At 56.3% G+C, this 56260-nt stretch carries 60 protein-coding genes (1 of these 60 cut by a window edge); 57 read left to right on the top strand and 3 right to left on the bottom strand.

Going from position 1 to position 56260, the window contains the following annotated elements; translation table 11 throughout:
* The first annotated feature begins 103 nt into the window (after nucleotides 1-103).
* From rplK to MUN80_RS00820, 49 genes are all read left to right on the top strand, one after another.
* Nucleotides 104-547: a 50S ribosomal protein L11 gene (gene rplK, locus MUN80_RS01060; protein WP_100337268.1), complete on the top strand. Its 444-nt coding sequence runs from the start codon at nucleotides 104-106 to the stop codon at nucleotides 545-547.
* Between the two features lie 21 nt (nucleotides 548-568).
* Nucleotides 569-1264 carry a 50S ribosomal protein L1 gene (gene rplA, locus MUN80_RS01055; protein WP_135395071.1) on the top strand — a complete coding sequence of 232 codons (696 nt, stop codon included), beginning with the start codon at nucleotides 569-571 and terminating at the stop codon, nucleotides 1262-1264.
* A 17-nt stretch (nucleotides 1265-1281) separates the two neighbouring features.
* On the top strand, nucleotides 1282-1836 hold the full coding sequence (gene rplJ, locus MUN80_RS01050; RefSeq protein WP_135395070.1) for a 50S ribosomal protein L10: 555 nt from the start codon (nucleotides 1282-1284) through the stop codon (nucleotides 1834-1836).
* Between the two features lie 65 nt (nucleotides 1837-1901).
* On the top strand, nucleotides 1902-2282 hold the full coding sequence (rplL, locus tag MUN80_RS01045; RefSeq protein WP_244718467.1) for a 50S ribosomal protein L7/L12: 381 nt from the start codon (nucleotides 1902-1904) through the stop codon (nucleotides 2280-2282).
* 202 nt (nucleotides 2283-2484) lie between these two features.
* Nucleotides 2485-6375, top strand: coding sequence for a DNA-directed RNA polymerase subunit beta (gene rpoB, locus MUN80_RS01040; protein ID WP_375373974.1), 3891 nt, complete (start codon nucleotides 2485-2487; stop codon nucleotides 6373-6375).
* A gap of 355 nt (nucleotides 6376-6730) precedes the next feature.
* A complete protein-coding gene (gene rpoC / locus MUN80_RS01035) occupies nucleotides 6731-11077 on the top strand; it encodes a DNA-directed RNA polymerase subunit beta' (RefSeq protein ID WP_244718465.1) in 4347 nt (1448 codons plus the stop codon).
* Between the two features lie 98 nt (nucleotides 11078-11175).
* The gene (locus MUN80_RS01030) at nucleotides 11176-11589 is read left to right on the top strand and encodes a hypothetical protein (RefSeq protein ID WP_244718462.1); all 414 of its coding nucleotides are present in this window, start codon (nucleotides 11176-11178) and stop codon (nucleotides 11587-11589) included.
* A gap of 12 nt (nucleotides 11590-11601) precedes the next feature.
* Entirely contained in the window at nucleotides 11602-11934 is a 333-nt protein-coding gene (locus MUN80_RS01025) for a DUF3467 domain-containing protein (protein WP_244718459.1), read from the top strand.
* A gap of 361 nt (nucleotides 11935-12295) precedes the next feature.
* Nucleotides 12296-12724 carry a 30S ribosomal protein S12 gene (gene rpsL, locus MUN80_RS01020; RefSeq protein ID WP_100337276.1) on the top strand — a complete coding sequence of 143 codons (429 nt, stop codon included), beginning with the start codon at nucleotides 12296-12298 and terminating at the stop codon, nucleotides 12722-12724.
* A gap of 84 nt (nucleotides 12725-12808) precedes the next feature.
* The gene (gene rpsG, locus MUN80_RS01015) at nucleotides 12809-13276 is read left to right on the top strand and encodes a 30S ribosomal protein S7 (RefSeq protein ID WP_100337277.1); all 468 of its coding nucleotides are present in this window, start codon (nucleotides 12809-12811) and stop codon (nucleotides 13274-13276) included.
* 113 nt (nucleotides 13277-13389) lie between these two features.
* The gene (fusA, locus tag MUN80_RS01010) at nucleotides 13390-15531 is read left to right on the top strand and encodes an elongation factor G (protein WP_244718456.1); all 2142 of its coding nucleotides are present in this window, start codon (nucleotides 13390-13392) and stop codon (nucleotides 15529-15531) included.
* A gap of 20 nt (nucleotides 15532-15551) precedes the next feature.
* Nucleotides 15552-15857, top strand: coding sequence for a 30S ribosomal protein S10 (gene rpsJ, locus MUN80_RS01005; RefSeq protein WP_022822123.1), 306 nt, complete (start codon nucleotides 15552-15554; stop codon nucleotides 15855-15857).
* 153 nt (nucleotides 15858-16010) lie between these two features.
* A complete protein-coding gene (locus MUN80_RS01000) occupies nucleotides 16011-17288 on the top strand; it encodes an O-antigen ligase family protein (RefSeq protein WP_244718453.1) in 1278 nt (425 codons plus the stop codon).
* Nucleotides 17289-17575: 287 nt separating this feature from the next.
* Nucleotides 17576-18196 (top strand): 50S ribosomal protein L3, encoded by a 621-nt coding sequence (rplC, locus tag MUN80_RS00995; RefSeq protein ID WP_244718450.1) that lies wholly within the window; start codon nucleotides 17576-17578, stop codon nucleotides 18194-18196.
* Between the two features lie 6 nt (nucleotides 18197-18202).
* A complete protein-coding gene (gene rplD, locus MUN80_RS00990) occupies nucleotides 18203-18841 on the top strand; it encodes a 50S ribosomal protein L4 (RefSeq protein ID WP_244718447.1) in 639 nt (212 codons plus the stop codon).
* The gene (gene rplW / locus MUN80_RS00985) at nucleotides 18841-19128 is read left to right on the top strand and encodes a 50S ribosomal protein L23 (protein WP_100337282.1); all 288 of its coding nucleotides are present in this window, start codon (nucleotides 18841-18843) and stop codon (nucleotides 19126-19128) included. Before rplD ends, rplW begins: the two co-directional genes overlap by 1 nt.
* A 37-nt stretch (nucleotides 19129-19165) precedes the next feature.
* A complete protein-coding gene (gene rplB, locus MUN80_RS00980) occupies nucleotides 19166-19993 on the top strand; it encodes a 50S ribosomal protein L2 (RefSeq protein ID WP_244718444.1) in 828 nt (275 codons plus the stop codon).
* Nucleotides 19994-19996: 3 nt separating this feature from the next.
* Nucleotides 19997-20275 carry a 30S ribosomal protein S19 gene (rpsS, locus tag MUN80_RS00975; protein WP_044515463.1) on the top strand — a complete coding sequence of 93 codons (279 nt, stop codon included), beginning with the start codon at nucleotides 19997-19999 and terminating at the stop codon, nucleotides 20273-20275.
* Nucleotide 20276: 1 nt separating this feature from the next.
* A complete protein-coding gene (rplV, locus tag MUN80_RS00970; RefSeq protein WP_100337284.1) occupies nucleotides 20277-20762 on the top strand; it encodes a 50S ribosomal protein L22 in 486 nt (161 codons plus the stop codon).
* A gap of 5 nt (nucleotides 20763-20767) precedes the next feature.
* Complete coding sequence (rpsC, locus tag MUN80_RS00965) at nucleotides 20768-21658, top strand: 30S ribosomal protein S3 (protein ID WP_100337285.1); 891 nt, start codon at nucleotides 20768-20770, stop codon at nucleotides 21656-21658.
* Between the two features lie 39 nt (nucleotides 21659-21697).
* Entirely contained in the window at nucleotides 21698-22123 is a 426-nt protein-coding gene (rplP, locus tag MUN80_RS00960; protein WP_100337286.1) for a 50S ribosomal protein L16, read from the top strand.
* 1 nt (nucleotide 22124) lies between these two features.
* Entirely contained in the window at nucleotides 22125-22337 is a 213-nt protein-coding gene (rpmC, locus tag MUN80_RS00955; protein WP_100337287.1) for a 50S ribosomal protein L29, read from the top strand.
* A 2-nt stretch (nucleotides 22338-22339) separates the two neighbouring features.
* The gene (gene rpsQ, locus MUN80_RS00950; protein ID WP_244718441.1) at nucleotides 22340-22630 is read left to right on the top strand and encodes a 30S ribosomal protein S17; all 291 of its coding nucleotides are present in this window, start codon (nucleotides 22340-22342) and stop codon (nucleotides 22628-22630) included.
* 1 nt (nucleotide 22631) lies between these two features.
* Nucleotides 22632-23000 (top strand): 50S ribosomal protein L14, encoded by a 369-nt coding sequence (rplN, locus tag MUN80_RS00945; protein WP_100337289.1) that lies wholly within the window; start codon nucleotides 22632-22634, stop codon nucleotides 22998-23000.
* Between the two features lie 5 nt (nucleotides 23001-23005).
* Nucleotides 23006-23269 (top strand): 50S ribosomal protein L24, encoded by a 264-nt coding sequence (rplX, locus tag MUN80_RS00940; RefSeq protein ID WP_100337290.1) that lies wholly within the window; start codon nucleotides 23006-23008, stop codon nucleotides 23267-23269.
* A 15-nt stretch (nucleotides 23270-23284) separates the two neighbouring features.
* Nucleotides 23285-23845 carry a 50S ribosomal protein L5 gene (gene rplE / locus MUN80_RS00935; RefSeq protein WP_100337291.1) on the top strand — a complete coding sequence of 187 codons (561 nt, stop codon included), beginning with the start codon at nucleotides 23285-23287 and terminating at the stop codon, nucleotides 23843-23845.
* Entirely contained in the window at nucleotides 23838-24107 is a 270-nt protein-coding gene (gene rpsN, locus MUN80_RS00930) for a 30S ribosomal protein S14 (protein WP_100337292.1), read from the top strand. Before rplE ends, rpsN begins: the two co-directional genes overlap by 8 nt.
* Before the next feature lie 185 nt (nucleotides 24108-24292).
* Nucleotides 24293-24691, top strand: coding sequence for a 30S ribosomal protein S8 (gene rpsH, locus MUN80_RS00925; protein WP_135395059.1), 399 nt, complete (start codon nucleotides 24293-24295; stop codon nucleotides 24689-24691).
* 18 nt (nucleotides 24692-24709) lie between these two features.
* Complete coding sequence (gene rplF / locus MUN80_RS00920; RefSeq protein WP_100337294.1) at nucleotides 24710-25264, top strand: 50S ribosomal protein L6; 555 nt, start codon at nucleotides 24710-24712, stop codon at nucleotides 25262-25264.
* Nucleotides 25265-25273: 9 nt separating this feature from the next.
* Nucleotides 25274-25624: a 50S ribosomal protein L18 gene (gene rplR, locus MUN80_RS00915; RefSeq protein ID WP_100337295.1), complete on the top strand. Its 351-nt coding sequence runs from the start codon at nucleotides 25274-25276 to the stop codon at nucleotides 25622-25624.
* 6 nt (nucleotides 25625-25630) lie between these two features.
* Nucleotides 25631-26230 carry a 30S ribosomal protein S5 gene (gene rpsE, locus MUN80_RS00910; protein WP_244718438.1) on the top strand — a complete coding sequence of 200 codons (600 nt, stop codon included), beginning with the start codon at nucleotides 25631-25633 and terminating at the stop codon, nucleotides 26228-26230.
* Nucleotides 26231-26236: 6 nt separating this feature from the next.
* Nucleotides 26237-26416: a 50S ribosomal protein L30 gene (gene rpmD, locus MUN80_RS00905; protein ID WP_100337296.1), complete on the top strand. Its 180-nt coding sequence runs from the start codon at nucleotides 26237-26239 to the stop codon at nucleotides 26414-26416.
* A gap of 13 nt (nucleotides 26417-26429) precedes the next feature.
* A complete protein-coding gene (gene rplO / locus MUN80_RS00900; protein ID WP_244718435.1) occupies nucleotides 26430-26876 on the top strand; it encodes a 50S ribosomal protein L15 in 447 nt (148 codons plus the stop codon).
* Between the two features lie 13 nt (nucleotides 26877-26889).
* Entirely contained in the window at nucleotides 26890-28212 is a 1323-nt protein-coding gene (secY, locus tag MUN80_RS00895; RefSeq protein WP_244718432.1) for a preprotein translocase subunit SecY, read from the top strand.
* Between the two features lie 7 nt (nucleotides 28213-28219).
* Nucleotides 28220-28990, top strand: a complete 771-nt coding sequence (gene map, locus MUN80_RS00890; protein ID WP_244718428.1) for a type I methionyl aminopeptidase — start codon at nucleotides 28220-28222, stop codon at nucleotides 28988-28990.
* Between the two features lie 4 nt (nucleotides 28991-28994).
* Entirely contained in the window at nucleotides 28995-29213 is a 219-nt protein-coding gene (gene infA / locus MUN80_RS00885; RefSeq protein WP_086592757.1) for a translation initiation factor IF-1, read from the top strand.
* 9 nt (nucleotides 29214-29222) lie between these two features.
* Nucleotides 29223-29339: a 50S ribosomal protein L36 gene (gene rpmJ / locus MUN80_RS00880; RefSeq protein WP_046246595.1), complete on the top strand. Its 117-nt coding sequence runs from the start codon at nucleotides 29223-29225 to the stop codon at nucleotides 29337-29339.
* A 26-nt stretch (nucleotides 29340-29365) separates the two neighbouring features.
* Nucleotides 29366-29743, top strand: coding sequence for a 30S ribosomal protein S13 (rpsM, locus tag MUN80_RS00875; protein WP_100337300.1), 378 nt, complete (start codon nucleotides 29366-29368; stop codon nucleotides 29741-29743).
* Between the two features lie 76 nt (nucleotides 29744-29819).
* Entirely contained in the window at nucleotides 29820-30212 is a 393-nt protein-coding gene (rpsK, locus tag MUN80_RS00870) for a 30S ribosomal protein S11 (protein WP_100337301.1), read from the top strand.
* Nucleotides 30213-30342: 130 nt separating this feature from the next.
* Nucleotides 30343-30948, top strand: a complete 606-nt coding sequence (gene rpsD, locus MUN80_RS00865) for a 30S ribosomal protein S4 (protein ID WP_100337302.1) — start codon at nucleotides 30343-30345, stop codon at nucleotides 30946-30948.
* A gap of 70 nt (nucleotides 30949-31018) precedes the next feature.
* Complete coding sequence (locus MUN80_RS00860; protein ID WP_100337303.1) at nucleotides 31019-32008, top strand: DNA-directed RNA polymerase subunit alpha; 990 nt, start codon at nucleotides 31019-31021, stop codon at nucleotides 32006-32008.
* Between the two features lie 202 nt (nucleotides 32009-32210).
* Nucleotides 32211-32798, top strand: a complete 588-nt coding sequence (rplQ, locus tag MUN80_RS00855; RefSeq protein WP_244718425.1) for a 50S ribosomal protein L17 — start codon at nucleotides 32211-32213, stop codon at nucleotides 32796-32798.
* A 196-nt stretch (nucleotides 32799-32994) separates the two neighbouring features.
* Complete coding sequence (locus MUN80_RS00850; RefSeq protein WP_244718422.1) at nucleotides 32995-34302, top strand: TraB/GumN family protein; 1308 nt, start codon at nucleotides 32995-32997, stop codon at nucleotides 34300-34302.
* Between the two features lie 166 nt (nucleotides 34303-34468).
* Nucleotides 34469-35536 carry a sensor histidine kinase gene (locus tag MUN80_RS00845; RefSeq protein WP_244718419.1) on the top strand — a complete coding sequence of 356 codons (1068 nt, stop codon included), beginning with the start codon at nucleotides 34469-34471 and terminating at the stop codon, nucleotides 35534-35536.
* A gap of 124 nt (nucleotides 35537-35660) precedes the next feature.
* Nucleotides 35661-36440: a LytR/AlgR family response regulator transcription factor gene (locus MUN80_RS00840; RefSeq protein ID WP_244718416.1), complete on the top strand. Its 780-nt coding sequence runs from the start codon at nucleotides 35661-35663 to the stop codon at nucleotides 36438-36440.
* Between the two features lie 108 nt (nucleotides 36441-36548).
* Nucleotides 36549-37820, top strand: a complete 1272-nt coding sequence (eno, locus tag MUN80_RS00835) for a phosphopyruvate hydratase (protein ID WP_244718414.1) — start codon at nucleotides 36549-36551, stop codon at nucleotides 37818-37820.
* Nucleotides 37821-37917: 97 nt separating this feature from the next.
* The gene (locus tag MUN80_RS00830; protein ID WP_244718412.1) at nucleotides 37918-38232 is read left to right on the top strand and encodes an FtsB family cell division protein; all 315 of its coding nucleotides are present in this window, start codon (nucleotides 37918-37920) and stop codon (nucleotides 38230-38232) included.
* A gap of 133 nt (nucleotides 38233-38365) precedes the next feature.
* Nucleotides 38366-42379 carry a CARDB domain-containing protein gene (locus tag MUN80_RS00825; RefSeq protein ID WP_244718409.1) on the top strand — a complete coding sequence of 1338 codons (4014 nt, stop codon included), beginning with the start codon at nucleotides 38366-38368 and terminating at the stop codon, nucleotides 42377-42379.
* A gap of 177 nt (nucleotides 42380-42556) precedes the next feature.
* Complete coding sequence (locus tag MUN80_RS00820) at nucleotides 42557-42967, top strand: hypothetical protein (protein ID WP_244718406.1); 411 nt, start codon at nucleotides 42557-42559, stop codon at nucleotides 42965-42967.
* Between the two features lie 7 nt (nucleotides 42968-42974).
* Here the strand turns inward: MUN80_RS00820 and MUN80_RS00815 are convergent, their stop codons facing one another.
* On the bottom strand, nucleotides 42975-44177 hold the full coding sequence (locus tag MUN80_RS00815; RefSeq protein WP_244718404.1) for an anhydro-N-acetylmuramic acid kinase: 1203 nt from the start codon (nucleotides 44175-44177) through the stop codon (nucleotides 42975-42977).
* Nucleotides 44178-44247: 70 nt separating this feature from the next.
* Nucleotides 44248-46110: a Fe-S protein assembly chaperone HscA gene (hscA, locus tag MUN80_RS00810; RefSeq protein WP_244718401.1), complete on the bottom strand. Its 1863-nt coding sequence runs from the start codon at nucleotides 46108-46110 to the stop codon at nucleotides 44248-44250.
* A 430-nt stretch (nucleotides 46111-46540) separates the two neighbouring features.
* Between hscA and MUN80_RS00805 the strand changes: the two genes are divergently transcribed.
* The 8 genes from MUN80_RS00805 (at nucleotide 46541) to MUN80_RS00770 (ending at nucleotide 55532) form a co-directional block, all read left to right on the top strand.
* Complete coding sequence (locus MUN80_RS00805; RefSeq protein ID WP_244718398.1) at nucleotides 46541-48607, top strand: DUF4331 family protein; 2067 nt, start codon at nucleotides 46541-46543, stop codon at nucleotides 48605-48607.
* 165 nt (nucleotides 48608-48772) lie between these two features.
* Nucleotides 48773-50098 carry a tetratricopeptide repeat protein gene (locus tag MUN80_RS00800; RefSeq protein ID WP_244718395.1) on the top strand — a complete coding sequence of 442 codons (1326 nt, stop codon included), beginning with the start codon at nucleotides 48773-48775 and terminating at the stop codon, nucleotides 50096-50098.
* A 22-nt stretch (nucleotides 50099-50120) separates the two neighbouring features.
* Nucleotides 50121-50804 (top strand): HupE/UreJ family protein, encoded by a 684-nt coding sequence (locus tag MUN80_RS00795; protein WP_244718393.1) that lies wholly within the window; start codon nucleotides 50121-50123, stop codon nucleotides 50802-50804.
* A gap of 44 nt (nucleotides 50805-50848) precedes the next feature.
* Entirely contained in the window at nucleotides 50849-51235 is a 387-nt protein-coding gene (locus MUN80_RS00790) for a hypothetical protein (RefSeq protein ID WP_244718390.1), read from the top strand.
* Between the two features lie 123 nt (nucleotides 51236-51358).
* Nucleotides 51359-51592, top strand: coding sequence for a hypothetical protein (locus MUN80_RS00785; protein ID WP_244718387.1), 234 nt, complete (start codon nucleotides 51359-51361; stop codon nucleotides 51590-51592).
* 2 nt (nucleotides 51593-51594) lie between these two features.
* Entirely contained in the window at nucleotides 51595-53961 is a 2367-nt protein-coding gene (locus MUN80_RS00780; protein ID WP_244718384.1) for a TonB-dependent receptor, read from the top strand.
* A gap of 155 nt (nucleotides 53962-54116) precedes the next feature.
* On the top strand, nucleotides 54117-54917 hold the full coding sequence (locus MUN80_RS00775; protein ID WP_244718381.1) for a murein L,D-transpeptidase catalytic domain family protein: 801 nt from the start codon (nucleotides 54117-54119) through the stop codon (nucleotides 54915-54917).
* 123 nt (nucleotides 54918-55040) lie between these two features.
* Nucleotides 55041-55532 carry a YciE/YciF ferroxidase family protein gene (locus MUN80_RS00770; protein WP_244718378.1) on the top strand — a complete coding sequence of 164 codons (492 nt, stop codon included), beginning with the start codon at nucleotides 55041-55043 and terminating at the stop codon, nucleotides 55530-55532.
* Between the two features lie 75 nt (nucleotides 55533-55607).
* On the opposite strand, the gene MUN80_RS00765 is transcribed toward MUN80_RS00770, so the two are convergent.
* A protein-coding gene (locus MUN80_RS00765) for an alpha-amylase family glycosyl hydrolase (protein ID WP_244718375.1) crosses the window boundary here: on the bottom strand, nucleotides 55608-56260 show its 3' portion. It continues 1726 nt past the right edge of the window; the window shows 653 of its 2379 coding nt (coding positions 1727-2379); the start codon falls outside the window, past its right edge; the stop codon is at nucleotides 55608-55610.

The raw sequence follows: 56260 nt of genomic DNA, 5'->3' as shown, positions 1-56260 counted from the left end.
TCGGTTATTCGCTCTGAGCCGGCGGGGCTTCCACTAGAGCACACATAAAATAAAACGGAGGGTTGCTTGTGTTACGACATACAGCCCGAAGCCTTTCAAACCAATGGCCAAAGAAATTAGAGGTTATCTGAAGCTTCAGATAAAGGGAGGCGCTGCGAACCCCTCGCCGCCGGTTGGACCTGCACTTGGTAGCAAAGGCCTTAACATCATGGAATTCTGCAAGCAGTTCAACGCTCGCACCCAGGATAAGGCCGGCCAAGTATGTCCCGTATTGATCACCATGTACACCGACAAGTCCTTTGACTTTGTTGTGAAAACCCCTCCGGCGCCAGTAATGCTGCTGGAAGCTGCCAAGCTCCAGGGTGGTTCGAAAGAGCCTAACCGGAACAAGGTAGGTTCGGTTACGTGGGACCAAATCCGCACCATCGCCGAAGTGAAAATGCCCGACTTGAACGCCTTCCAGGTGGAGTCGGCCATGAAGCAGGTGGCAGGTACGGCCCGCAGCATGGGTATTACCATCAAGGGCGATTCTCCCTTTGCTGAATAACTTTAAAGGAGAAGAAAACTGATGGCACAAGTTAGCAAAAAGCGCAAGGAAGCCCTTGCCAAACACGACCTGACGCAGGTACGCAACCTTGTTGAGGCAGCCAAAGTGGTGAAGGACATTACCTACACCAAGTTTGACGCTTCCGTTGACATCGACGTACGTCTGGGCGTTGACCCCCGCAAAGCCGACCAGATGGTTCGTGGCGTCGCCACGCTGCCCCACGGTACCGGCAAAACCGTACGCGTTCTGGCTCTGGTTACTCCTGATAAGGAAGCCGAAGCTACCGCTGCTGGCGCTGATTTCGTAGGCTTGGACGACTACATCTCGAAGATCGAGAAAGGCTGGACCGACATCGACGTGATTATCACGATGCCGTCGGTAATGGCTAAAGTAGGTCGCCTGGGTCGCGTACTTGGTCCCCGTGGTCTGATGCCAAACCCCAAGTCGGGTACGGTAACGACCGACGTAGCCAAGGCAGTGCAGGAAGTGAAGGCTGGTAAAATCGACTTCAAAGTTGACAAAACCGGTATCATTCACACCAGCATCGGCAAAGTGTCTTTTGATGACCAGAAGCTGGCTGAAAACGCCATCGAAGTAATCCAGACGCTTCAGCGTCTGAAGCCTTCGTCGGCCAAAGGTACTTACATCAAGAGCATCACGCTGAGCAGCACGATGAGCCCCGCCGTTCCGGTTGACACCACGGTTACTTCCGCTTAATTCACAATCAAGACGATATGACCCGGGAAGAAAAACAAGCCCTCGTCGACGAGTTGAGCGAAAAGTTTCAATCGCACAACGCGTTCTACATTACCGATGCTTCGGGAATGTCGGTGGCGAAAATCAACGAATTCCGCCGGTTGTGCTTCAACCGTGGCCTGGAGTTCAAAGTGTACAAGAACACGCTGATCCGTAAGGCACTCGATACGTTGGGCACCGACACGGCAGAACTGGATGCAGCGCTGAAAAGCCAGTCGGGTGTACTGTTCTCGAAAGAGGCTGGCAACGCTCCCGGCAAACTGCTGAAGGACTTCTATAAGGCTCAGAACTACGGCAAGAACGTAGAGCCCAAGCCTGCTCTGAAGGGTGCTTACATCGACGCTAGCATCTACCTGGGTGCTAACCAGCTCGAGACCCTGAGCACGCTGAAAGGCAAAAACGAGCTTATCGGTGAAGTTATCGGTCTGCTCCAGTCGCCCGCCAAAAACGTTATCAGCGCTCTGTCGAGCGGTGGCAACAAACTGGCCGGCATCCTCAAGACGCTTTCCGAAAAAGAAGAGGCGGCTGCTTAATTGCCCCTACCTTTTTCTCCCTAAATCAAATTCAACAACCCCCTCTTTTTTAACAATCTACAGAAATGGCAGATTTGAAAGCATTCGCTGAGCAGCTCGTTAACCTGACGGTGAAAGAAGTAAACGAACTGGCTACTATCCTGAAGGACGAGTATGGCATTGAGCCTGCTGCTGCTGCTCCCGTAATGGTAGCTGGTGGTGGCGCTGGCGCTGCTGCTGACGCTCCCGAAGAGAAGACGGCCTTCGACGTAATCCTGAAGTCGGCTGGCGCTAGCAAGCTGGCAGTAGTGAAGCTGGTGAAAGACCTGACCGGTCTGGGCCTGAAAGAAGCCAAAGAACTGGTTGACGGTGCTCCCAAGCCCCTGAAAGAAGGTGTTACCAAGGATGAGGCTGAAGGCCTGAAAAAGCAACTGGAAGAAGCCGGCGCTGAAGTAGAAGTTAAGTAAGCTGCCCCGCGCTTTCTCATACAATTAAGGATAGGCCTGGCAACTAAGCCAGGTCTTTTCCTGTTTGTAGGCTACAAGCTTTATCAAATTGCCCCCAGACGCCGCATTGCGGCTTTTTGTGCCTACGGGTAACGGACGAGGGCGCGGCAGGGTTTGCCGATAGTATAGTACGCTTCAGTGTCCATTTTTAACCTTCAACGCATTGGCTACACCGAAAGCACAGGCTTTGCAGAAAGCCGACGAGCGAATCAATTTCGCCAAGATTAAGAAAGTTATCGAGTATCCGGATTTCCTGGACGTGCAGGTTCGCTCGTTCATGGATTTCTTCCAGTTGGAGACGGCGGCCGAAAGCCGCACCGACGAAGGCCTGTTTAAGGTATTCGCCGAAAACTTCCCCATCTCGGACTCACGCGAGAACTTCGTACTGCAGTTCATGGATTATCACGTCGATCCGCCGAAGTATTCGGTTGACGAGTGCATTGACCGTGGCCTGACGTATTCGGTTCCGCTGAAAGCTAAGTTGCGCCTGATCTGTAACGATACGGACAACGAGGATTTCGAAACGATTGAGCAGGAAGTGTTCTTGGGCAACATCCCCTACATGACCGAAAAGGGCTCGTTCGTGATTAACGGTGCCGAGCGGGTTATCGTTTCGCAGTTGCACCGTTCGCCCGGTGTGTTCTTTGCCCAGAGCAAGCACACCAACGGCACCAAGCTGTATTCGGCCCGTATCATTCCGTTCAAAGGCTCGTGGATCGAGTTTGCCACGGACGTGAACAACGTGATGTACGCCTACATCGACCGGAAGAAGAAATTCCCGGTTACCACGCTGCTGCGCGCTATCGGCTACGGCACCGACAAAGACATTCTCGACCTGTTCGGCTTGTCGGAAGAGGTGAAGGCTGAGAAGAAGGCTTTGAAAAAAGCTGTCGGCCGGAAGCTGGCTGCTCGGGTTCTGCGCACCTGGACCGAGGACTTCGTGGACGAGGATACCGGTGAAGTGGTGTCTATCGACCGAAACGAAGTTCTGCTGGAGCGCGACTCGACCATTGAGGAAGAGGATATCGACACCATCCTGAACGCTGGGGCCAAGTCGGTTATTCTGCACCGTGAGAACGTGAACATTGCGGACTTCGCAATCATTTACAACACGCTGCAGAAAGACAACTCCAACTCGGAGAAGGAAGCTGTTGAGCAGATCTACCGTCAGCTCCGGAACACGGAAGCTCCCGACGAAGAAACTGCCCGCGACATCATCCAAAAGCTGTTTTTCTCGGATAAGCGCTACGACCTCGGGGACGTAGGCCGCTACCGTATCAATAAGAAGCTGGGCCTCGACAAGAACTGGGAAGCTCGGGTACTGACTAATGAGGACATCGTTCTCATCGTGAAGTACCTGATTGGCCTGATCAACTCGAAGGCAGTAGTTGACGACATTGACCACTTGTCAAACCGTCGGGTTCGGACCGTAGGTGAGCAGCTGTATGCCCAGTTCGGTGTCGGCTTGGCCCGTATGGCCCGTACTATCAAAGAGCGCATGAACGTGCGGGACAACGAGGACTTCAAGCCAGTTGACCTGATCAACGCTCGTACACTGTCTTCGGTAATCAACTCGTTCTTCGGCACCAACCAGTTGTCGCAGTTCATGGACCAGACCAACCCACTGGCCGAGGTGACGCACAAGCGTCGCGTATCGGCACTGGGGCCGGGAGGTCTGTCGCGCGAGCGGGCTGGTTTCGAAGTACGTGACGTTCACTACACGCACTACGGCCGCCTCTGCACCATCGAAACGCCGGAAGGACCGAACATCGGTCTTATTTCGTCGCTGTGCGTGCATGCCCGCGTGAACTCGATGGGCTTCATCGAAACGCCCTACCGCACGGTAGAGAGCGGCAAGGTGGATACCAGCTCGAATGTTAAATACCTGACCGCCGAAGAGGAAGATACCCACCACATTGCGCAGGCTAACGCCCGCATCGATGAAAACGGTAACTTCATCAACGAGCTGGTAAAAGGCCGTTTCGAAGGTGACTTCCCCGTGGTTGGTCCCGACGAGTACAGCTACATGGACGTAGCGCCGAACCAGATTGTATCGGTGGCTGCTTCGCTGATTCCGTTCCTGGAGCACGATGACGCCAACCGTGCGCTGATGGGCTCGAACATGCAACGTCAGGCCGTACCGCTGCTCCGTCCGCAGGCGCCCATTGTGGGCACTGGTTTGGAAGGCCGTACCGCTATTGACTCGCGTGCTCTGGTAGTAGCCGAAGGTGACGGTGTTATCGATTACGTTGACGCTAATAAAATCGTAGTTAAATACGACCTGACCGAAGACGACATTCTGGTAAGCTTCGACGCGGAGAAGATTTCTTATGATCTGATCAAGTTCCGTCGGACTAACCAGGATACCTGCATCAACCTGACTCCCATCGTGAAGCGCGGTCAGCGCGTAACGAAAGGTCAGCCGCTGTGCGAAGGCTACGGTACCAATAATGGTGAGCTGGCTCTGGGTCGTAACATGCAGGTGGCATTTATGCCCTGGCAGGGTTACAACTTCGAGGATGCCATCGTTATTTCGGAGCGGGTTGTTCGTGACGACATCTTCACCTCGATTCACATTGAGGAGTTCGAACTCGAAGTGCGGGAAACCAAGCGCGGCGAGGAAGAGCTGACGTCGGAGATTCCGAACGTAAGCGAAGAAGCCGTTCGTAACCTCGACGACAACGGTATCATCCGCCTGGGTGCTGAGGTGAAGGAAGGCGACATCCTGATCGGTAAAATCACGCCGAAGGGCGAGACGGACCCGACTCCGGAAGAGAAGCTGCTCCGCGCCATCTTCGGTGACAAAGCCGGCGATGTGAAAGATGCCTCGCTTAAGGCGCCGCCATCCCTGAACGGTGTTGTAATCGGCACTAAGCTGTTCTCGCGTCCGAAGAAAGACAAAAACCTGCGGGCCAAGTCGAAGAAGGAAGTAGAAGAGCTGAAGGATTCCTACGCCAAGGAGCTCCGCGGCGTGAAAGCCGTGATGATCGACAAACTGGTGCAGCTGCTGGAAGGCAAGACGTCGCAGGGCGTGAAGCACAAGTTTGGCGACGAAATCCTGACCAAGGGCGTGAAATTCGGCAAGAAGAACATCACCGATGCCCTCTTCCCCGACAAGAACCCCTACAAGGACGAGAGCAACTACGCAGTGCCCGAGGAGGTGAACATGTTCAAGGACCTGATCCTGGAGAACTGGACCGCCGACGACAAAGTGAATGGTATGCTGCTGCAACTGGTGAAAAACTACACCAAGCGCCGCAACACCATCACCGCTCGTTTCAAGCGTGACCGGTTTACCCTGGAAGTAGGGGATGAGCTGCCCGCCGGTATCGTACAGCTGGCCAAAGTCTACATCGCCAAGAAGCGTAAGCTGAAGGTGGGTGATAAAATGGCCGGTCGTCACGGTAACAAGGGTGTGGTAGCCCGCATCGTGCGCGATGAGGACATGCCTTTCTTGGCCGACGGGACACCGATGGACATCGTGCTCAACCCGCTTGGTGTACCAAGCCGGATGAACATCGGGCAGATCTACGAAACCGTATTGGGCTGGGCTGGTCTGAAACTGGGCCGCACCTATGCTACCCCGATTTTCGACGGTGCTACCGAAGAGGAAGTATCGCGCGAATTGACGGAAGCTGGGTTGCCCACCTTCGGCCGCTCCTACCTGCACGACGGTCTGACCGGTCAGCAGTTCGACCAGCCGGTAACCGTAGGCGTGATTTACATGCTGAAGCTGGGTCACCTTGTCGATGACAAGATGCACGCCCGTTCTATCGGACCGTACTCGCTCATCACGCAGCAGCCGCTGGGTGGTAAGGCGCAGTTCGGTGGTCAGCGCTTCGGTGAAATGGAAGTGTGGGCTCTGGAAGCCTTCGGTGCGTCGAACGTACTGCAAGAAATCCTGACCGTGAAGTCGGACGACGTGATTGGTCGGGCCAAGGCCTACGAAGCCATTGTAAAAGGCGACGTTCTGCCCAAGCCGAATATCCCCGAGTCATTCAACGTACTCATTCACGAGTTGCGCGGTCTGGCCCTGGAAATCACGCTTGACTAATAAGGCTCATTGAAATTAGGAGTTGTTGGTGCCCCGGTACCGGCAACTCCTATTTCGGGCTTTATACCATAAAGTTTACCGCGGTTCGGGCAACCGAGAATAGCTGCCGCCGGCGTCGTTCCGAGATATGGTCAGAACGACAGTAACAGCCGACAACAGCTAGCCGCACCAAGTTCGGGTTTGCCAAAACCTGGGCTCTTACCCATCAGACCTGCTGAAACCTGCTGCTTGGCGTACCTATCCGACCGGCAGAGCACTTTTATCAGAGTCGAACTGTTTTGGTTTTTCGGACTCCTCTTAAGAAGAGCCGATCATTCAAGGCAGCCACAAAGCCAACAGCTAACAGCTCTACTACATGGCGTTTGCAAAAAACAAAAAACTGGTACAGGACTTCTCGAAAGTCACCATTTCGCTGGCCTCGCCCGAATCCATTCTGGAGCGGTCGAACGGCGAAGTTGTGAAGCCGGAGACCATTAATTACCGGACGTACAAGCCCGAAATGGGCGGCCTGTTCTGCGAGCGGATTTTCGGTCCCGTGAAGGACTGGGAATGCCACTGCGGCAAGTACAAGCGGATTCGCTACAAGGGCATCATCTGCGACCGTTGCGGCGTGGAGGTGACCGAGAAGAAGGTACGTCGGGAGCGGATGGGCCACATCGAACTGGTGGTGCCCGTAGCGCACATCTGGTACTTCAAGTCCCTGCCAAACAAAATCGGCTACCTGCTGGGCCTGCCCACCAAGAAGCTCGACCAGATTATCTATTACGAGCGGTACGTAGTCGTGCAGCCCGGTGTACTGGCTGAGGAAGGCGTACAGCAGCTCGACTTCCTGACCGAAGACGAATACCTCGACATCATCGACAAGCTCCCCCGCGAGAACCAGATGCTGCCGAATGAAGATCCTAACAAATTCATTGCTCGGATGGGAGCTGATGCCCTGCAGCTGTTGCTGGAGCGCACCAACCTCGACGAGCTTTCCTATAGCCTCCGCGACTCGGCTGCCCACGAAACTTCACAGCAGCGTAAGGCTGAGGCGTTGAAGCGTCTGCGCGTCGTAGAAGCGTTCCGCGACGCGGCTACCCGCATCGAGAACAAGCCCGAGTGGATGGTAATCCGCATGGTGCCGGTGATTCCGCCGGAACTGCGCCCCCTCGTGCCGTTGGACGGTGGCCGTTTCGCTACTTCCGACTTGAACGACCTGTACCGTCGCGTTATCATCCGCAACAACCGCCTCAAGCGCTTGATCGAAATCAAGGCTCCCGAGGTGATTCTGCGGAACGAGAAGCGCATGCTGCAGGAAGCCGTAGACTCGCTCTTCGACAACTCGCGTAAGGTAAACGCCGTGCGCGCCGAAGGTAACCGGGCCCTGAAGTCGCTGTCCGATATGCTGAAAGGCAAGCAGGGCCGCTTCCGTCAGAACCTGCTCGGTAAGCGCGTTGACTACTCCGGCCGTTCGGTAATCGTGGTAGGTCCTGAGCTGAAGCTGCACGAGTGCGGTCTGCCCAAGAACATGGCCGCCGAGCTATTCAAGCCCTTCATCATCCGTAAGCTCATCGAGCGCGGTATCGTGAAGACGGTAAAGTCGGCTAAGAAGATTGTAGACCGCAAGGACGCCGTGGTATGGGACATCCTGGAGAACGTGCTGAAAGGCCACCCAGTGCTCCTGAACCGTGCTCCTACTCTGCACCGCTTGGGTATCCAGGCATTCCAGCCCCGCCTCATCGAGGGCAAGGCTATTCAGCTGCACCCGCTGGTGTGTACGGCCTTCAACGCTGACTTTGACGGTGACCAGATGGCTGTGCACGTTCCCCTCGGACCGGCCGCTATCCTGGAAGCCTCCATGCTCATGCTGGCCTCGCACAACATCCTGAACCCGGCCAACGGCGCGCCCATCGCGGTACCGTCGCAGGACATGGTTCTGGGCCTGTACTACGTGACCAAAGGCAAGCGCAGCACCGACGACGAGAAGATCCAAGGCGAAGGCCGCATGTTCTACTCGGACGAGGAAGTTGTAATTGCCCTGAACGAAGGCCAGCTCTCGAAGCACGCCTATATTAAGGTGCGCACGCAGGTTCGCGACGAGGAAGATAACCTCGTTACGAAGATCATCGAGACCGTAGCCGGCCGCGTGCTGTTCAACCAGCTCGTGCCAACGGAAGTAGGTTTCGTAGATGAGCTGCTGACCAAGAAAAAGCTGCAGCAGATCATTTCGATGGTGTTCAAGCGGACCGGCATGGCCCGCACCGCACAGTTCCTCGACGACATCAAGACGCTGGGCTTCCAGTCGGCTTACAAAGGTGGTCTGTCGATGGGTCTGGGCGACATCCAGATTCCGAAAGAGAAGGATGCCCTGGTTCTGCAGGCGCAGAACGACGTGAAGGCCGTTACTCAGAACTACCAGATGGGTCTGATTACCGACAACGAGCGTTACAACCAGGTTATCGATATCTGGACCCGCATCAACAACCAAATCACTGAAACCCTCATGGGCCGCCTCGAAAAGGAGAACCAGGGCTTCAACTCGATTTACATGATGATGCACTCCGGCGCCCGTGGTTCGCGTGAACAGATTCGTCAGCTCGGCGGTATGCGGGGTCTGATGGCTAAGCCGCAGAAGTCGCTGCAGGGTTCGGTGGGTGAGATTATCGAAAACCCGATTCTGTCGAACTTCAAAGAAGGCCTGGACGTAATCGAGTACTTCATTTCGACCCACGGTGCCCGTAAGGGTCTGGCCGATACGGCTCTGAAGACGGCTGACGCCGGCTACCTGACTCGTCGTCTGGTAGACGTGTCGCAGGACGTAATCGTAAACGAAACCGACTGCGGTACGCTGCGCGGTATCGAAACCTTCGCCCTGAAGGACAACGAGGACGTGGTAGAGCCCCTGGCTGAGCGTATCCTGGGCCGCGTGGCCGTTCACGATATCGTGGACCCGCTGACGGACGAGGTTATCCTGCCCGCTGGTACCGAAATCACCGAGGAAATCACCCGCCGCATCGATGCTACGGCTATCGAGTCGGTGGAAATCCGTTCGGTACTGACCTGTGAATCGAAGCGTGGTATCTGCGCCAAGTGCTATGGCCGTAACCTGTCGTCGGGCCGCATGGTCCAGAAAGGGGAAGCTGTCGGCGTAATTGCTGCTCAGTCGATTGGTGAGCCCGGTACCCAGCTGACCCTGCGTACCTTCCACGTAGGTGGTACGGCTTCCAACATTGCCGTTGAAGCCAGCCTGCGCGCCAAGTTCGCCGGTGTGATTGAGTTCGAAGACATCCGTACTGTTGACTCCGTAAATGCCGAAGGCGAGCCGGTGAAAGTAGTAATGGGTCGTTCGGGCGAAATCCGCATCGTGGAGAAAGGCACCGGTAAGGTCTATATCTCGAACCACGTGCCGTACGGCTCGTTCCTGTTGGTCAACGAAGGCCAGGAGGTAGAGAAAGGCCAGGAACTCAACAACTGGGACCCCTACAACGCCGTTATCTTGGCCGAGTTTGATGGTACTATCCAGTATGACGCTATTACGGAAGGTGTCACCTACCGTGAGGAGTCGGACGAGCAGACCGGTCACCGCGAGAAAGTAATCATCGAAAGCCGCGACAAGGCCCAGAACCCCTCCATCATTGTGAAGGCTGGGAAGAAGGACGCCGAGGAAGGCCAGCGTGGTTACAGCATCCCGGTAGGTTCGCACATCAACGTAGAGAACGGCGAGAAAATCAAGGCTGGTCACATTCTGGCTAAGATTCCTCGGGCTGTGGGCAAAACCCGCGACATCACCGGTGGTCTGCCTCGCGTTACCGAGCTTTTCGAAGCTCGTAACCCCTCGAACCCGGCCGTTGTGTCGGAAATCGACGGTGTGGTAACCTATGGTACCGTGAAGCGTGGTAACCGCGAAATCTTCGTGGAGTCGAAAGACGGCGTGAAGAAGAAGTACATGGTGCCGCTGTCCAAGCACATCCTGGTGCAGGACAACGACTTCATCCGCGCCGGCATGCCGTTGTCGGATGGTGCCATTACGCCTTCGGATATCCTGAGCATTCAGGGCCCCGGTGCCGTGCAGGAATACCTCGTGAACGAGATTCAGGAAGTATACCGCTTGCAGGGTGTGAAAATCAACGATAAGCACATCGAGGTGGTCGTTCGCCAGATGATGCAGAAAGTTGTGATTCTGGACGCCGGCGACACGACCTTCCTGGAGCACCAGGTTATCGATAAAATCGTCTTCATGGAAGAAAACGATACCATCATCGACATGAAGGTGGTAACGAATGCCGGCGATTCGACGAACCTGAAGCCCGGCCAGATCGTGAGTGCCCGTCGCCTGCGCGACGAGAACTCCTCGCTACGTCGTCGCGACCTGGCGCTGGTAGAAGTTCGGGAAGCCCAGCCGGCCGTATCGCGGCCCACGCTGCAGGGTATCACCCAGGCTTCGCTCGGTACCCAGTCGTTCATCTCGGCCGCTTCCTTCCAGGAAACGACCAAGGTGCTGTCGGAAGCTGCCATCCGTGGCAAGGCCGACGAACTGCTGGGCCTGAAGGAGAACGTAATCGTAGGTCACCTCATCCCGGCCGGTACCGGCCTGCGCGAGTACACGCGTCAGGTGGTTGGGTCAAAAGATGAGCCCGAGGTTACGGCTCCCGCCAAGTCGGACGCTCCCGAGCCGAAGACTCGTGCCTCGCGTGCCAAGCGTGAAGTATCGGCTGACTAAGCTGAGTAATGAATAGGAGAAGCCGACCGGAGAAATCTGGTCGGCTTTTTCTTTTTAGTAGCTTTAGCAGCAACTCATCCTCATCTTACTTACTACGTATGGCAGCCGATGCTCCGGTTCCTTTAGTTGACATTACTACTTCCCGGTTTCAGGTTGGGCAAGTTTGGGAGTATCACACGAGGCCAACCGAAACCGATTCCTCGTTGACTGTAGTCAAAGTGGAGTTGCAGCATGGTACCGCCGTTGTCGTACATGTGCACATAGATGGGTTAAGGCTAAAGACAGCTGACCCGAACGGAAAGCCCGGCACTACAGCATCTCATCTGCCTTTTTCGGAAGAAGCTTTAACTGCGAGTGTTACTCATGTAGTGCGCCACGCAGCTACGCTTCCTGAGTTTGAAGAAGGGTATGCACTCTGGCGGGAAGCATTTCTAGCAGGACAAGCCGGAACATTTAGCGTAACAGTGGCTGAAGTAATGGACTACATCGAGTCTACTTTCAGCAATCAGTAAACTAATCACCTCATGAACGAACCCCAGGAAATTCCCGGACCTCAGGATCCCAACGCCATCAACATTGAACTCTCCGAGGCCATTGCCGAAGGTGAGTACGCCAACTTGGCCATGATAGCCCACAGCAGCAGTGAATTCGTCATCGACTTCATTCGCCTGATGCCGGGCGTGCCCAAAGCCAAAGTTAAAGCCCGCATCATCGTCACGCCCGAGCACGCCAAGCGGCTGCTGTCAGCCTTGGCGGATAATGTGGAGCGGTTCGAGCAGACCTTTGGCCCAATCAAGCAGCAAAACGACATGCCCAGCTACCCGCTAGGCTTTGGCGGCACGATGGGAGAGGCCTAAACCTCGGAATAATACAGCGTAAGGAGCGGGATTTATCGGGAAGATAGGAGTCGCTTCTTTGTTGAATACAAAAACAGGATAAAAGAAAACTCAGTTGGGCAGGCGGCACCATGGACAGCCCCGAATCAAAATACGTAGCCTCAACGAACGTATTTATCCTGAAAAAGCCTTATGGACTCATCCGTAAGGCTTTTTTACATTTGGTAGATGGCTGAAATAGCCTAAGAATAGCAGGTGAGAAACTCTACCATGTTTCTCTAAAACAAACTATTTCAACCTGTTTGCTATTTCGAAGCAACTTTTATACCTTTGCAAGCCTAATTTTTTGGGAGAGAACCCTCCTTGACAAACCATTCCGTAGATGCCTACCATTAACCAATTAGTACGAAAAGGCCGCGAGAAGCTGACGACGAAGTCAAAGTCGCCGGCTCTTGACTCGTGCCCGCAGCGCCGTGGCGTTTGCACCCGGGTGTACACCACCACGCCTAAGAAGCCGAACTCGGCTATGCGTAAAGTAGCCCGTGTGCGCCTCACCAACGGCAAAGAAGTTAACGCCTACATCCCTGGTGAAGGCCACAACCTGCAGGAGCACAGCATCGTGCTGATCCGTGGTGGCCGTGTGAAAGACCTTCCCGGTGTACGTTACCACATCATCCGTGGCGCCCTTGATACTGCCGGTGTAAACGGCCGTACCCAGCGTCGCTCGAAGTATGGCGCCAAGCGTCCCAAGCCAGGTCAGCCTGCTGCTACGGGCAAAGGCGGCAAACCAGCACCCGGCAAGAAAAAGTAATTGATACGAGTGTGGTAGCGCGCAGTGCTGGATAGCACATGGTTCTTATCCCACTTCCCGCTACTCACCCTCATTTCTAAACTCATGAGAAAGTCAAAACCAAAGAAGCGCATCCTGCTTCCCGATCCTAAGTACAAGGAGACCTTGGTAACTCGTTTCGTCAACTACATGATGTATGACGGAAAGAAGAACCTGGCCTATACCATTTTCTACGATGCCTGCGAACTGGTTGAGCAGCGCACCAAGGAAAACGGCCTGGAAATGTGGCGTAAAGCCCTGAACAACGTGATGCCGACCGTCGAAGTAAAGAGCCGCCGCGTAGGTGGTGCTACCTTCCAGGTGCCGATCGAAGTTCGCCCCGACCGTCGTATCTCGGTAGGTGCTAAGTGGATGATTCAGTACGCTCGTCGTCGTGGTGAGAAAACCATGAAGGACAAGCTGGCTGGCGAAATCATTGCTGCGGCTAAAGGTGAAGGTGCTTCCGTGAAGAAGAAGGACGACACCCACCGCATGGCTGAAGCCAACAAGGCCTTCTCGCACTTCCGCTTCTAACAATAGTTATTAGGCACTATAGGGTCTTAGGGACTTGGATTTTTTTGACGGATTCTTCTGTTGAGTAGCCCAAGACCCTAAGACCCTAAGTATCTAAGACCCCAATAAAAGCAATGGCTGTTAATAAAGACCTGCAATACCTCCGGAACATCGGGATTATGGCGCACATCGACGCCGGTAAGACCACGACTTCGGAGCGCATTCTCTACTACACCGGTAAGACCCACAAAATCGGGGAAGTGCACGAAGGTGCCGCCACGATGGACTGGATGGAGCAGGAGCAGGAGCGTGGTATCACCATCACTTCGGCTGCTACCACCACGTTCTGGAACTATCCTACGGTGCAGGGCGACCCCACCGCGGATACCAAACAATACAAAATCAACCTGATCGACACTCCCGGTCACGTGGACTTCACCGTCGAGGTAGAACGTTCGCTGCGGGTTCTGGACGGTGCCGTGGCCCTGTTCTGTGCCGTATCGGGTGTTGAGCCCCAGTCGGAGACCGTATGGCGTCAGGCTGATAAGTACAAGGTGCCCCGCATCTGCTTCGTCAACAAGATGGACCGTGCCGGTGCTGACTTCTTCAAGGCTGTTAACGAAATCAAGGAGAAGCTCGGCGCTAACCCCGTACCGCTGCAAATCCCGATTGGCGCAGAAGATACCTTCAAAGGCGTCGTTGACCTGCTGACTGGCAAAGCCATCGTATGGGACGACGCTACCCAGGGCAAAACCTACAAGGAAATCCCAGTTCCCGAAGACCTCGTGGACACGGTAGCCGAGTGGCGTGAAAAGCTCGTGGAAAGCGTAGCTGAGTACGACGACACGTTGATGGAGAAATTCTTCGACGATCCGGACTCCATTACCCGCGAAGAAATGATGGTCGTTATCCGCAAAGCGGTTATCGACATGAAGTTCTCGCCCGTAATGTGCGGCTCCGCCTTCAAAAACAAAGGTGTGCAGTCGATGCTGGACGCGGTTATGGCTTACCTGCCCTCGCCCCTCGACATGCCCGCCGTAGTTGGTACCGACCCTGATTCCGGTGAGGAAGTAGAGCGTCACCCCGACAACGACGAGCCTTTCACCGCTCTGGCTTTCAAAATTGCTACCGACCCCTTCGTAGGCCGTCTGTGCTTCTTCCGCTGCTACAGCGGTCAGCTCGACGCCGGTTCGTACGTGCACAACAACCGCACGAACAAGAAGGAGCGGATTTCGCGTCTGATGCAGATGCACTCCAACAAGCAGAACCCGATTGACAAAATCCAGGCGGGTGACATTGCTGCAGGTGTTGGTTTCAAAGACATCAAAACCGGTGACACGCTGACCGACGAAAAGTCGCGCATCGTTCTGGAGTCGATGACTTTCCCTGAGCCCGTAATCGGCTACGCCATTGAGCCCAAAACTCAGGCTGACGTTGATAAGATGGGTATGGCTATTGCCAAACTCGTGGAAGAAGACCCCACGCTGGTGGTACAGACCGACCCCGAGACGGGCCAGACCGTACTGAAAGGCATGGGTGAACTGCACCTTGAAATCATCATCGACCGTATGCGTCGCGAATTCAAGGTTGAAATCAACCAGGGTGCCCCGCAAGTTGCTTACAAAGAGATTCTGACCAAGAATGTCGAGCACCGCGAAACCTATAAGAAGCAGACGGGTGGTCGTGGTAAATTCGGCGACATCGTATTCGAACTCGGTCCGAAAGTTACCGATCCGGAGAAGCCAGGTCTGGAGTTCGTAAACGATATCACCGGTGGTGTTATCCCCCGCGAATTCATTGCCCCCGTTCAGAAAGGTTTCGAAGAAGCCATGAAGAACGGTCCGCTGGCAGGCTTCCCCATCGAAGGCATGCGCGTGCGTCTGTTCTTCGGTTCTTACCACGACGTTGACTCGGACGCCCTGTCGTTCGAACTCGCAGCCCGTGGTGGTTTCCGCGAAGCCGGCCGCTTGGCTGGTCCGAAACTGCTCGAGCCAATCATGGCTGTAGAAGTAGTTTCGCCCGACGAGTACACGGGTTCGGTAACCGGTGACTTGAACCGTCGCCGCGGCATCATGAAGGGCCTCGATACCAAAGGTGGTCTGAACGTAATCAAGGCTGACGTTCCGCTGTCGGAACTGTTCGGCTACGTGACTACGCTCCGTACGATTTCGTCGGGCCGTGCTTCGGCGTCGCTCACGTTCTCGCACTACGACCAGGTTCCTCAGAACCTTGCCGAAGGTATCATTGCCAAGCAAAAGGGTAACGCCATTCGCTAATCCGCTTCCACATTACAGACATGAACCAGAAAATTCGCATTAAACTCAAATCCTACGACCACAACCTGGTGGACAAATCGTCGGAGAAGATTGTGAAGGCGGTGAAGGCTACGGGCGCTATCGTAAGCGGTCCAATTCCATTGCCGACCGACAAAGAAAAATTCACCGTTCTTCGGTCGCCCCACGTGAACAAGAAGTCGCGTGAGCAGTTCCAGCTCTGCACCTACAAGCGTCTCGTGGACATCTACTCGACTTCGTCGAAGACCGTAGATGCTCTCATGAAGCTTGAGCTGCCTAGCGGCGTTGACGTTGAAATCAAAGTCTGAGGACCGGTTTCGCTGATTAAATAAGATAAACACCCCATCAGTTTTCGGACTGGTGGGGTGTTTTCTTATATATACTAAGCAACTTGCGCCGTTGAGTTATGCTCTACCCTGAAGTAGGAGGGAGGCTCTAACAAACCCACGTTGCAAAATTGTATGCAGTTAGTACTAACGATTCCACGCCTGACCATAGCCGCAGCAGTGTTCTGCTCCTTTATTATCGTGGGGTTGTTTGTGGCCGATTTCTTCCGGATTTTACCTAGCATTGGCATCGTCGGCATCACACTTACGGCCATCTGCTATACCGTGCTGCACCGTGGGCGGGAAGAACGGCTTTACAACGATTGGCGAATCTATGCTGCGTTGGCCTGCGTGTTTCTCGTGCACGTCGCAGCAGGAGTCAATACCAGCGCGCATAATCTGGGAGAGTATACCAAGGATGTGGTGTTGCAGTCACCGTTCCTGTTACTGCCGTTGGCCTTCTGGCTACTGCCGGCTTTGCCTAGTCGGTATTTAGCTCGGCTTTGGCAGCTGTTCATTGGTTGCGTAACAGGAGCTGCTTTGGTAGCTACCGGTAACTATTTGCTACATGCAGCCGAAATCAACGAAATGTATCTGCATTCGAAGATTATGCCGACTGAGCCCGACCATATCCGTTTCAGTCTGATGGTGACCCTAGCCACTGCAGCAGCAGTAGTGTTGTTGGCTTTCGATTCTACTCTTTCGGGTCTCAAGCGTGGCGGCCTCGTAACGGCGGTTGTGCTATTGGCTTTGTTCCAGCATTTGCTGGCCGTTCGCAGCGGATTGGTTACATTTTATGCGGTCGGGGTAATGATGGCGGGGTGGTTGCTGCGCCAACGGGCTTACCGCCGGGCTGCCTTGGTGCTAACTGTGCTGGTAGCTTTGCCGCTGGTGAGCTACGTGAGCTTTCCCACGTTCCGGAATAAGTTTGTCAATACCCAGGACGATCTTAACGAGGTCAACAATACGGCCGCGGCTAACAACTATTCACTCGTGGCCCGGGTGTATTCCTATAAGGTAGCAGCCAAGCTCGTTAAGGACAACCCGTGGTTTGGCGTAAGTAAAGCCGACATGCCTGAAGAAATGGCGAAGCACTACGCGGCAGATTATCCCAGTATCCGGCCCCAGTCGTATATCCAGCCCCACAACCAGTTTATCTATTCTGCCGTGGCCTTTGGCTTAATCGGGGTGTTGGTCTTTACCCTTTGCTTTTACTATCCTCTTTTGTGGACTTGGCCACGGTTTGCTCCACTAGTCATTATTCAGTACGTCATTGTTTCCTTGTCTTTCCTGGTAGAATACACACTGGAAACCCAAATTGGGCTGACTTACTCTCTGTTCTTTATTCTGCTTGGCCTGAATGGTCTGCGTCTCAACCCGGCGGAAGCTCCGCCAAGCTGGCGTCCGGCTTAACTTACCCATCCTCGCCAAGTAATTGTACTTTTTTGGAGCCCAACTTTGAACCGTTTCCTAACGGCCAGAGTTGGGCTTCTTCGTGCTCAACTCCCAACTGTACCTAGGGCCATTGGGAAGCTCCTGAAACTGAGTGAATAGCCGGTGGCGAGAGTCAACTAAGTGATTCTGAAAATATTTAGGAACGGGGTTGGATTATGCCCTAACTATTTGCTAGCTTTGCACTCCCATTCCGAAAACGCTATTTGGGCGTTTTCTTATTGCGTCTTTTCATAAAATCTAACAGAATGCCTGGCATCATCGGTAAAAAAATCGGTATGACAAGCCTCTTCACTCCGGACGGGAAAAACATTCCCTGCACGCTCATCGAAGCGGGTCCGTGCGTAGTGACGCAGGTTAAAACGCTGGCCAACGACGGTTATACCGCCGTTCAGGTTGGCTACGGCGAGAAAAAAGCGAAGAACACGACCAAAGCTTTGGCTGGTCACTTCGCTAAAGCCGGTACCACCCCCAAGAAAAAGCTAGTTGAATTCCGCCTCGACGCGGAATCGACGTACGCTGCAGGCGCCACCATCGACGCGAGCCTCTTCGAAGAAGGCGAGTTTGTGGACGTAGTTGGCACCTCGAAAGGTAAAGGTTTCCAGGGCGTAGTAAAGCGCTACAACTTTGCCGGTGTAGGCGGGCAGACCCACGGTCAGCACAACCGTCTGCGTCACCCCGGTTCTATCGGTGCTTGCTCCTGGCCCTCGCGCGTATTCAAAGGAATGCGCATGGGTGGCCGTATGGGCAACGACCGGGTAAAAGTGCAGAACCTGAAAGTGATGCGCGTAGTAGCCGACAAGAACCTGATTCTGGTGAGCGGCTCTATTCCCGGCTCCAAGAACTCTTACGTGGTCCTGGAAAAATAACGCAAGATGGAACTGTCAGTATATAACATCAAAGGTGAGGACACCGGCCGTAAGGTAACTCTGTCCGACGCCATCTTCGGCCTCACGCCGAACGAGCACGTGATGTACCTCGACGTAAAGCAGTACTTGGCTAACCAGCGCCAGGGCACGCACAAGTCGAAGCAGCGCAACGAGGTGCACGGCACCACGAAGAAGCTCAAGAAACAAAAAGGTACGGGCGGTGCCCGCGCCGGCAGCATGAAGTCGCCAGTATTCGTTGGTGGTGGCCGCGTATTCGGTCCCGAACCCCGCGACTACGGCTTCAAGCTGAACAAAAAGACCAAGCGTCTGGCCCGTCTGTCGGCTCTGTCGGTACTGGCCCAGGATGGCAAGGTTGCTCTGGTGGAGAACATCTCCCTGGACGCTCCCAAAACGAAAGATTTCCTCTCGATCCTGTCGGGTTTGAAGCTCAACAACGGCAAGAAGACCTTGTTCGTTGCCGCTGAAGCCGACAAGAACGTGCTGCTCTCGGCCCGTAACATCCAGCGCGTGAAAGTTGCTACCCCCGTAGCTCTGAACACTCACGATCTGCTGAACACGGACACCCTGCTGCTGTCGGAAGACGGGTTGAAATCCTTGGAACAACTCTATACTACCGCTGAGTAATGAGCACGCTGAAGAAACCTATCGTGACCGAGAAGGCCACGGCCCTGAACGAGAAAGGTCAGTACGCTTTCGAAGTAGAGCGCACCGCCAACAAGGTTCAGATCAAAAAGGAAATCGAGGCTCTGTACGGGGTAACGGTAACGGGCATTAGCACGATCCGCACCAACGGCAAGCTGAAGTCGAAATTCACCAAGGGTGGCTCCGTTTCGGGCCGTCGCCCCCACGGAAAGAAGGCTATTGTAACCGTGAAAGAAGGCGACGTAATCGACTTCTACAACGGTATCTAAGGTCGGGCAACCGACGAAACGCGCATTTTAAGATAAAATGGCACTCAAAAAACTAAGACCAACATCACCGGGTCAGCGCTTCCGCATCGCACCCGCGTTCGACGAGATTACGACGTCGACGCCGGAGAAGTCGCTGTTGGCACCCCTGAAAAAATCCGGTGGCCGGAATGAATCCGGAAAAATGACCAACCGCTACATCGGTGGTGGTCACAAGCAGAAGTATCGGGTTATCGATTTCAAGCGTGACAAGGCTGGTGTTCCAGCTACTGTTAAGACGATTGAATACGATCCGAACCGCACTGCCCGCATCGCTCTGTTGAGCTACGCCGACGGCGAAAAGCGCTATATCATTGCGCCCGCTGGTCTGGAAGTAGGCACTACGGTAGTATCGGGCCCAGGCGTGGCTCCTGAAGTTGGCAACGCTCTGTCCCTGCGCGAAATTCCGCTGGGTACGATCGTGCACAACATCGAGCTGATGCCCGGTGGCGGTGCTTCTATCGCTCGCTCGGCTGGCACCTACGCCCAGCTCGTGGCTCGCGAAGAGAAATACGCAACCCTGAAATTGCCTTCCGGCGAGATGCGCATGGTACTCGTTACCTGCATGGCTACGGTTGGTACGGTTTCGAACGGTGACCACATGAACGTACGTCTCGGCAAAGCCGGTCGTAACCGTTGGTTGGGCCGTCGCCCACGTGTTCGTGGTGTTGCCATGAACCCAGTGGATCACCCCATGGGTGGTGGTGAAGGTCGTTCGTCGGGTGGTCACCCACGTAGCCGCAACGGTATCTTCGCTAAGGGTCAGAAGACCCGCAACAAGAACAAGTACTCCGAGCAGCTCATCGTTAACCGTAAAGGCAAGAAGTAACCAATGGCACGTTCGCTAAAAAAAGGGCCGTACATTGACTTCCGGCTCGAGAAGAAAGTCACGGCAATGGAAGATTCCGGCAAAAAGTCGGTGGTGAAGACTTGGTCGCGCCGCTCGATGATTTCGCCTGACTTCGTAGGCCACACCTTCGCCGTTCACAACGGCAATAAGTTCATCCCGGTGTATGTAACGGAGAACATGGTAGGTCACAAACTCGGTGAGTTTGCCCCCACCCGTAACTTCCGTGGCCACATCGCCAAGAAAGATAAAGGCAAGCGCTAATATGGAAGCTACCGCTAAACTCCGTAACGTGCCTACCTCGCCTCGTAAGATGCGCATGGTAGCCAACCTGGTACGTGGTCAGAAAGTGACCCGCGCCCTGGGCTTGCTGAAGTTCGAAGCTAACTCGGGCGCTGAGAAAATCGAGAAACTGCTCCTGTCGGCTCTGGCCAACTGGCAGCAGAAGAACGAGGACGAGCGTATCGAAGATGCTAACCTCTACATCAAAGAGATTTTCGTTGATGAAGGTCGTCAGCTGAAGCGTTTGCGTCCCGCCCCTCAGGGTCGTGGTCACCGCATCCGCAAGCGTAGCAACCACGTGACGCTGACCATCGACACCAAAGTAGAAGCTCTGGGAAGCAAGGCTGCTGTAAAGCAGGCTGCTGAAACCAAACCTGCTACTGACGCTGTTGCTGAGGCTCCGAAGAAAACTACTCGTCGTAGCTCGGCTAAGAAATCCAACGAAACCTCGGCTGAAGCCACCGCATAAGCACTATGGGACAGAAAGTAAATCCGGTTGGCTTCCGTCTGGGCGTCATCAAAGGGTGGGACTCGAACTGGTATGGCGGCAAGGACTTTGCCGACAAGCTGGTTGAGGACGAAAAAATCCGCAAATACGTACTCGCTCGTATCCCGAAAGGTGGCATTAGCCGCATCGTAATCGAGCGTACCCTGAAGCGCATCACCATTACCATCAACACGGCTCGTCCGGGTGTGGTAATCGGTAAGGGCGGTCAGGAAGTTGATAAGATCAAGGACGAGCTGAAGCAGATCACCAGCAAAGACGTTCAGATCAACATCTTCGAAATTAAGCGTCCCGAACTAGACGCGAAACTGGTAGGTGAGAGCATTGCTCAGCAGCTGCAGGCGCGTATCTCGTTCCGTCGCGCTATGAAGATGTCCATCCAGGCTGCTATGCGTGTTGGTGCCGAAGGCATCAAGATTCAGTGCGGTGGCCGTTTGGGCGGTGCTGAAATTGCACGTTCCGAGCAGTACAAAGAAGGTCGTACGCCGCTGCACACGCTGCGTGCTGACATCGACTACGCTCTGTCGGAAGCTCAGACCGTGTATGGCAAGATCGGCATCAAGGTGTGGATCATGCGTGGTGAGGTATTCGGCAAGCCTGACTTGTCGCCAAACCAGCAGCCTGCCAACCAAGGCAACGACACCCGTGGCGGCGGCAACGACCGTGGCCCCCGTGGTGAGCGTGGCGACCGTGGCGGCGACCGTGGCCCACGTCGGGATCGTAACGACCGTGGCGGTGACAACCGTGGCGGTGGCCAAGGTGGTGATAACCGTGGCGGCCAGGGTGGTGGCCAGCGTCGTGGCGGTGGAGCACCCGGTGGTGCCAACCGTGGCGGCGGTCAGGGCGGCCCACGTCGCTAGTCCTTTTCTCTTTTCAAGAATTTCAATTTTCGATAACTCATGTTACAACCGAAAAGGACCAAGTATCGCAAGATGCAAAAGGGTCGCGTAACAGGCCTGGCCTACCGCGGCAGCTCCATAGACTTCGGTTCCTTCGCTATCAAGTCGTTGGAAGTGGCTTGGATTACGGCTCGCCAGATTGAGGCAGCCCGTATCGCCATGACCCGCGCCATGAAACGGGAAGGTCAAGTATGGATCCGTATTTTCCCCGATAAGCCAATTACCAAGAAGCCCGCTGAGGTTCGGATGGGTAAGGGTAAGGGTAGCCCCGAATATTGGGTAGCCTGCGTGAAGCCCGGCACCATTATGTTCGAATCGGACGGCGTGCCGCTGGAAGTGGCTCAGGAATCCCTGCGTTTAGCTGCGCAGAAGCTGCCAGTGAAAACTAAGTTTGTTGTTCGTCGCGACTACGAAGAGAACAAGTAAGATGAAGAACGCAGAAATCCAAGCCCTTTCGCTAGAAGCGCTGAAGGAGCAAATCAAGACTGAACAAACCAGCGGCCAGGCACTGCGTTTCGCACACGCCATTTCGCCCCTGGAAAACCCAGTTCGCCTGAAGCACAGCCGCCGTACCGTAGCTCGTCTGAAGACTGAGTTGACCCGTCGCGAAAACGAGCAGGCAAACCAAACTGCTAAATAACGATGGCAAGCAACGAAGAACAGCAGGTAACGACCGCCGAAGAGCGGAACCTGCGGAAAGAAATCATCGGGCGCGTTTCCTCGACCAAAATGGACAAGTCCATCACGGTTGTGGTAGAAAGCAAAATGAAGCACCCGATCTACGGTAAGTTCGTTACCAAGTCGACCAAGTTCATGGCCCACGACGAGAACAACGAATGTGGCGAAGGTGATACGGTTCGCATCATGTCGACCCGCCCCCTGAGCAAGAACAAGCGCTGGAGATTGGTAGAAATTCTAGAACGCGCCAAGTAAGATGATACAGCAAGAATCCCGTCTGACCGTCGCTGATAACAGCGGCGCCAAAGAAGTTCTCTGCATCCGTGTCCTCGGTGGCACGGGCAAGAAATACGCCAGCGTAGGCGACAAGATCGTAGTTTCGATCAAGTCGGCTCTGCCCTCCGGCAACGCTAAGAAAGGCACTGTGTCGAAAGCAGTAGTTGTTCGCACCAAGAAGGAAGTACGCCGCAAAGACGGTTCGTACATCCGCTTCGACGACAACGCCGCCGTTCTGCTCAACAACAACGACGAGCCCCGCGGTACCCGTATCTTCGGCCCCGTAGCCCGCGAGTTGCGTGAGCGTCAGTTCATGAAAATTGTTTCACTAGCTCCTGAAGTTCTCTAAGCAAGATGGCAACGAAGACGAAAGCTCAGCCCGTGAAACTGCACGTGAAAACTGGTGATACCGTTCTGGTAATTGCTGGTGATGAGCGTGGCAAGACCGGCGTTATCAAGTCGGTAAACCGTTCGACGCAGCGCGTTATCGTGGAAGGCCTGAACTTGGTGACCAAGCACAACAAACCCAGTGCTAAAAACCCGCAAGGGGGTATCACTAAGATCGAAGCTCCAATCCACGTATCCAACGTGAAGGCAGTTGAATCGAAAAACGCCTAACCCGGTACGACGACAATGGCCCGACTGAAAGATATATATCAAAAAGAAGTAGTACCCGCGCTCCAGGAGAAATTCCAGTTCAAGAGCATCATGCAGGTACCACGCATCACCAAGATCTGCATCAACCGCGGTATTGGCTCGGCAGTAGCCGACAAGAAGCTGGTTGACAATGGTGTGGACGAGCTGACGACCATCACTGGTCAGAAAGCCGTTGCTACCATTGCCAAGCGTTCGGTGTCGAACTTCAAACTCCGTGAAGGCATGCCCATCGGCGCCCGCGTAACCTTGCGTGGTGAGCAGATGTACGAGTTCATGGACCGTTTGCTGACGGTTGCTCTCCCCCGGGTGCGTGACTTCAAAGGCATCAATGACAAAGGCTTTGACGGCCGGGGTAACTATACCCTAGGTATCAAGGAACAGATCATTTTCCCCGAAATTTCGATCGACAAGATTAAGTCAATCTCGGGTATGGACATTACCTTCGTAACGACCGCCGAGAACGACGAGCAGAGCTATGAGCTCCTCAAAGCTTTCGGAATGCCGTTCGCTAACGCCAAGAAACAGAACAATGGCTAAGGAATCCGTCAAAGCAAGAGAAAGAAAGCGCATCGCTACGGTAGAACGTTACGCTGAGAAGCGTAAGGCTCTGAAAGCCGCCGGCGACTACGAAGGCCTGGACAAGCTGCCCCGCAATGCCTCGCCCGTGCGCATCCACAACCGGGATAAAATCAACGGTCGTCCTCGTGGTTACATGCGTAAATTCGGCATCAGCCGCGTTACGTTCCGCGAAATGGCGCTGGCTGGTAAGATCCCCGGTGTAACGAAGTCGAGCTGGTAATACAGCTTTGGTCTTACTCACACTAAGACCGTGATATTTGGCAGGTTGCCGAAAGAAACCATTGGCCGAGCCTCAATAAGTCGAGCCAAGTAGTCTTAACCGAAAATTTCGTCGCCACTTTCAAATGGCGGCGAAATTTTCATATCTTTGCGGCTCCCTAAAAATGGGCTGCTCTCATCTACACAATGAATACAGATCCAATTGCCGACTACCTGACCCGGGTACGCAATGCCATCAAGGCAAACCACCGGGTAGTAGAAATCCCGGCCAGCAACATCAAGAAGGAAATCACGAAAGTGCTTTACCACAAGGGCTACATCCAAAGCTACCGCTTTGATGACTCTTCGGTACAGGGCACCATCAAGATTGCCTTGAAGTACAACCCTACTACGAAGCAGCCTGCTATCACCAAACTGGAGCGCATCAGCACCCCCGGTCTGCGTCAGTACGCTCACGTGGAAAATATGCCGCGCGTACTCAGCGGCCTGGGTATTGCTATCCTGTCGACTTCGAAAGGGGTGATGACGGAGAAAGAGGCGAAAGCCCAGAACGTGGGTGGTGAAGTATTGTGCCACGTTTACTAATCGAGAAGAAACGAGACTATGTCACGCATTGGTAAACTGCCCATCAGCCTGCCCTCGGGCGTTCAGGTTGAAGTGAGCAACGAAAACACCGTTACGGTAAAGGGCCCGAAAGGCACCCTAACTACCCCGGTTGACCGCGACATTACCCTTACCCAAGCCGACGGCCAGCTGGTGGTTGAGCGTCCTACCGAGCAGAAGCGCCACAAGGCTATGCACGGTTTGTACCGCTCGCTGATCAACAACATGGTCAACGGTGTAAGCAACGGTTTTGAGCTGAAGCTGGAGCTGGTAGGTGTAGGTTACAAAGCAGCAATGGCCGGTACTACGCTGGAATTGTCGCTGGGTTACTCGCACAACATCTTCCTGGCCTTGCCGAAAGAAGTTACTGCTACGGCCGTAACCGAAAAAGGTAAAAACCCCATCGTTACCTTGAACAGCATTGACAACCAATTGCTGGGCCAGGTAGCAGCTAAGATTCGCTCGCTGCGCAAAGTTGAGCCTTACAAAGGCAAAGGCGTGCGCTTCGTGGGTGAGCAAATTCGTCGTAAGGCTGGTAAAACGGCTTCGAAATAATTTCGCATCATGGCTTTCGATAAAGCAACTAGAAGAAAACGGATCCAGCGCATCATCCGCACTAAGGTGGCTGGCACGTCCGAGCGTCCACGTTTGTCAGTGTTCCGCAGCAATACGGGCATTTATGCTCAGATTATTGACGACACCACTGGCCGTACGTTGGCGGCTGCTTCCTCGAAGCACGTTTCGGTGGAAGAGGGCAACGGAGTCGCCCTGGCTGCCGCAGTAGGTAAAGAACTTGCCTCCCGTGCTCAGGAAAAAGGAATTTCGAAAGTGGTATTTGACCGTTCGGGTTACCTCTACCACGGCCGCGTAAAATCATTGGCAGAAGGAGCCCGCGAAGGCGGCCTCAATTTCTAAATCATCATGGCAGAATTCAACAACAACCCCCGTGGTGGTGGCAATGACCGTGGCGGCAATGACCGTCGGGGTGGTGGCAATGACCGTGGTGGCAACCGGGACCAACAAGCTCCCCGCGCCGGCGAATCCGATCTGAAAGAGAAGGTAGTAGCTATCAACCGCGTTGCCAAAGTAGTAAAAGGTGGTCGTCGCTTCAGCTTCTCGGCCATTGTAGTAGTAGGTGACGGCAACGGCACCGTAGGTTACGGCCTCGGCAAAGCCAACGAAGTTACCGACGCTATTGCCAAAGGCATCGACGACGCTAAAAAGAACCTGGTGAAAGTGCCGCTGTACAAGCACACGGTTCCCCACGTGATGGAAGGCAAATATTCCGGTGGTTTCGTTCTGGTGCAGCCCGCCGCGGCTGGTACCGGCGTAATTGCTGGTGGTGCTATGCGCGCTGTATTTGAAAGCGCTGGTATTAAGGACGTACTGGCTAAGTCGAAAGGTTCTTCGAACCCTCACAACGTAGTTAAAGCTACCTTCGACGCTCTGCTGAAGATGCGCGACCCGATGCAGATTGCTCAGCAGCGCGGTATCACTCTGGCCCAAGTTTTTAACGGTTAAGCAGCGATGGCGCAGATCCAAATCAAACTCGTGAAAAGCGTTATTGACCGCCCTGAGCGTCAAAAACGTACCGTTAAGGCCCTGGGCCTCGGTAAAATCGGTAGCACGAAGGCCGTAGAAAATACGCCTCAGGTTGCCGGTATGGTAGCCGCTGTGCAGCACCTCTTGGAAGTAACTGAACTCTAGGATTCCCCTCGATATGAATCTCAGCAATCTATCACCCGCCGTAGGCTCAACGCGCACCAACAAGCGCTTGGGTCGTGGTACGGGTTCCGGCCGCGGCGGCACGTCGACGCGTGGTCACAAAGGTCAAAAGTCTCGTTCGGGTTACTCCAAGAAGTCTGGCTTCGAAGGTGGCCAGATGCCACTGCAGCGCCGTGTTCCGAAGTTCGGCTTCAAGAACATCAACCGCGTGGAGTACAAAGGCATCAATTTGGATGCTCTGACCAGCCTCAACGAAAAGAACAGCACTTCCACTATGGACGTTGCTTACTTCGTATCGGCTGGCTTGGTTTCCAAGAACGCTAAAATCAAAATCCTGGGTCGTGGGGAAGTTACCACTGCTCTGGAAGTACATGCCCATGCATTCTCGAAGTCGGCTATCGAAGCCATCGAGAAAGCTGGTGGTAAAGCTGTGACGCTGTAAAGTCTTATCGGCGATGAAAAAGTTTATCGAAACGATAAAGAACATTTTTGCGATTGAAGATCTGCGTACGCGGATCTTCAATACGCTTTTTTTCATTGCCATCTATCGGCTGGGTTCCTATGTGGTACTCCCCGGCGTCGACGCGTCGCGTTTGAAGCAGGGTGGCGCTGAAGGTCTGTTCGGTATTCTGGATACGCTGCTCGGCGGCGCATTCAGTCACGCCTCGATCTTTGCTTTGGGTATCATGCCCTACATCTCAGCCTCGATTGTATTGCAACTGCTCACTATTGCAGTTCCTTACTTCCAGAAGCTGCAGAAGGAAGGTGAATCAGGTCGGAAGAAGATTAACCAGTATACTCGGATTCTCACAATTCCGATTGTAATGGCTCAGTCTATCGGCTTTATTGCTACTATCAACGCGGAAGCTATCATTGCTCCAGGCCCTTTCTTTACTTTTTCCACTATGCTTATCATCACGGCCGGAACGCTGTTTTGCATGTGGCTTGGTGAAAAGATTACGGATAAAGGCATAGGTAACGGTATTTCCATGATCATTATGATCGGGATTGTATCCCGTTTCCCCGGTGCTATTATTGGGGAGGCAGCTGCTAAAGGCATGCGCGGCTCGTTGATCTTTTTGATTGAACTAGTAGTGCTGTTCTTAGTAGTAATGGCCGTAATCGTGCTGACGCAGGCTGTACGCCGGATTCCGGTTCAGTATGCCAAGCAAGTAGGTGGTACTACACAACTTAATGCCCAACGTCAGTTCATTCCGCTGAAAGTGAATGCAGCCGGCGTTATGCCGATCATCTTCGCTCAGTCGCTAATGTTCGTACCGGCAATTGTTGCTTCTGTTTGGCAAGCCGATAGTGATTTTGCTGCGGCAGTTGGTCAGAAGTTTTCGGACTACACCTCTTGGCAATACAATCTGGTTTTCGCAACGCTTATCATCGTCTTTACTTACTTCTACACGGCTATCAGCGTTAACCCCAATCAAATTGCGGATGACCTGAAGCGCAGTGGTGGTTTCGTTCCTGGCGTGAAGCCTGGGCGCGATACTTCAGAGCACATCGACGAGATTTTGACGCATATCACGCTGCCTGGTGCAATTGTACTGGCCCTGATTGCCATCTTCCCGGCCCTTGCTTTGCTGGCTGGTGTTACGCGTCCTTTCTCTGCTTTCTATGGCGGTACTTCGCTGATCATCATGGTAGGTGTAGTACTGGATACGCTTAACCAGGTGGAAAGCTACTTGCTTATGCGTCATTACGATGGCATGATGAAGACGGGCAAGCTGCGTGGCCGTTCTACCCAGAACGTAGCGCTGGCATCCTAATTCGGTCATGGTTATCTACAAGACCGAAGAAGAAATAGAACTCATCCGGGCCAGCGCGAAAGTGCTGGCTCAAGCCCATGGAGAAGTCGCGGGCATGATTAAGGAAGGAATTACGACGCGTGCCCTTGATCAGCGTGCGGAAGAATTCATCCGGGACCATGGCGGGCTACCCTCCTTTAAAGGGTATAATGGTTTTGAATATAGTCTCTGCATCTCGCCTAACTCAGTCGTGGTGCATGGTTTCCCGAGTGACTATCAGCTCAAAAGCGGAGATGTTGTTTCGGTAGACTGCGGAGTCTTGTTGAACGGCTACCATGCCGATAGTGCCTACACTTACCCAGTAGGGGAGGTGGCACCAGAAGTGCTCAAACTTCTGGAAGAAACCAAAAAGTCATTGTATCTGGGCATTGACCAGGCAGTGGCAGGCAACCGAATGGGCGACCTGGGATATGCCATCCAAAACCACGTTGAAAAACAAGGTTATGGAGTAGTGCGGGAACTTGTTGGCCACGGAATTGGTCAGAAACTCCACGAACGGCCAGAAGTTCCTAACTACGGCAAACGTGGGGCGGGACTTAAGCTACAAGAGGGCTTGGTTTTAGCCATCGAGCCTATGGTGAATTTGGGAACGAAGAGCGTAGTTCAGGAAAAGGATGGTTGGACTATCCGGACCAAGGACTTCAAGCCTTCGGCGCACTTTGAGCACACGGTTGTAGTACGAAAAGACAAAGCGGAGATTCTCACTTCCTTTGAATACATAGAAAAAGCCTTACAGTAGCCTTATGGCCAAACAATCCTCCATTGAACAGGACGGAGTCATTCTGGAAGCCCTTTCAAACGCCATGTTTCGCGTGGAATTGGAAAACGGTCACCAGCTCGTTGCTCACATTTCGGGCAAAATGCGAATGCACTACATCAAAATCCTGCCGGGCGATAAGGTGAAGCTGGAAATGTCCCCTTACGACTTGTCGAAGGGCCGAATTGTTTACCGTTACAAATAACCCGACGACATGAAAGTCAAAACCTCGGTCAAGAAACGCAGTGTTGACTGTAAGCTGGTTCGCCGCAACGGCAAGCTGTACGTCATCAACAAAAAGAACCCCCGCTTCAAGCAGCGTCAGGGTTAGTAGCACCAGACTTTTTACAAAAGCAAATGGCTCGTATTGCAGGGGTAGATATCCCGGACAACAAGCGCGGTGAAATCGCGCTGACCTACATTTTCGGCATCGGCCGTCCTTCCGCACAGAAAATCTTGACCAAGGCCGGCATCGACCTGAACAAGAAAGTAAAGGATTGGACGGAAGCAGAAGCTGGCGAAATCCGCAGCATCATTGCTGCCGAAGTTAAGACTGAAGGTGTTCTGCGCTCGGAAGTGCAGCTGAACATCAAGCGTCTGATGGACATCGGTTGCTATCGGGGTCTGCGTCACCGCAAAGGTCTGCCAGTTCGTGGTCAGCGTACCAAGAACAACTCGCGCACGCGCAAAGGCAAACGGAAAACCGTTGCCAACAAGAAAAAAGCTACTAAATAAATTGTAGCGGGAATCGAAGCCGGTTCAGGACTCTGAACCGGCTTCAACACCTTCCGCAGTTTTTTGCGATAACCAAATGGCACAAAAGAGAAAAGACAAAGCCAAAAAGCGCGTTGTCGTTGTTGAGCAGGTAGGCCAGATTCACATCAAGGCTTCCTTCAATAACATCATCATCTCCATCACCAACAACAATGGTCAGGTTATTTCCTGGGCGTCGGCTGGTAAGATGGGTTTCAAAGGTTCTAAGAAGAACACGCCCTACGCTGCCCAGATGGCAGCTACGGATTGCGCCAAAGTGGCCCATGATCTGGGCATGCGCAAAGCCGAAGTATTCGTGAAAGGTCCGGGTGCAGGCCGTGAGTCGGCTATCCGTACCCTCCAGAACGTGGGCATTGAGGTAACCACCATCCGCGACGTGACCCCGCTGCCCCACAACGGCTGCCGTCCTCCTAAGCGTCGTCGCGTCTGATATACTGAACTCGCGAACCATTTGGTTCGCCCCTGTGTCGGGTTTCCGATCCGGCTTGCCCTGCGGGTAGGTCGCATCCGAGAGGCCCGACACGCGTGGTTCAACCCCTGCAAAACTCAAATACCCCGAAATGGCACGTTATACTGGTCCTAAAACCAAGATTGCCCGTCGCTTCGCAGAGCCAATCTTCGGCCCAAGCAAGGCACTCAACAAAAAGAACTATCCTCCAGGCCAGCACGGCCGTGGCCGCCGCAAGAAGCAGTCGGAATACGCGGTGCAGCTGATGGAGAAGCAGAAAGTAAAGTACATGTACGGTGTACTGGAGAAGCAATTCGAAAACCTGTTCCACAAAGCAGCTACTCTGCCCGGCATCACCGGCGACAACCTGCTGGCTCTGCTCGAGTCGCGTTTGGACAATACGGTGTATCGTTTTGGCATTGCTCCAACCCGTCGCGCTGCTCGCCAGTTGGTGTTGCACAAGCACATCACGGTGAACGGTGAAGTAGTCAACATTGCTTCGTACAAGCTCCGCGCTGGTGACGTAGTAGGTGTTCGCGAAAAGTCGAAGTCTCTGGAAGCTATTACCACCAGCCTGAGCGCCCGCAACTCGCGTGCTTTCTCGTGGCTGGAGTGGGACGGCAAGGAATTGGTGGGCAAGTTCTTGAACGCCCCCTCACGTGACCTGATTCCGGAGAAAATCACGGAGCAGCTCATCGTCGAGCTTTACTCGAAGTAATTACTGGAACCCGGCTTATGGTCGGGTTCTTACTTCGTTTTTTCCTTGTTGTATTTTTAAAGCCCCACTTATGTCAATCTTAGCTTTTCAAATGCCGGAGAAAGTAGTGATGGAGAAATCCGACGACTTCTACGGAACATTTGAATTTAAACCGCTGGAGAAAGGCTACGGCGTCACGATCGGCAACGCATTGCGCCGTATCCTGCTGTCGTCGCTGGAGGGCTATGCCATCACGTCGGTCCGCACTTCCAGTGTGCTGCACGAGTTCATGACGATTGAAGGCGTGATTGAGGACATGTCCGAAATCATTCTGAACCTAAAGCAGGTTCGCTTCAAGAAGGTGAGCGACGCCATCGAGGACAAAATCACGGTCCGTATTAAGGGCCAGGAGACGTTCACGGCTGGTGATATCAACAAATTCACGACTGGCTTCGAAGTACTCAACACAGATATGGTTATCTGCAACGTTGATCCTTCGGTGGAGTTGGAATTTGAATTTACGATTCAGAAAGGCCGTGGCTACGTACCGGCCGAGGAGAATAAGCCTGCCGACCAGGTGTTTGGGCAAATTGCCATTGATGCCATCTTCACGCCTATTAAGAACGTGAAGTATAGCATTGAGAATACCCGGGTAGAGCAGAAAACCGACTACGAGAAGCTCCTCATCGAGATTCAGACCGACGGTTCGATTCACCCCGAGGACGCGCTGAAAGGTGCGGCCAACATTCTGATTCAACACTTCATGCTGTTCTCGGACAACACCATGACCTTCGAAACGGCTAAAGCCGAGGAAGAAGAGACGGTAGACGAAGAGACGCTGCACATGCGCAAGGTTCTGAAGACGCCGCTGGCGGATATGGATCTGAGCGTACGCGCTTACAACTGCCTCAAGGCTGCTGACATCAAGACGCTGGGCGAACTGGTGCAGCTGGACATGAGCGATATGATGAAGTTCCGCAACTTCGGTAAGAAGTCGCTGACCGAACTCGAAAACCTCGTAGAGGAAAAAGGTCTGACCTTCGGGATGGACCTGGGCAAGTACCGCCTCGACGAAGACTAGCATACCCCAATAGGCTGATTGCCGCTACGCTGACGTACTCGTTGGCCTGCAGCAATCAGCCTATTTCTTTGCATACTTCATTTACACTTTTTCACCAGTGTGCCCGAGGTAGGATGGTTCTAATGAGGCTGCCTAACTAACTGGCAGCCCGCCGTGGTCATCCTACGCAAGCACACACATTCCTGCTGAGAAGCACTAACCAATGAGACACGGTAAGAAAATCAACCACCTCGGTCGTACCACCTCCCACCGCAACGCGATGCTGTCGAACATGGCTTCGTCGCTGATTCTGCACAAGCGTCTGACCACTACGGTGGCCAAGGCTAAAGCCCTGCGCAAGTTTGTAGAGCCCCTGCTGACCAAGTCGAAGAGCGACACGACGCACTCGCGTCGTACCGTATTCGCTACGCTGCAGAACAAGGAGTCGATTAAGGAGCTGTATGACTCGGTAGCCGCTAAAATTGCTACCCGTCCCGGCGGTTACACCCGCATCATCAAGCTGAGCGACAACCGTCTGGGCGACAACGCCGAGGTGTGCATCATCGAGCTGGTGGACTACAACGAAACGCTGCTGGAAGCTAAGTCGGCCGGCGAAGCCAAGGCTACGACTCGTCGCTCACGCGGCAAGAAGAAGTCGGGTGCTGAGGCTGCTGCTCCGGCCGCTGAAGCTACTACCGCTGCTCCGGCTGCCGTGGTAAGCGAAGAGGCTGCTGCCGCTACGGATGCTCCAACCGAAACGCTGAAAGAAGGCGAAACTCGCGACGAGGCTAGCGAAGAAGCTGCTTCGTAGTTTTCGAGCGATTCAATATAAAAAGGGACGTGCCGGGCGGTACGTCCCTTTTTTTGTGCTTGCCGGAATAAGCAGTCGATGGATTTTTGCGGCAGTTCGTGGGGTATTTGCGGCAGTTGGGGAGAATAGGGTAGGGGCAGTGGAGGAGGAAGACGTGCTTTGAAGCATCTGTTCCACTTCTAGCCAACTTCTGTTTATGCCTTCGCTCCTTACTGTTATCCGCCATGCCCTTGTCGTGGGCGCTTTGACCATGATCTGTGCCAGCGCTTCACATGCCCAGACACTTGAGCCAGGCGCATCAACTAGCGTATTTGCCGGGGTTGCTAAGGAAGAACTGCCAAAGGAAGGAACTCCCAGCTTTGCGCTGTTTGCTGAGGCATTTTATGACAATCAATTATTCTTACTGGGCGAAGCACACGGTGTGGCTCGGCCGCAGGAAGTGGACTTTGAGCTGTTTAAGCACCTGAACCAGCGGGCCGGCGTGCGGTACTACGTTGGGGAGTTTGACTGCGCCAAGGCCGACTACCTGAATCAGTACTTGCACACCGGCAACGATAGTACGTTGCAGTTGGTGTTTCGGAGTTGGGTGCAAGCTGAGTCGCAGTGGGCCAACAAGGACCTGTTGAACAAGTTTCGGAAGCTGCGTGAGCTGAACCAGACGCTGCCGGAGAAACGCAGGCTGGAGTTTGTGGGTATTGATGAGGTGCAAGACTTACCACTGGCCGCTGATTACCTGCGGTACTTGTTGCATAAAAAAGGGTATTCGGCTGTGCTGTTCCAGAAAGGAGACTCCCTCAATGCCTTAATGCGGCAGCCGGCCACCTCATTATTGGCAGCGGTAGCCCGACGTACTATTACCGAACTGAAGCTGCACCCAAAGTCGTACCGTCTGAGCCTGGGCGCCTCGTATGAGCCGGTGCTACACCTGCTCAAGAACCTCACGTACCGCGCCGACGGTCTGGGGCGGGAGCAGAGTATCTTCGCCAACTTCCAAGCCTTGAGCCAGACCAAGTGGCGAGCTGGCGAGAAAATGTATGGCATGTGGGGCTTGGCGCATGTATTGCAAAGCCCCTTGCAGGGTGGCTACTCGACATTTGCAGCCATGGTGCGGCAGAGTAGCTTGCCAGTGCATGATAAGGTAGTATCGGTGATGTGCGTCTTTTCAGGCTGTGAGATGCTGTACCCTAATAGTGGCTTGCCGGCACCCTGGCAAACGAAAGGGCAGGTGTACGGCAAGACCAACAAGTTTAACCACGATGGGCCGCTGACAGTCATCGGAGGCATGGAGGAGCTTAAGGCCCAGACTACGCCAGGCAGCACCACGCTCTTCCGCCTCGACGCACCGGGAGCCGCTAGCACCCGCCAGCCGATTCGGGTGACGTACGCGCCGGGCATCCCGGCGACGCAGCAGATGCAGTTCGACCCGAAGCTGCCAGCCGCCGCTTACGTGCAGTACCTAGTGCTGGTGCGCGACTCCAAGGCTGTGCAACCCCTGCGACCCTGAGCGGCCTATGTTTAGTTTCGTGCAGGCATTCTGCGCAGCACTGGCTGGGGGTGCCTACCCGGTAGCAGTAAACCTGCGGCCGCAAGTGGGGCAGGGTGGTGCAGATATAAGCAAAGAATGCCAACTTCCGGCTCGCCATTCTGCCTGGCTTACTCACCTGCGTCCTATGCTGCTTGCCCGTCCTTCCCGCTCCGATTTGCTGACTGTGGCCGCGTACTGGCCCGTGGCTACGGCGGTAATTCTGCCTACCTACTGGCAGCAGTTCGCCGGGCCACGAGCCATGGCCGGCATGGTCTACACGGTGGTGTTGGACTCGGCGGCGGTGTTTGCCATTGTGTTCGGGTTGCTGCCCAACCTGCTGACGCCCCGCTACCGGCTACGGGCTCTGGGGTTACTGCTGGTTTTTCTGCTGGCTAGCGGCTTGCTCTACAACTACGGGTACAGTCTCATTCTGAACCAGCTCGTACCAGTAAGCCCGTTGCAACTGGTGCACAGCATCATTCGTCACGCCTTCAGCTACGGCATGCTGGCGGTCCTGCTGACCGGTAAACGCTACTTCGACGTGCAGCAGCGGCTAATCCTGGCCCAGAAGGCCCACGCCGAAAGTGAGCTGCGCAACCTCAAAGCCCAAATTGACCCGCACTTTTTGTTTAATAACCTCAACGTGCTGCGCGGCCTGATTCAGCACGACCCCGTGGCGGCCGACGAGTACCTGACTCACTTTGCCGAGCTCTACCGCTACCTGATTCGCCACAAAGATGAGGACTTCGTGTCCCTGACCGATGAGCTGCGCTTTGCCGACGAGTACGTGTACCTGCTGCGTCACCGCTTCGGAACGGCCTACTGCTTTCGGCAGCAACTGCCCGAGCCGGCGGCCCTGGGTCAGCTGCTGGTAGTGCCTGGTACCCTGCAGCTGCTGCTCGAAAACGCCATCAAGCACAACGCCGGCGACGACGAGGACCCGCTTATCATCACCATCGAGGCCTCTGAAACCCACCTGACGGTGCGCCACCCACGCCGCCCCAAGCGCACCGCCGTCGACTCGACTGGTACCGGGTTGGCTAATCTACGGGAGCGGTACCTACTCCTGACCGGGCAGGCCATTACTGTGCAAGGCGCCGGGCCGGAGTTCGTTGTGACCGTGCCCTTGCTGGCAATGGCTCAACCCGCTGGTAAGCTGCCACAGCCGGAAAATACGGTGGCGGATGCAAATAGTCGCAGCACCCGGTTGTAGAAACATAACTATGTTTTACCCAAAACATAGTTATGTTTTGCTCCGGACATAGTAATGTCCGCCTCTAAGGCTGTCCGGAGCTAGTATCCCGTGGCTTACTTATCCTGGTTATTTCCCCTCATTCATGCGCATTCTCATTCTGGAAGACGAAGAGCCGGCGGCCCAGCAGCTGATCCGCTTTCTGGCCCAGGCCGGGCTGGCGGCCGAGGCTCCGCCGGTGCTGCGTGGGGTAGAAAAGGCCCTGGCTTGGTTGCAGGCTAACCCTATGCCCGACCTGATTTTCTCCGACATCGAGCTGCTCGACGGCAATGTGTTTGGCCTCTACGAACAGTTCCGGGTGACCTGCCCGATCATCTTTACCACGGCCTACGACCAGTTTCTGCTGCCTGCCTTCCGGGCCAGTGGCATTGCCTACCTGCTCAAGCCCTACACTTACGCTCAGCTGGAGGAAGCTCTGGCCAAGTACCACAGCCTGCAACGGAGCTTTGCCCCGCCAAACGCGCCCACGCTAAGTGGGGAAGTGTTGGAAGCTCTAAGCCACGCCCTGCGCCAGGGAGCCCAGCCCGCTTACAAGCAGCGCTTTTCGGTGCGCATGCGCCAGGGCCTCTACGTGCTCCAGACGGATGATGTAGCCTACCTGCAGGCCGATGAAGGCGTGGTGTTTGCCGTGGACAAAGCCGGCAGCCGCTATCCGCTCATCGGCACGCTCACGGAGCTGGAGCGCCAACTCGACCCTGGCCGCTTCTTTCGCCTCAACCGCTCGGAGCTAGTCAACATCAGTTTCGTGGAGAAGGCCGAGCCGTACTTCAACAACCGACTGAGCATCAAAATCCGGCACAGCACCGCCGTGCTGCAAACCAGTGCGGCCCAAACGCCCGAGTTTCGGAAGTGGCTGGAAGGGTAGGAGCGTACTGGGTGAATTCCTTACCTTTCGGCCCCGCAGCCGGATGTGGGGCCTAGGTCTAGGTTCGGCGGCTGCGGAAACGAATTCCTCACCACAATTCTTTTCAACATGAGCATTATATCAGCCATCCATGCCCGGCAGATTTTTGATTCGCGCGGTAATCCGACCGTCGAAGTAGATGTAACCACGGAATCCGGCGTTGTGGGCCGTGCCGCCGTGCCGTCGGGGGCCAGCACGGGCAAGCACGAAGCCGTGGAGCTGCGCGACGACGACAAGTCGAAGTACATGGGCAAGGGCGTGCTGAAGGCCGTGGAAAACGTGAACAGCAAGATTGCCGAAGAGCTGCTGGGCTTCTCGGTGTTTGAGCAAGGCCTGCTCGACAAGATCATGCTCGAAATCGACGGGACGCCCAACAAGGCGAACCTGGGTGCCAATGCCATTCTGGGGGCCTCGCTGGCCATTGCCCGGGCTGCTGCCCAGGAAGCCGGTATGCCCCTCTACCGCTACGTAGGCGGTGTAGGCGCTACCACGCTGCCCGTGCCGATGATGAACATCCTCAACGGCGGCTCGCACGCCGACAACAGCATCGACTTCCAGGAGTTCATGATTATGCCCGTGGGCGCATCATCCTTCTCGGAAGCCCTGCGCTGGGGCACCGAAATCTTCCACCACCTGAAGAACGTGCTCAAAAAGCAGGGCTTCAGCACCAACGTGGGCGACGAAGGCGGCTTTGCACCGAACATCAAATCCAACGAGGACGCCATCAAGATTGTGCTCCAGGCCATCGAAACGGCCGGCTACAAGCCCGGCGACGACGTGATGATTGCTATGGACGCCGCCGCTTCCGAGTTCTACGACGGCACGCACTACCACTTCAAGAAGAGCACCGGCGACAAGCTGACCTCCGACGAAATGGTAGCCTACTGGACCGACTGGACCAAGAAGTACCCCATCATCAGCATCGAGGATGGTATGGACGAGGACGACTGGACCGGTTGGAAAAACCTGACCACCAGCATCGGCAGCACCACCCAGCTGGTGGGCGACGACCTGTTCGTAACCAACGTGCAGCGCCTGCAGCGCGGTATCGACGAGCAGATTGCCAACGCCATCCTGATCAAGGTAAACCAGATTGGTACGCTCACCGAAACCATTGATGCCATCAACCTGGGCCGCCGCAACGGCTACAAGAGCATCATGAGCCACCGTTCGGGCGAAACCGAGGACAATACCATTGCCGACCTGGCTGTGGCCCTGAATACCGGCCAGATCAAAACCGGCTCAGCTTCGCGCTCCGACCGGATGGCTAAGTACAATCAATTGCTGCGCATCGAGGAAGAACTGGGCGAAATTGCCTACTTCCCCGGCCGCAAGATGTAGTGACGAGGTAGTTGTTGGACAATTCCACGGCTACGCGTAAAATTTAAAGGCCCCGGTCTGCATGCAGACCGGGGCCTTTGCTTTATCTTTGAGTGCTATGCAGTTATTACAAGTATTTCAGCGGGTTCCGCGGTTTTTGCGCAGCTTTTACTTTCTGGCCGGTTCCGCCTTTCTGGTCTGGATGCTGGTGTTCGATGCCAACGATTTAGTCAAGCAGTATGATATGTATGCCAAGTGGCGGGAGCTGCAGGCGGAAAAGGAATATTACCTTAATAACATTGACCTGGTAAAGAAAGACCGGGCCGAGCTGCTCAGCAGCCCCGAACTCCTGGAGAAGTTTGCCCGGGAGAAATACATTATGAAGCGCCCCGGCGAAGACGTTTTTATCCTGGTTCCGCAGGAGCAAGAGTAGTTTCTCTCTGCCACCCAAACGGCTGAGCCCAGGCGCGCCGCTTTACTTGACTTTTGCTTACCCCGACCGGCGCAAAAGGCCTTTTTGGCTCTTTGCGCAAGCTTTTTCTAAGTCTATTTCCTAAACCTGTTGTATGACAAAAAACTACTCGTTCCCTGTCCGCCCCCTGACAGCCCGGCCCGCTTGGCTGACTTTGCTGGTGGCTTTATTGGTGTGCTGGAGCAGCCGAGCAACGGCCCAGACCTACACCCTGCCCACTACGGGCAACACGGCTATTACCACCTGCAGCGGCGTCCTCTACGACAATGGTGGCGCGGCGGGCAATTACAGCCCCAACGCCGATGGTTCGGTAACCATCAACCCGGCCACGGCGGGCAACAAGGTGAAGCTGCAATTCAACACCTTCTCCGTGGGCTACTACGACCGGCTGACGATTTATGACGGAGCCACTACTTCGTCGCCCATCATCGGTACGTACTACGACTACTACAGCCCGGGCACGGTGTACGGTACCAGCACCAGCGGTAGCCTCACGGTGCGCTTCGCCACCGACTACTACGCCAGCGGCTACAGCGGCTTCAGCGCAGATATTTCCTGCGTAACGACCGTGCCGCAGCCTGATCTGGCTATTCAGGGAGCTTCGGTGTCGCCGGTATCGGTGGTGCCTGGCAACAGCCTGTCCTTGTACAGCTCCATCTACAATCTGTCGGGTACCACGGCTACCAGCAGCAACATCGGCTACTACCTCTCGACCGACGCCAGCCTGGATGCTGCCGACGTGCTGTTGGGTAACTCAACGGGCAGCAGCCTGACCGTGGGCAACTACAGCAGCCGCACCAGCTACGTGCAGCTGCCAGCAACCATTACGGCCGGCGCCTATTACGTGCTGTTTGTGGCCGATTACCAAAACGTGGTAAACGAAAGCAACGAAACCAACAACGTGTCGAGCGTGTACCTGAACGTGGTACCACCGTCGGTGGATTTGCTGATTCAGCAGCCAGCCGTTAGCCCAACGAGCACCGCGCCCGGCAACGTGCTGAACCTGGCCTGCTACATCGTCAACCAAGGGAATGCCACGGCTGCCTACAGCAGCGTGGGGTACTACCTGTCGAGCAATACGACCCTGGACGCCAACGACCAGCTGCTGAGCTCCACGTACGGGTCTACGCTCACGCCGAACTATTCGTCTTACCGCACGGCTACTACCAACGTACCGCCGGGCCTGGCCCCGGGTACGTACTACATCCTGTTTGCAGCCGACTACCAAAGCCTGGTTTCGGAATCAAACGAGAACAACAACGTGTCGGCCGTAACCCTGACCGTGGCGGCACCCAGTGTCGACCTGATTGTGTCGCAGGCCAGCCTGAGTACCTATTCCATGTCGGCGGGCACAACCATTACGGCCGGGGCTACGGTGTATAACCAGGGTAACACTACGGCTTCTTCTAGCAACCTGGGCTACTACCTCTCGACCGATGCTACGCTGAGCTCCAACGACGCCCTGCTGGGCAGCAGCACGGGCGGTGCTTTGTCTTCCGGGCTCAGCAATTACCCCAGCACCAGCATCACGATTCCGGCGGGCACTACCCCGGGCAGCTACTACGTTCTTTTTGCCGCCGACTATCAGAACCAGGTAACCGAATCGAACGAAACCAATAACGTGCGCAGCCAGGCTATTACGGTTGTAACGCCCAGCATCGACCTGGTGATTCAATCGGCTTACCTGAACTCCTCCACGACGACGGCCGGCACGACAATCAGCGCCAGCCATTACATCGTCAACCAGGGCAATACCGTAGCCTCTTCGAGCAACGTGGGGTATTACCTGTCGACGGACGCTACGTTTTCCTCAGCCGACGTGCTGCTGACCTCTACGGCGGGCGGTACCTTGACTGCGGGCAACTATTCCACGCGGTATCCTTCCCTGACTATTCCTGCGGGTACGGCGGCCGGTACTTACTACGTGCTGTTTGTGGCCGACTACCAGAACCAGGTAACGGAAACCAACGAGAACAACAACGTAGCCTCGGCTCAGCTGACGGTGGTTACCCCGGGTATCGACCTGGCAATTTTGCAGGCTTACCTGAACCAAACCTCCAGCGTAGCCGGTGGAACCGTGAGCGGCAGCCACTATATCATCAACCAGGGTACGACGGCCGCAGCCAGCTCCAACGTGGGCTACTACCTCTCGACCGACGCCACCCTAAGCACCAGTGACGTACTGCTCAGCAATTCGGCCAGCGGTACGCTGTACGCGGGTGGTTACAACTCGCTGTATCCTTCCCTGACCATTCCGACGGGCACCACCCCCGGCAGCTATTACGTGCTGTTCGTGGCCGACTATCAGAACTCGATTAGCGAAACCAACGAGAACAACAACGTGGCCGCCGCCGCGCTGACGATTGTAGCGCCCGTAATCGACCTCACAATTCAGTCTCCCTCCATTAGCACCAGCTCCACGGCGGCCGGCGGAACAATTGGCGTCAACTACTACGCCATCAACCAGGGTACGACCAGCTCTCCGGGCTTCACCGTGGGCCACTACCTGTCGACGGATGCCACACTGAGTGCCAATGACGTGCTGCTGACTTCCACGTCGAGCACGGCCCTGGCGCCGGGTGGCTACACCACGCTCTATCCGACCATGGTTATTCCGGCAAATACGTCGGCCGGCACGTACTACGTGCTCATCGTAGCCGACCACCAGAACACGGTGAGCGAGGTCAATGAGAACAACAACGTAGCCACGCTCACGCTGCGCGTTACGGCGCCGTTCTCGGGCGTACTGGTGCCTGTCAGCGGTGCAACTTCCATCACTACCTGCAATACGACGGTAGCCGACAACGGCGGCAACAGCGACTACGTGAACAATTCGTACGGCTCGCTCACGATTAACCCGGCCACGGCGGGGGCTAAAGTTCGGTTGGTGTTCTCTTCGTTTGCGGTGGAGAGTTGCTGCGACCAGCTTTATATCTACGACGGGCCGAATACCAACTCGCCCCTGATTGGTTATTACACGGCTAATCCCGGCACCATTACGGCCCAGAACACGTCTGGCTCGCTCACGCTGCTTTTCACCAGCGACGGTAGCGTCGTCGGTTCCGGCTTCGAAGCTACCGCTTCGTGCGTCACGGTGACCTCGCAACTGCCCGACCTGATTGTGCAGTCGCCCTCGGTATCGGCTACTTCGGTCGCTGTCGGCAACACGGTTAGCTTGGGCGGTACCGTCCGCAACCAAGGGGGCGGCGATGCCAGCAGCAGCCAGCTGGGCTATTATCTCTCGACCGACAACACGCTGAGCAGTGGCGACCTGTTGCTGGGTACGAGCAGCGGTGGGGCTCTGGCCGCCGGGCAGACGACGGCCCGTGCCGGTACGTTCAGCATTCCTACCGGCGTTACGCCCGGTACCTATTATGTAGTGTATGCCGCCGACCCAGCCGGGGCCGTGACGGAAAGCAACGAAACCAACAACACGACTTCGCTGACGCTGACTATCGTGGCCGCCCTACCCGACCTGGTGGTGTCGCAAACGGCGCTAAGCCCAGCCTCGGCACCGGCCGGCACTACGGTATCCGCTTCGTGTCTGCTCACCAACTCGGGCACAGCCGCAGCGGCACAGAACACGATGGCCTTCTACCTGTCGACGGACGCCTCGCTGAGCAGCAACGACGTACTGTTAGCCAGCACCACAGCAGCAGCGTTGCCTGCTGGCTCGGGCAATACCCGGGCAGCTTCGCTCACTATTCCGGCGGGCACGGTTGCTGGCAACTACTATGTGCTGTACGTGGCCGATGCTACCGGTATCGTGGCTGAGTCGAATGAGCAGAACAACGTAGCCAGCCGCGCCTTCACCGTAAGCCTGCCTAGCCCTGTACGGGAGCAGCTCAATGGCTTCACGCTGAACGTGTACCCCAACCCGGCTACCGGCGGCGAGTTCAAGGTGCGCATGGATGGCCCCAGCACGGGCAAAGCCGCGCAACTCACGTTGTTTAACAGCATCGGTCAGCAAGTGGGCACGCAAACTCTGGTGCTGACTGCCGGCCGCGGCCCCGTCACCTTCGACACGACCAACCTGGGCAGCGGCGTCTATACGCTGCGTATTACGGGTGAGGAGTTGAACGTGACCCGGCGCGTGGTTATTGAATAACGCAGCTTAGCCAGTCTGACTGGTCTACGGCGGCATCGAATCCGGAGCATTTCCGGAGTCGGTGCCGCCGTTTTATTTATGCCTCTTGTTACGTGGCCCCGTATTTGACAAGCCGCCGTTATTACTTTGCGCTGCTCTATGATAAAGCCTGGAAAAGTTGCCCTTAGGCGTTACTGGTTGCTTCTGCTCCTGACCGTGCTGCTGGTTGCGGCCCCGGCGCTGGCTAGGCCCTCGCAGGTACAGGTGGCCCGGCAGTTTCTGCTGGCCGTGCTGCGGGCCGACTATCCGGCGGCTTACGCGCTGCTGGCCCCCGAGACCCAGGGTACTATGAGTGCCAAGCAGTTCAGGGAGGCCGTGCAGCCACTGCGGATCCAGGCAAAGCGCCGTGGCCAGCCATTCGACCTGTATAAGCTGGGCTACCGCATTAGTGAGGCCAACGAAATACGCAGCTTCTACAGTTTCATGTTTAAAAGCGACACGCTGGCTAGTAAGCCCGAAGTGCAGCTCGACGTTACGTTTCAAGACAGTACTGCCGCCCGTATTCTCACGTTTGGGTTAATTCCGGCTCCCCAGACCCGGCGAAAATAGCAGTAGGCTACTCCGGGAAGGAGATTTTACCGAGTGAAACAGCGGGCACGGCCTGCTCACCCTGCCCAATAGAAAGGGCTTCGCCTACCAGCGTTTCATTGGCCAGAATGGCGAACAGCACGGCTTCTTTGGCGTCGGGGGCAATACCCAAGGCGGCGGTGGTCAAAAACCGGCAGTGAGGCAGGGCTTGGTGCAGCGCCGTCATTAAGGTCGGGTTATGCATGCCGCCGCCACTAGCGTAAATAGTCAGGGCCGGTAGGGCGGGAAAAGCCTGCCGAACGGCCCCGGCAATGCTGCTGGCACTAAAGGCAGTGAGTGTAGCCAGCAAATCAGGTGGGGCCAAGTGAGTGGTAGCAGTGCGCTGCTGTGCCGCGCGCACGTAGGCCGGGCTGAAGAGCTCAGGGCCGGTAGTGCGGGGAATGGCCGCCGCGAAGAATGGGTGGTCGAGCAGGGCGGCCAGCAGCTCGGCATTGGTGTTGCCCTGGGCTGCCAACGCCCCATTCTCGTCATACTGTCGGCCTGGGTACAGCTCCCGCACAAAAGCATCCAACAGAGTATTGCCCGGGCCAGTGTCGGTGCTGAATACGGTGGCAGCATCGAGGCTGCCGGCCAAGTAGGTGAAGTTGGCAATGCCGCCCAGGTTGAGCAGCAGCCGGTCTTCGCCGGGCTGGGAGAAGATAAGGTAGTCGCCGTACACGGCCAGCGGGGCGCCCTGCCCGCCGGCTGCCACGTGCTTCTGCCGAAAGTCGCTCAGGGTGAGAATACCGGTGCGCACGGCCAGGTGGTCCGCGTCGCCGAGCTGCAGGGTGGCATTGGGCCAATCGGGTAAGCCGTGCTGGTGCTGCGGGGCGTGAAACACGGTTTGCCCGTGGCTGGCAATGGCGTCAATGTCGGCCGGCACTACCTGCCACTGCGCCAGGCATTGCAACACCATATCGGCGTGGGTGCTGCCCAGCCAGGCGTGCAGCAGGGTGAGATGTTGCAGCTCAACAGTGTCCTGCGCAAATAAACGCCGAATCTGAACCTGTATAGCTGCCGAATAAGGCACGGTAGCAAAGTGCTCCACTACCACCCGCGTAGCTGGTCCGTGTCCCGAAAACCGGCACAGCGCCACATCCAGCCCGTCCAGCGAAGTGCCCGACATCAACCCAATAATGCGGCGCTCCGGCTTTTGAGCCAAGGCGACGAGGCGGCTAAGGTTGCGGTTCAACGATGATATGATGAATGAGTGAAGCGGATGTCTGATCTACACGGTCAGCCTAGTAACCTAACCCCAGTGCTTATTCACCAATTTTCTTCCCCGTCATGGCCTGCTTGATGGAAATGTTCATCACCCGCTCGGCGAAGGGGCTGGTAAGGCTTTCCAGCTCGTCTACGGCCTTCAGAATCGTGTCTTTGTCGTTGCTGTCGAGGGCTTCACGCAGCACCTGGGTCTGGGCGGCGGTAAGGGTAATTTCTTCCTCAGTCAGGTACTGGGAGTTTTTCTCCACGAAGCGCTCTACCTGATACAGCATTTGCTCGGCCACGGTGCGGGCTTCGATGACCATACGGGCCGCTACGTCTTCGCGAGCATGAGTGAGCGAGTCCATCAGCATCTGCTCCACCTGCTCGTCGGTCAGGCCGTACTGGGGCTTGATTTCTACGGCCTGGCGGGTGTTGGAGCGCAGCTCAATGGCTTCTACTTGCAGGATACCGTCGGCGTTGAGCAGGAAGTTCACGTCGACCTTGGGCAAACCTGCGGGCATGGCCGGAATACCGCGCAGAATGAACTCGGCCAGCTTGCGGTTTTCCTTTACCAAATCCCGCTCACCCTGGTACACCGAGATTTTCAGATTCACCTGCCCGTCGACGGAAGTCGTGTATTGCCGGCCGGCCTTAGTCGGGATTTTCGAGTTGCGCGGAATAATCGGGTCCATCAGCCCGCCCAGGGTTTCGATGCCGAGGGTAAGCGGCGTCACGTCGAGCAGGAGTACGTCGCGGCGGTTGCCGGCCAGAATATCGGCCTGAATAGCCGCACCCAGGGCCACTACTTCATCGGGATTGAGCGAGTTGTTGGCTGGCTGCTGGAAGAAGGCCGAAACCGAGTCGTATACCAGCGGCACCCGGGTAGAGCCGCCCACGAGCAGCACCGCATCGAGCTGCTGGGGCCGCAGCTGGGCATCGGTCAGGGCCTGCCGGCAGGAGGCAATAGTACGCTCCACTAAGGGCCGCACCAGCTCATTAAATTTTTCCTTGGTCAGCGGCAGCGTCGTATCGGCGAAAGTAGCCTCGAAGGAATCGTGGTTGCTCAGGTGACGCTTGGCTTGCTCGGCCAGCAAGCGCAGCTGTTGCTGGGCAATGGGGTTTTGGAACAGCACCGTAGCCAGCTGGTATTCGCCGGTCCAGTGGTCCGAAATAGCCCGGTCCAGGTCGTCGCCGCCGAGGTAGGTGTCGCCGTTGGTGCTCAGCACTTCGAAAATGCCCTGCTGAATGCGCAGAATGCTGATATCAAACGTGCCGCCGCCCAGGTCGTACACGGCCACCGTTTTCTCCTCCTCGGGGCTCAGGCCAATTCCGTAGGCCAAAGCCGCCGCGGTAGGCTCGTTCACGATGCGCAATACTTCCAGGCCCGCCAGGCGGCCGGCGTCACGGGTAGCCTGGCGCTGGGAGTCGTTGAAATAAGCCGGTACAGTAATTACGGCCCGGTTGACGGGCGTTTTGAGGGCGTGCTCGGCCCGGGTCCGCAGCTCTTTCAGAATCTCGGCCGACAGTTCGATAGGGGAGTAGAACCGGTCGGCCACTCGGATTTTGACCAGGCCCTCGGAGTTGTCGTCAATCACCTTGTAGCCCAGTTGGGTGGCGTGCTCGCCCAGGTCGCGGTACGACTTGCCCAGCAGGCGCTTTACCGAGTAAATCGTGTTCTGAGGCTCGGTAAGCAGGTATTCCTTGGCGTCGGTGCCCACAATTGGGTCGGGAGCATCGGTGGGGAAGTGGACTACCGAGGGCACGATAGTACCGCGGCCCTGGTCGTTGATGGCCAGCGGATGACGGCCGTCGGGATGAATGTAAGCCACCAGGCTGTTGGTCGTGCCCAGGTCAATTCCGACGATGATTTCTTCCTGCTGAATGCTCCCGGTAGAGAGGTTGATTGCGACTTTGGCCATGGTGTATGGGGAAGCGCCCGGAGGCGCGAAGTAAGCGTAAGGAACGAGAGTAAAACCAACTGATTTTTCTCTACGATGCAGGGGCAAAAGTAGCGAAGAAATGCCGGTAGGGCAGGATAACAAACGGCGCCGGAAATTGCCCTGAAAAGAAGTTGCACTTTTTTCTAAAATAGTTCCACCTCAGACAATCCAAGCACGAGCGCAGTTGCGTATAGCTCAACAGATGCCCCGCCCCCTAATTCCCACCTTACTGTTAGGCCCGTAGCTCCGGACTAGCTACCGCTTGTTAGCCTCGTGTTGCTGCCCTGAGACTGGGGCGCAGCATTCATTTTCCTGCCGCACTTTTTGTGCTTTTTCTACCCTTTGCCCAGCCTAGCTTTTTGCCTGGCCAGGAATCCTATTTCCTTTTTCCACCTCTTATTCTTTCATCATGAAGAAGACCTTTACCCGTCCGATTCTCCACATGGGATTAGCCGCAACTGCAATTGTTGGCGCCCTGGCCTGGAGTGGACAAAACACCCATCTGGAAGCATCGAGCCACCGTGAAGCCCCGCTTATTGCGGATGACCCACTGGCCGATAACACCGACTTATATGCCTTCCGCGACCCCAACAACGCGGAAATGATCAACATCATTGCCAACTACATTCCGTTGGAACTGCCCCAGGGCGGCCCGATCTACAACACGTTTGGAGAAAATATACGCTACGAAATCCACGTCAAGAACAAGACCACTACTACAGGCGACGACCTGACGTACCGGTTTACCTTCACGCGGACCAACGAAGACCCCGACACGTTCTTCCGGACGCGCCTGGGCAAGGAAAACCAGAAAACGACTTACACGGCTGAGCTCAGCGTGAATGGTGGCGCTTTCACCCCCATCGTTACGGGTGGCGTGGTGCCCCCGCCCAACATCGGCGCCCGTTCTATCGAGGGTGCTGCGGGTTTGAATACGCCCTACAATACGCTCATGACCAACGCCATCCGGACGCTGGCCAACGGCACGAAAGTATTCTGCGGCCCCGTCGACGACCCGTTCTTTGTGGACCTGGGCGGTATTTTCGACCTGGGTGGCGTGCGCCCCACCAGTGCCCGCGACGGTGTAGCCCGCAAGAACACCCACACCATTGCCCTGCAGATCCCGATTTCGGTGCTGCAGAAAGACGGCAAGACCGGCGCTCAGGCCGCCAATATCCTGGACTCGGATTACGTCATCGGTGTGTGGGCTTCGGCCAGCCGTCAGGCTATCCGCACCCTGAACACGGACGGTACCCAGTCGCACTCGGGTAACTACGTGCAGGTGTCGCGCCTGGGCATGCCGCTGACCAACGAAGTCGTAATTCCGATTGGCCAGAAAGATGAGTGGAACGCCGGCAACCCCTACGGTGCCGTGGCTAAGTTCGACGAAAACGCCATGAACCCCGAGTTGGCCCTGTATATGGACGACAGCCGCTTCGGTGGAGCCGTGCCCGGTCTGGGCGCCCTGCGTATTCAGTCCAACTCTTTGCAGGCTTTCGACTTCCGCAACGGCAAAGACGGCCTGGCTAACCTGACGGCCGCCCAGCGCGCCGGTACGGTATTCGCCGACCCCACTTTCGGCCCGTACCTGTTGCGCGCCGGCAAGCCCCGCTCGGTTGATATTCTGCCCATCTTCCACACGGGGGTGCCCAACCTGCCTCCGTATCAGCTGGCTACCGGCAAGCCCCTGCGCAACCCGCTGGCGGCTGGCAAGCCCTTCATCAACAACTTCCTGCCCACGCTGGGCGACATGCTGCGCCTGAACATGGCCGTGCCTGCCACGCCCCGCACTCTGGCCAACGGCGCGCCTAACCCCGAGTTCAGCTCGGAAGGTCTGCTGGCCGCCGCCGTACTGGGTCTGACCGACACACGCTTCAATGGTAGCGCCGCGCTGCAGGCCATTCCAAACATGGATGGTTTCCCCAACGGCCGTCGTCTGGAAGATGATGTGACTCGCATCGAGCTGCAAGCCGTAGGTGGTGTAGTACTGGCCGCTATTGGTCTGTTCTACGACGACTTCTCGGCTACGGCTACCAACCCCGTAACGCCTCAGCTGGGCGGGGTACTCGGCTTCCGGACCGGTGTTGAAGCTAACGACACGACTTTCAAAGCGGCTTTCCCCTACATGCAGACGCCTTGGCGCGGCAGCAAGTCGCAGGCCACAGTTACCTCGCAGCGCGGTGCCGTTGGTATGGGCTTGCAGGTTGAGGCCGTGAAAGTGGCCCAAAACTACCCCAACCCCTTCACCGACAAAACCACGATTCACTACGAAGTGGGCGTGAAAGGGCCATTGTCGATTGTAATTACCGACATGATGGGCCGCCCTGTCAAGACGCTTGTTGACAACAAGGAGCACAAGCCCGGCACGTACGAAATGCCTTGGAAAGTGCAGAACTTGGCCGCCGGCACCTACATTGCCACGGTGAAATCGGGTGAGACGGTGCTGCAGTCCATCAAGCTGGTGCATACCAACTAAGCCATTGCCTGCCGTCGGTGGCAACGGACAGAAACCATTCTGCCGGTTGCCGCTGACAGTAGCCGCTCAGCTAGCCGGACCCGGGTGAGTTCGGCTAGCTTGCTGGTAAATACGGAGCCCGACTTCAGTGTCGGGCTCTTTTTTCCATTCCTAGCCCCTGCTGCTTTGCGCAAATACCTTTACCCTATACTGCTGGTTTGCTTCGGTCTGGCCGTCGCAGCCCTGTTTTTCTTCCGCAAGCCTGAGCCGATTCCCCAACTCAAGGAACGGCACGGCGACCTGGCGCTGGGTGGCGAATGGCTCAACACCAAGAATGCCATTAGCGGGCTGCTGGCCCAACTGCGCGCCAAGCCCGACGACAACAAAGCCAAGCTGCTGCTGGCTCAGGCTTACATGCAGGAAGCTCGCGTCACCGGCGACCATCCCTACTACGATATGGCTGCCATGCAGCTGCTCAACGGCATTCTGCGGACGGAGCCCGAGAACTTCGAGGCGCTGTGCTGCAAAGCCTCGCTCTGCCTGACTCAGCACCACTTCTCCGAAGGTCTGGCCGTGGCTGAGCAAGCCGTGACCCTGAACCCGCACAACGCCTTTGTTTACGGTTTGCTCTGCGACGCCAATGTGGAACTGGGCCGCTACGACGAGGCCGTGAAAATGGCAGACAAAATGAACCAGGTGCGCCCCGATTTGCGCTCCTACTCCCGCGTTTCCTATCTGCGGGAAATCTACGGCGACTATCCGGGCTCTATCGAAGCCATGGATATGGCTGTGAAGGCCGGTTATCCCGGTCTGGAGCAAACGGCCTGGTCGCGCATTACGCTGGGCCACCTCTACGAGAATACCGGCGACCTGAACAACGCTGAGAAGCAGTACCAAATGGCTCTGATTGAGCGGCCGTACTACGCGTATGCCCTGGCAGGCATGGGCCGGGTGGAAAAAGCCCGCAAGAATTATCCGGCCGCCATTGAGTACATGCGCAAGGCCCGGGCTACAGTGAAAGACTACGCCTTTGCCGACGAGCTGACTGACCTCTACCGCCTCAACAACGAGCCCGCCAAAGCCACTCAGATGGCTAAGGAAGCTATTTCGATGCTGGCCGACGACGCCAAGGAAGCCGATGCCAACGAGGAAATGGGCCACTACGCCGACCGGGAGCTGGCCTATGCTTACCTCAAAACCAACGAGCTGGACAAGGCCCTGGAGCACGCCAAAATCGAGTATGAGCGCCGCCCCGACAACATCGACGTGTGCGAGACTCTGGCCTGGGTGCACTACAAGCGCGGCGAGTATCCGCAGGCGCAGAAGCTGATTGACACTGCCCTGCGCACCAAGTCGCGCAACCCCACGCTGCTCTGCCGCGCCGGACTGATTGCCTCCAAAAACGGGCAGGCGGAAAAAGGACAAGCCCTGATCCGCCAGGCCCTGGACACCAACCCGTACCTGAGCTTCGACTTGGCCGATGAGGGCAAGAAGCTGCTGGCCGCCAACTAAGCCTCCTGGGTTTCCTGATTGTATGAAAACGTTGGCTGGGTCTAAAAAGCTGGTTGTCTGCGCGGCGGTGTTGCTGCTGGGCTTATTGTGGCCGCAGTTGGCCGCGGCCCACGTGCTGGACGTGGACGTGAGTAAACTCTCCCGTACCGACATTATCAGCACCTACCTCAAGCTGGGCTACACCCATATTCTGCCCCTCGGCCTCGACCATATCCTGTTCGTGCTGAGCCTGTATTTCCTGGAACCCCGCCTCAAGGCCGTGCTCTGGCAGGCAACGGCCTTCACCGTGGCGCACTCCATTACGCTGGGCATGGCCATGTACGGGCTGATTTCGCCGCCCGCTTCCATCGTCGAGCCTATTATTGCCCTGTCGATTCTGTTTGTGGCCATTGAGAACATCGTGGCCGACCGGCTGAATCCGTGGCGGGTAGCCATTGTCTTCGGTTTCGGTTTGATTCACGGCATGGGCTTCGCCAGCGTGCTGACCGGGCTCGGGCTGCCGCGGGCTATGTTCGTGGAGTCTCTGATTTCCTTCAATGTGGGCGTAGAGCTGGGCCAGGTAACCGTGATTCTGCTGGCCTGGCTGCTGGTGGGCCGCTGGTTTGCCGACAAGCCCTGGTACAAGCAGCGCGTGGTAGTGCCCGTATCGGTACTTATCGGACTGGTAGCCGCTTACTGGACTGTCGAGCGGGTTTTCTTTGCCTGAAGCAGGAATTTACCCTTCGGTATTCACAATTCATAACGACTAAAATGTTGCGTTCCTGGCTCGTGCTGCTGTTGCTCACCAACTACCTGCTGGTAGTGGGGGCTGGCCTCGTGAACCGGCCGCAAGCCCCGCGCTATTCCGCCGCGCACCCCTATACGCACAGCGCCGACTGCCAGCAGAAGCACTACCTCATGGTCGACTGCTTCGACACCTGCAACGGCGACCAGCAGGTGGTGCAAAAGCGCACTGCCAGCCAGAATGCCCAGCATCTGCTGACCATAATGAAGGGAATTGATGCGCATACCCTGGCCGAGACAATCTGCCTGCCGCCCATTTATTCCGTTCATGAACCACACCTGCCCGTGGAATTGCACCAGCCGGTGCCCCCGGGCTTTGCCACGTTGATCTACGCTCCGCCTCGTCGGGGATAAGCCTGGGCGGCCTTTGGCTGCCTCCTGTAGCGCGTCGAAGTACTCCGCGCTTTCTGGTCTTATCCTCGTATTTGCTGCCCTCTATTGGCCTTGGGGCCGGTAGCGGCAGCGTATTGCCGACGTATGAACTCCCTTTCGTCCTTCTCCCGAATTTCCCTGGCTACGGCCACGCCGGGCATGGCTGCCATGTCCTATACTACTGCCTCCGTTACTAGCATCGGTACCCCAGCGGCCAAAGCTGCACTGCCAGTTCAGCAAGTACAGTCGGCTCAACAGCGGGCTGCCCAGGCCGCGCACCGGGCCCAGGCGCTAGCCCGCCGCCGTACGACTATTCCTTCTTCCGCAAAACGGTTTTAAGCATGGAATTTTCGTACTCCGCTCCCCGCGCCGGAACCGTGCGGCGCATCGCCCTGCCGAAGCTTTTAGTAGCTGTCTACAGCCTGCTGATTCTGCTTGTGGCGCTAAGTCAGCCGGCATTGGCCCAAAACACAGGCACCCTGCGCGGCTTTGTCACCGATTCGCTTTCGGGTCAGCGCCTGCCTGGCGTAGGGATTCGCCTCGATGGCCAAACCCAGGGTACGGCTTCCGACGCTACGGGAGCTTTCCGCATTGCTAACCTGCCGGCCGGCACGTACACCGTGCGCACCACGGCTTTGGGCTACCGCGGCCCGGCCACTACCGTAACGCTGGCAGCCGGTGCCATGCAGAGCGTGCAGCTGCGGCTTTCGGCCGTGAGCTTGAGCTTGCAGGAAGTCACCGTGTCGCAACCCCAGGACCCCAACCAGTCGTTGGCCGCCATTTCCCACATCGACCAGGTGCTGCGGCCCGTCAACTCGGCCCAGGACCTGCTGCGGCTGGTACCCGGGCTGTTTATTGCCCAGCACGCGGGTGGGGGCAAGGCTGAGCAGATTTTCCTGCGCGGTTTCGACGCCGACCACGGCACTGATTTCGCCGTCAGCATCGACGGGCTGCCGGTGAACATGGTCAGCCACGCCCATGGCCAGGGCTACGCCGACTTTCACTTCGTCATTCCGGAAACCGTGGAGCAGCTGCGGGTTTATAAAGGTCCATACACGGCCCGGTTCGGAGATTTTGCCACGGCCGGGGCCGGGGAGTTTACCACCAAAACCAGCCTGGAGCGCAGTCAGGCCAAAGTGGAGCTCGGCCAGTTCGACACCCGCCGGGCTCTGGTCATGCTCGATTTGCTGGGGAACAATAAGCGCCATTTGCTGAGCAAAAAGCCGGAAAGCGCCTACGTGGCGGCCGAATACAACTTCACCAATTCCTACTTCGACCAGAAGCAGCACTTCAAGCGCTTCAACGGCCTGGCCAAATACACCGGCCAGCTCACCGACCAAACCTCGCTCACGCTGCTGGGTTCCCACTTTACGTCTAATTGGGACGCCAGCGGGCAAGTACCCGAGCGGGGCGTGGCCGAGGGGCTGATTTCGCGCTACGGCAGCATCGACCCCACCGAGGGCGGCAGCACCAGTCGCACCAATGCCTCGGCGGTGCTCACTACCGGCTTGGCCCACGATGCCGTGCTGCGCCAGCAGGCCTACTACTCGAAGTACGACTTTAGTCTGTATTCCAATTTCACCTTTTTCCTGCAGGACCCCATCAACGGCGACGGAATTCAGCAGGTCGACGACCGGCACCTGTTTGGTTATACTGCTACCTACGACCAGGAAACTCAGCTGGGCAGCCGCCGCCTACACTCGACCCTGGGCATAGGCACCCGCAACGACTTCTCGAACCTGGCCCTGCGCCACACCGTGCGGCGGGAAGTGCTGGATACCGTGACCAACGGCCGCCTGTATGAGCGCAACATCAACGCCTTCCTCGACGAAACCCTGACCCTAACCGACCAGCTCACCGTGAATGCCTCCGTGCGAGCCGACGTGTTTACCTTCGATTTCCGCGGGCAGCTTTACGATACGACGTCCCTGAGTTTGCAGCCGCTGCGGGGCCGCACCACCAAGGCCCGGGTGTCGCCGAAGCTCAATCTTTACTACGAGTTGAACCCGAGCGTGCAGCTGTTCGTGCGCTCCGGCATTGGGTTTCACTCCAACGATGCCCGCGGCGTCATCCGTGGCACCGTCGGCGACAATGTGCTGCCCCGGGCCATTGGCTATGAGGTCGGGAGCACGTTTAAACCCTTGCCCAGCCTGGTTATCAACACGGCGCTCTGGGCCCTGCATCTGCAGGATGAGCTGGTGTATATCGGCGACGCGGGCGAGGTGGAAAGCTCCGGGCCCACCCGCCGCTTCGGCGTGGATCTGGCGGCCCGCTACCAGCTCACGCCTTCTCTATTTGCCGATCTGGACCTGAACTACAACCACGGCCGGCAGGTAGATGCCCCGGCCGGGGCCAACTACATTCCGCTGGCGCCCAGCTTTACCAGCATCGGGGGGTTCACGCTGAAGCGGCCCGGCGGCTTCACGGCCAGCCTGCGCTACCGCTACATCGACGACCGGCCGGCCAACGACGACGGCAGCATTACGGCCCGGGGTTACTTTCTACTCGATGCCGTGGCCAGCTATACTAGCAGCCGGTTTCAGCTGGGCATAACAGTGGAAAATCTGGCTAACGTGGAGTGGAATCAGGCCCAGTTTGCTACCGAAACCCGCCTGCCCAACGAGCCCCTTGGCACGTCGGTGGATGAGTTGCACTTCACGCCCGGCACGCCGTTTTACCTGAAGGGCAACTTCAGCGTCTTCTTCTAGCCGCCCGAACGGCCGGCGGTACCATCGACCAGCCGTTTTGCTGACTTTCTGAAAAAGAAAGCTAATCTTCGGTTATGGCTTTCCCTGCTTTTGGCACTGCGTACCTCTTTTCTTCGGCTTTTAGGCCGTGGCCGCTCCGTCTTGCCGTGGCCGGAATGCTGCTGGCGCAGGCTAGTTGCCAGTCGTCGGGCACGAAAGAGCGCAAAGCCACACTCACGAGCCAGACCATGTGCCAGGCTCCCGTAGTGCCGGCCGTAGCCGCCGTGGCCGCTCCCGATTCGCTGACGCCGGTAGCCCTGCCGCCGCTGCCTGGCTTATCGGATTCGGTGCGGTGGGAAGTGGCAGCTCTGCACCAGGCTTTGGGCCCCGCGGCTGAAAAGCTGCGGCCGACGGTGCTGGAGCGGGCCTGCGTGGGCTACCTCGCGCTGCGGCAAGCCGGCCGGATTCGGCGGCCCGCCGTGCTGGCCGTGGCCGACATGGACCTGCCTTCCACCGAAAAACGCCTCTGGGTGCTGGATTTGGCCAAGAAACGGGTGCTGGAGCATAGCTACGTGGCCCACGGCCGCGGTTCGGGCCACCTGCGGGCCCGGCGCTTCTCCAACCGCATCAAGTCGGCGTGCACGGCCCTGGGCTTCTACCGCACCGCCGACACCTACGGCGGCAAGCACGGCCTTTCGCGCCGTCTGCACGGCCTCGATGCCGGCCAGAACAGCAACGCCCTGGACCGCTACGTGGTGCTACACGGTGCCGATTACGCCGGGCAGGAGTACCTCGATAAGCACCGGCAGCTGGGTTACAGCCGGGGCTGCCCGGCGCTACCACCCGAACAGTACCGCGCCATTATCAAGGCTGTGGGCGAAGGAGCTTGCCTATTTTTGAGCGGGCCCGGGCTGGAGTCGAAGTGGTTGGATGGAGACAAGGCCGCCCGGCAGTTTGCAGCCCGCGGCTGGCGGTAAGGTACCGTTGGGGTAGAGGCTGATTCCATAGTTCAGGTTGAGCTGAGCTGTAGCAACTTCGTGGTTTTTGAGGGCGTACAGAAGGTTTCCATACCAACTGCCACATCCAAACCCCGAAATAGCATGGCCCAGTTAACCGATTTGCACGACCTGCTTTGTCACGAAGTTCAGGCTATGTACAGCGCCGAAAAGCTCATCGTGGCCGGCCTGCCCCGCATGATTGAGAAAGCCCACAACCAAGAGCTCAAGCAAGCCTTCAGCCAGCATTTGGCCGAAACCGAGCAGCAGGTAGAGCGCCTGAAGGAAGTAGCCAAAATGCTGAACATCGACGCCGACGGCGACTCGAACCCCGGCATGAAGGGCATTATTGCCGAAGGAGAGAAGGTAATGGAGAAAAACTCCGAGTCGGAAGTGCTGGACGCGGCCCTGATTTGCGGGGCCCAGAAGATTGAGCATTACGAAATTGCCGGCTACGGCACGGCCGTGTATTTGGCCAAAGAGCTGGGCCTCGAAGCCGTGGCCCGGGTGCTGGACGAAACACTGGAAGAAGAAAAGAACACCAACTCGATTTTGAATCACCTGGCCAAAAACCTGGTGAACCCCATGGCGGAGTAGCTGTTAGTTATTCCCACAAAAAAAGCCTCCCCGCGCATCGGGGAGGCTTTTTTATGCTTAACAGGGAGGTTTCGGTTACTTAATCACCAGCTTCTGAGTCAGACCAAACTCGGCTACCGACAACTGGTAGATACCAGCCGGAATGACTTTGGTTGGTACCAAGTGAAGCTGGTTAGAGCCGCTGTACAGGCGCACGGTTTGCTGGTGTACCAGGCGGCCCGTCACGTCGAACAGGCGCAGGGTAGCGGGCTGCTCGGTGGAAGTTTGCAGTACCAGCTCAATCCGGTCGGCCGTGGTAGGATTGGGGAAAAGCTGCAGCTCAGCTTTGGCCAGCCGCTCGGGGCTGGTAGTGGGAGCTGCCGAAGCCAGTACCGGGCGGGCCGTCATCGAGCCGCTGACCACGGTGGGGGCTGTGTAGGTTGCCTTCACAAAAGCGCGCTGGGCGGGGTTGGCCGTGGAGGCGTTGCGGGCCCGGAGCGTAATCCAGCCGGCAGTGGTGGGCGTGTAGGTGCCAGTCAGGTTGCCGGTACCGGTCTGGCTGCTTACCAGCGTACCGGCGCTGTTGTAAAGGGCCACGGTGAGGCTGCGCGTAGCGTCGGTGGGGAAGAGGGTATAGGTAATGGTTTTGTTGGCGTCGGAATAGATGCGGCCAGCCGTGCGCAACGCCGTGGAGCTGGCCGGCAGTTGCCCACCTTGCTGCAAAGAGCGGGAGTCACTGTCACCCAGGT

Source organism: Hymenobacter cellulosivorans (assembly GCF_022919135.1).
In the GTDB taxonomy this organism is placed as follows: domain Bacteria; phylum Bacteroidota; class Bacteroidia; order Cytophagales; family Hymenobacteraceae; genus Hymenobacter; species Hymenobacter cellulosivorans.
The sequence above is the reverse complement of the archived record's forward strand: the minus strand, read 5'-3'. Positions and strand labels throughout refer to the sequence as shown.

What these genes read in the sequence shown, in the direction of transcription:
- rplK (WP_100337268.1), top strand. Translation starts at nt 104, where the DNA reads ATGGCCAAAGAAATTAGAGGTTATCTGAAGCTTCAGATAAAGGGAGGC.
- rplA (WP_135395071.1), top strand. Translation starts at nt 569, where the DNA reads ATGGCACAAGTTAGCAAAAAGCGCAAGGAAGCCCTTGCCAAACACGAC.
- rplJ (WP_135395070.1), top strand. Translation starts at nt 1,282, where the DNA reads ATGACCCGGGAAGAAAAACAAGCCCTCGTCGACGAGTTGAGCGAAAAG.
- rplL (WP_244718467.1), top strand. Translation starts at nt 1,902, where the DNA reads ATGGCAGATTTGAAAGCATTCGCTGAGCAGCTCGTTAACCTGACGGTG.
- rpoC (WP_244718465.1), top strand. Translation starts at nt 6,731, where the DNA reads ATGGCGTTTGCAAAAAACAAAAAACTGGTACAGGACTTCTCGAAAGTC.
- MUN80_RS01030 (WP_244718462.1), top strand. Translation starts at nt 11,176, where the DNA reads ATGGCAGCCGATGCTCCGGTTCCTTTAGTTGACATTACTACTTCCCGG.
- MUN80_RS01025 (WP_244718459.1), top strand. Translation starts at nt 11,602, where the DNA reads ATGAACGAACCCCAGGAAATTCCCGGACCTCAGGATCCCAACGCCATC.
- rpsL (WP_100337276.1), top strand. Translation starts at nt 12,296, where the DNA reads ATGCCTACCATTAACCAATTAGTACGAAAAGGCCGCGAGAAGCTGACG.
- rpsG (WP_100337277.1), top strand. Translation starts at nt 12,809, where the DNA reads ATGAGAAAGTCAAAACCAAAGAAGCGCATCCTGCTTCCCGATCCTAAG.
- fusA (WP_244718456.1), top strand. Translation starts at nt 13,390, where the DNA reads ATGGCTGTTAATAAAGACCTGCAATACCTCCGGAACATCGGGATTATG.
- rpsJ (WP_022822123.1), top strand. Translation starts at nt 15,552, where the DNA reads ATGAACCAGAAAATTCGCATTAAACTCAAATCCTACGACCACAACCTG.
- MUN80_RS01000 (WP_244718453.1), top strand. Translation starts at nt 16,011, where the DNA reads ATGCAGTTAGTACTAACGATTCCACGCCTGACCATAGCCGCAGCAGTG.
- rplC (WP_244718450.1), top strand. Translation starts at nt 17,576, where the DNA reads ATGCCTGGCATCATCGGTAAAAAAATCGGTATGACAAGCCTCTTCACT.
- rplD (WP_244718447.1), top strand. Translation starts at nt 18,203, where the DNA reads ATGGAACTGTCAGTATATAACATCAAAGGTGAGGACACCGGCCGTAAG.
- rplW (WP_100337282.1), top strand. Translation starts at nt 18,841, where the DNA reads ATGAGCACGCTGAAGAAACCTATCGTGACCGAGAAGGCCACGGCCCTG.
- rplB (WP_244718444.1), top strand. Translation starts at nt 19,166, where the DNA reads ATGGCACTCAAAAAACTAAGACCAACATCACCGGGTCAGCGCTTCCGC.
- rpsS (WP_044515463.1), top strand. Translation starts at nt 19,997, where the DNA reads ATGGCACGTTCGCTAAAAAAAGGGCCGTACATTGACTTCCGGCTCGAG.
- rplV (WP_100337284.1), top strand. Translation starts at nt 20,277, where the DNA reads ATGGAAGCTACCGCTAAACTCCGTAACGTGCCTACCTCGCCTCGTAAG.
- rpsC (WP_100337285.1), top strand. Translation starts at nt 20,768, where the DNA reads ATGGGACAGAAAGTAAATCCGGTTGGCTTCCGTCTGGGCGTCATCAAA.
- rplP (WP_100337286.1), top strand. Translation starts at nt 21,698, where the DNA reads ATGTTACAACCGAAAAGGACCAAGTATCGCAAGATGCAAAAGGGTCGC.
- rpmC (WP_100337287.1), top strand. Translation starts at nt 22,125, where the DNA reads ATGAAGAACGCAGAAATCCAAGCCCTTTCGCTAGAAGCGCTGAAGGAG.
- rpsQ (WP_244718441.1), top strand. Translation starts at nt 22,340, where the DNA reads ATGGCAAGCAACGAAGAACAGCAGGTAACGACCGCCGAAGAGCGGAAC.
- rplN (WP_100337289.1), top strand. Translation starts at nt 22,632, where the DNA reads ATGATACAGCAAGAATCCCGTCTGACCGTCGCTGATAACAGCGGCGCC.
- rplX (WP_100337290.1), top strand. Translation starts at nt 23,006, where the DNA reads ATGGCAACGAAGACGAAAGCTCAGCCCGTGAAACTGCACGTGAAAACT.
- rplE (WP_100337291.1), top strand. Translation starts at nt 23,285, where the DNA reads ATGGCCCGACTGAAAGATATATATCAAAAAGAAGTAGTACCCGCGCTC.
- rpsN (WP_100337292.1), top strand. Translation starts at nt 23,838, where the DNA reads ATGGCTAAGGAATCCGTCAAAGCAAGAGAAAGAAAGCGCATCGCTACG.
- rpsH (WP_135395059.1), top strand. Translation starts at nt 24,293, where the DNA reads ATGAATACAGATCCAATTGCCGACTACCTGACCCGGGTACGCAATGCC.
- rplF (WP_100337294.1), top strand. Translation starts at nt 24,710, where the DNA reads ATGTCACGCATTGGTAAACTGCCCATCAGCCTGCCCTCGGGCGTTCAG.
- rplR (WP_100337295.1), top strand. Translation starts at nt 25,274, where the DNA reads ATGGCTTTCGATAAAGCAACTAGAAGAAAACGGATCCAGCGCATCATC.
- rpsE (WP_244718438.1), top strand. Translation starts at nt 25,631, where the DNA reads ATGGCAGAATTCAACAACAACCCCCGTGGTGGTGGCAATGACCGTGGC.
- rpmD (WP_100337296.1), top strand. Translation starts at nt 26,237, where the DNA reads ATGGCGCAGATCCAAATCAAACTCGTGAAAAGCGTTATTGACCGCCCT.
- rplO (WP_244718435.1), top strand. Translation starts at nt 26,430, where the DNA reads ATGAATCTCAGCAATCTATCACCCGCCGTAGGCTCAACGCGCACCAAC.
- secY (WP_244718432.1), top strand. Translation starts at nt 26,890, where the DNA reads ATGAAAAAGTTTATCGAAACGATAAAGAACATTTTTGCGATTGAAGAT.
- map (WP_244718428.1), top strand. Translation starts at nt 28,220, where the DNA reads ATGGTTATCTACAAGACCGAAGAAGAAATAGAACTCATCCGGGCCAGC.
- infA (WP_086592757.1), top strand. Translation starts at nt 28,995, where the DNA reads ATGGCCAAACAATCCTCCATTGAACAGGACGGAGTCATTCTGGAAGCC.
- rpmJ (WP_046246595.1), top strand. Translation starts at nt 29,223, where the DNA reads ATGAAAGTCAAAACCTCGGTCAAGAAACGCAGTGTTGACTGTAAGCTG.
- rpsM (WP_100337300.1), top strand. Translation starts at nt 29,366, where the DNA reads ATGGCTCGTATTGCAGGGGTAGATATCCCGGACAACAAGCGCGGTGAA.
- rpsK (WP_100337301.1), top strand. Translation starts at nt 29,820, where the DNA reads ATGGCACAAAAGAGAAAAGACAAAGCCAAAAAGCGCGTTGTCGTTGTT.
- rpsD (WP_100337302.1), top strand. Translation starts at nt 30,343, where the DNA reads ATGGCACGTTATACTGGTCCTAAAACCAAGATTGCCCGTCGCTTCGCA.
- MUN80_RS00860 (WP_100337303.1), top strand. Translation starts at nt 31,019, where the DNA reads ATGTCAATCTTAGCTTTTCAAATGCCGGAGAAAGTAGTGATGGAGAAA.
- rplQ (WP_244718425.1), top strand. Translation starts at nt 32,211, where the DNA reads ATGAGACACGGTAAGAAAATCAACCACCTCGGTCGTACCACCTCCCAC.
- MUN80_RS00850 (WP_244718422.1), top strand. Translation starts at nt 32,995, where the DNA reads ATGCCTTCGCTCCTTACTGTTATCCGCCATGCCCTTGTCGTGGGCGCT.
- MUN80_RS00845 (WP_244718419.1), top strand. Translation starts at nt 34,469, where the DNA reads ATGCTGCTTGCCCGTCCTTCCCGCTCCGATTTGCTGACTGTGGCCGCG.
- MUN80_RS00840 (WP_244718416.1), top strand. Translation starts at nt 35,661, where the DNA reads ATGCGCATTCTCATTCTGGAAGACGAAGAGCCGGCGGCCCAGCAGCTG.
- eno (WP_244718414.1), top strand. Translation starts at nt 36,549, where the DNA reads ATGAGCATTATATCAGCCATCCATGCCCGGCAGATTTTTGATTCGCGC.
- MUN80_RS00830 (WP_244718412.1), top strand. Translation starts at nt 37,918, where the DNA reads ATGCAGTTATTACAAGTATTTCAGCGGGTTCCGCGGTTTTTGCGCAGC.
- MUN80_RS00825 (WP_244718409.1), top strand. Translation starts at nt 38,366, where the DNA reads ATGACAAAAAACTACTCGTTCCCTGTCCGCCCCCTGACAGCCCGGCCC.
- hscA (WP_244718401.1), bottom strand. Translation starts at nt 46,110, where the DNA reads ATGGCCAAAGTCGCAATCAACCTCTCTACCGGGAGCATTCAGCAGGAA.
- MUN80_RS00805 (WP_244718398.1), top strand. Translation starts at nt 46,541, where the DNA reads ATGAAGAAGACCTTTACCCGTCCGATTCTCCACATGGGATTAGCCGCA.
- MUN80_RS00795 (WP_244718393.1), top strand. Translation starts at nt 50,121, where the DNA reads ATGAAAACGTTGGCTGGGTCTAAAAAGCTGGTTGTCTGCGCGGCGGTG.
- MUN80_RS00790 (WP_244718390.1), top strand. Translation starts at nt 50,849, where the DNA reads ATGTTGCGTTCCTGGCTCGTGCTGCTGTTGCTCACCAACTACCTGCTG.
- MUN80_RS00785 (WP_244718387.1), top strand. Translation starts at nt 51,359, where the DNA reads ATGAACTCCCTTTCGTCCTTCTCCCGAATTTCCCTGGCTACGGCCACG.
- MUN80_RS00780 (WP_244718384.1), top strand. Translation starts at nt 51,595, where the DNA reads ATGGAATTTTCGTACTCCGCTCCCCGCGCCGGAACCGTGCGGCGCATC.
- MUN80_RS00775 (WP_244718381.1), top strand. Translation starts at nt 54,117, where the DNA reads ATGCTGCTGGCGCAGGCTAGTTGCCAGTCGTCGGGCACGAAAGAGCGC.
- MUN80_RS00770 (WP_244718378.1), top strand. Translation starts at nt 55,041, where the DNA reads ATGGCCCAGTTAACCGATTTGCACGACCTGCTTTGTCACGAAGTTCAG.